General features: G+C 54.5%; 59 protein-coding genes and 3 pseudogenes (2 of these 62 running past the window's edge). 32 read left to right on the top strand and 30 right to left on the bottom strand.

Annotated elements, in window-relative coordinates:
- A protein-coding gene (locus ACUTSU_RS06050; RefSeq protein WP_445649947.1) for an MFS transporter crosses the window boundary here: on the top strand, window positions 1–195 show its 3' end. 1,164 nt of this gene lie to the left of the window's left edge; 195 of the gene's 1,359 nt are visible here — the last part of the coding sequence; its start codon lies off the left edge, out of view; the stop codon is at window positions 193–195.
- Between the two features lie 27 nt (window positions 196–222).
- On the opposite strand, the gene trpS is transcribed toward ACUTSU_RS06050, so the two are convergent.
- The 6 genes and pseudogenes from trpS to ACUTSU_RS06020 all read right to left on the bottom strand — a co-directional run.
- Complete coding sequence (gene trpS, locus ACUTSU_RS06045) at window positions 223–1,230, bottom strand: tryptophan--tRNA ligase (protein WP_445649946.1); 1,008 nt, start codon at window positions 1,228–1,230, stop codon at window positions 223–225.
- Window positions 1,231–1,329: 99 nt separating this feature from the next.
- Window positions 1,330–1,602 (bottom strand): hypothetical protein, encoded by a 273-nt coding sequence (locus ACUTSU_RS06040; RefSeq protein WP_445649945.1) that lies wholly within the window; start codon window positions 1,600–1,602, stop codon window positions 1,330–1,332.
- Between the two features lie 39 nt (window positions 1,603–1,641).
- On the bottom strand, window positions 1,642–2,169 hold the full coding sequence (locus tag ACUTSU_RS06035; protein WP_445649944.1) for a cysteine hydrolase family protein: 528 nt from the start codon (window positions 2,167–2,169) through the stop codon (window positions 1,642–1,644).
- Between the two features lie 27 nt (window positions 2,170–2,196).
- The gene (locus ACUTSU_RS06030) at window positions 2,197–3,300 is read right to left on the bottom strand and encodes a suppressor of fused domain protein (protein WP_445649943.1); all 1,104 of its coding nucleotides are present in this window, start codon (window positions 3,298–3,300) and stop codon (window positions 2,197–2,199) included.
- A 108-nt stretch (window positions 3,301–3,408) separates the two neighbouring features.
- A complete protein-coding gene (locus tag ACUTSU_RS06025; protein WP_445649942.1) occupies window positions 3,409–3,762 on the bottom strand; it encodes a LysR substrate-binding domain-containing protein in 354 nt (117 codons plus the stop codon).
- Between the two features lie 66 nt (window positions 3,763–3,828).
- Window positions 3,829–4,005 (bottom strand): annotated as a pseudogene (locus tag ACUTSU_RS06020) (oxygenase MpaB family protein); the annotation flags it as partial.
- A gap of 118 nt (window positions 4,006–4,123) precedes the next feature.
- On the opposite strand from ACUTSU_RS06020, the gene ACUTSU_RS06015 reads away from it, so the two are divergent.
- Window positions 4,124–4,567, top strand: coding sequence for an acetyltransferase (locus ACUTSU_RS06015; RefSeq protein ID WP_445653893.1), 444 nt, complete (start codon window positions 4,124–4,126; stop codon window positions 4,565–4,567).
- Window positions 4,568–4,658: 91 nt separating this feature from the next.
- Here ACUTSU_RS06015 and ACUTSU_RS06010 read toward each other — a convergent pair whose 3' ends face one another.
- Window positions 4,659–5,303: a TetR/AcrR family transcriptional regulator gene (locus ACUTSU_RS06010; RefSeq protein WP_445649940.1), complete on the bottom strand. Its 645-nt coding sequence runs from the start codon at window positions 5,301–5,303 to the stop codon at window positions 4,659–4,661.
- A gap of 175 nt (window positions 5,304–5,478) precedes the next feature.
- Between ACUTSU_RS06010 and bhsA (ACUTSU_RS06005) the strand changes: the two genes are divergently transcribed.
- The 5 genes from bhsA (ACUTSU_RS06005) to ACUTSU_RS05985 all read left to right on the top strand — a co-directional run bounded on the left by bhsA (ACUTSU_RS06005) (window position 5,479) and on the right by ACUTSU_RS05985 (window position 9,819).
- Window positions 5,479–5,736 (top strand): multiple stress resistance protein BhsA, encoded by a 258-nt coding sequence (bhsA, locus tag ACUTSU_RS06005; RefSeq protein WP_445649939.1) that lies wholly within the window; start codon window positions 5,479–5,481, stop codon window positions 5,734–5,736.
- 202 nt (window positions 5,737–5,938) lie between these two features.
- On the top strand, window positions 5,939–6,196 hold the full coding sequence (bhsA, locus tag ACUTSU_RS06000) for a multiple stress resistance protein BhsA (RefSeq protein WP_445649938.1): 258 nt from the start codon (window positions 5,939–5,941) through the stop codon (window positions 6,194–6,196).
- Window positions 6,197–6,311: 115 nt separating this feature from the next.
- A complete protein-coding gene (gene dapF, locus ACUTSU_RS05995; RefSeq protein WP_445653892.1) occupies window positions 6,312–7,169 on the top strand; it encodes a diaminopimelate epimerase in 858 nt (285 codons plus the stop codon).
- Between the two features lie 187 nt (window positions 7,170–7,356).
- Complete coding sequence (amyA, locus tag ACUTSU_RS05990) at window positions 7,357–8,847, top strand: alpha-amylase (RefSeq protein ID WP_445649936.1); 1,491 nt, start codon at window positions 7,357–7,359, stop codon at window positions 8,845–8,847.
- 123 nt (window positions 8,848–8,970) lie between these two features.
- Complete coding sequence (locus tag ACUTSU_RS05985; protein WP_445649935.1) at window positions 8,971–9,819, top strand: PA4780 family RIO1-like protein kinase; 849 nt, start codon at window positions 8,971–8,973, stop codon at window positions 9,817–9,819.
- Window positions 9,820–9,851: 32 nt separating this feature from the next.
- Here the strand turns inward: ACUTSU_RS05985 and ACUTSU_RS05980 are convergent, their stop codons facing one another.
- On the bottom strand, window positions 9,852–10,070 hold the full coding sequence (locus ACUTSU_RS05980; protein ID WP_445649934.1) for a DUF7661 family protein: 219 nt from the start codon (window positions 10,068–10,070) through the stop codon (window positions 9,852–9,854).
- 68 nt (window positions 10,071–10,138) lie between these two features.
- On the opposite strand from ACUTSU_RS05980, the gene ACUTSU_RS05975 reads away from it, so the two are divergent.
- Window positions 10,139–10,957 (top strand): AraC family transcriptional regulator, encoded by an 819-nt coding sequence (locus tag ACUTSU_RS05975; RefSeq protein ID WP_445653891.1) that lies wholly within the window; start codon window positions 10,139–10,141, stop codon window positions 10,955–10,957.
- Here ACUTSU_RS05975 and ACUTSU_RS05970 read toward each other — a convergent pair.
- A complete protein-coding gene (locus ACUTSU_RS05970) occupies window positions 10,954–11,547 on the bottom strand; it encodes a LysE family translocator (RefSeq protein WP_445653890.1) in 594 nt (197 codons plus the stop codon). The genes ACUTSU_RS05975 and ACUTSU_RS05970 overlap by 4 nt on opposite strands.
- 87 nt (window positions 11,548–11,634) lie before the next feature.
- Window positions 11,635–11,928: a (4S)-4-hydroxy-5-phosphonooxypentane-2,3-dione isomerase gene (gene lsrG / locus ACUTSU_RS05965; RefSeq protein WP_012005816.1), complete on the bottom strand. Its 294-nt coding sequence runs from the start codon at window positions 11,926–11,928 to the stop codon at window positions 11,635–11,637.
- Between the two features lie 187 nt (window positions 11,929–12,115).
- Here lsrG and lsrK point away from each other — a divergent pair, with 187 nt between their 5' ends.
- From lsrK to ACUTSU_RS05940, 5 genes and pseudogenes are all read left to right on the top strand, one after another.
- The gene (gene lsrK, locus ACUTSU_RS05960) at window positions 12,116–13,681 is read left to right on the top strand and encodes an autoinducer-2 kinase (protein ID WP_445653889.1); all 1,566 of its coding nucleotides are present in this window, start codon (window positions 12,116–12,118) and stop codon (window positions 13,679–13,681) included.
- Between the two features lie 353 nt (window positions 13,682–14,034).
- Window positions 14,035–14,153, top strand: a pseudogene (locus ACUTSU_RS05955) (LysR family transcriptional regulator); the annotation flags it as partial.
- A gap of 96 nt (window positions 14,154–14,249) precedes the next feature.
- Entirely contained in the window at window positions 14,250–14,591 is a 342-nt protein-coding gene (yajD, locus tag ACUTSU_RS05950) for an HNH nuclease YajD (protein ID WP_004942039.1), read from the top strand.
- A 276-nt stretch (window positions 14,592–14,867) separates the two neighbouring features.
- Window positions 14,868–15,503 (top strand): AAA family ATPase, encoded by a 636-nt coding sequence (locus tag ACUTSU_RS05945; RefSeq protein ID WP_153857578.1) that lies wholly within the window; start codon window positions 14,868–14,870, stop codon window positions 15,501–15,503.
- Window positions 15,500–15,796 carry a hypothetical protein gene (locus tag ACUTSU_RS05940; protein ID WP_445649930.1) on the top strand — a complete coding sequence of 99 codons (297 nt, stop codon included), beginning with the start codon at window positions 15,500–15,502 and terminating at the stop codon, window positions 15,794–15,796. Before ACUTSU_RS05945 ends, ACUTSU_RS05940 begins: the two co-directional genes overlap by 4 nt.
- 249 nt (window positions 15,797–16,045) lie before the next feature.
- On the opposite strand, the gene bglX is transcribed toward ACUTSU_RS05940, so the two are convergent.
- Both bglX and ACUTSU_RS05930 read right to left on the bottom strand, forming a co-directional pair.
- Complete coding sequence (gene bglX / locus ACUTSU_RS05935) at window positions 16,046–18,343, bottom strand: beta-glucosidase BglX (protein WP_445649929.1); 2,298 nt, start codon at window positions 18,341–18,343, stop codon at window positions 16,046–16,048.
- A 117-nt stretch (window positions 18,344–18,460) separates the two neighbouring features.
- Complete coding sequence (locus tag ACUTSU_RS05930) at window positions 18,461–19,390, bottom strand: LysR substrate-binding domain-containing protein (protein WP_445649928.1); 930 nt, start codon at window positions 19,388–19,390, stop codon at window positions 18,461–18,463.
- Window positions 19,391–19,505: 115 nt separating this feature from the next.
- Here ACUTSU_RS05930 and ACUTSU_RS05925 point away from each other — a divergent pair, with 115 nt between their 5' ends.
- Both ACUTSU_RS05925 and ACUTSU_RS05920 read left to right on the top strand, forming a co-directional pair.
- Window positions 19,506–20,660 (top strand): pyridoxal phosphate-dependent aminotransferase, encoded by a 1,155-nt coding sequence (locus ACUTSU_RS05925; protein WP_445653888.1) that lies wholly within the window; start codon window positions 19,506–19,508, stop codon window positions 20,658–20,660.
- A gap of 42 nt (window positions 20,661–20,702) precedes the next feature.
- A complete protein-coding gene (locus ACUTSU_RS05920; protein WP_445653887.1) occupies window positions 20,703–21,482 on the top strand; it encodes an ABC transporter substrate-binding protein in 780 nt (259 codons plus the stop codon).
- Window positions 21,483–21,519: 37 nt separating this feature from the next.
- Here the strand turns inward: ACUTSU_RS05920 and ddlA are convergent, their stop codons facing one another.
- Window positions 21,520–22,623, bottom strand: a complete 1,104-nt coding sequence (ddlA, locus tag ACUTSU_RS05915) for a D-alanine--D-alanine ligase (RefSeq protein WP_445653886.1) — start codon at window positions 22,621–22,623, stop codon at window positions 21,520–21,522.
- A gap of 169 nt (window positions 22,624–22,792) precedes the next feature.
- Here ddlA and ACUTSU_RS05910 point away from each other — a divergent pair, with 169 nt between their 5' ends.
- The 3 genes from ACUTSU_RS05910 to dld are packed head-to-tail and all read left to right on the top strand — an operon-like array spanning window position 22,793 to window position 25,534.
- A complete protein-coding gene (locus ACUTSU_RS05910; protein ID WP_006324220.1) occupies window positions 22,793–22,996 on the top strand; it encodes a ParD-like family protein in 204 nt (67 codons plus the stop codon).
- Window positions 22,993–23,787, top strand: a complete 795-nt coding sequence (gene map, locus ACUTSU_RS05905; RefSeq protein ID WP_445653885.1) for a type I methionyl aminopeptidase — start codon at window positions 22,993–22,995, stop codon at window positions 23,785–23,787. The genes ACUTSU_RS05910 and map overlap by 4 nt, the downstream gene beginning before the upstream one ends.
- A 49-nt stretch (window positions 23,788–23,836) precedes the next feature.
- Window positions 23,837–25,534, top strand: a complete 1,698-nt coding sequence (dld, locus tag ACUTSU_RS05900) for a D-lactate dehydrogenase (RefSeq protein ID WP_445649924.1) — start codon at window positions 23,837–23,839, stop codon at window positions 25,532–25,534.
- A gap of 54 nt (window positions 25,535–25,588) precedes the next feature.
- Here the strand turns inward: dld and ACUTSU_RS05895 are convergent, their stop codons facing one another.
- Window positions 25,589–26,179: a Yip1 family protein gene (locus ACUTSU_RS05895; protein WP_012005797.1), complete on the bottom strand. Its 591-nt coding sequence runs from the start codon at window positions 26,177–26,179 to the stop codon at window positions 25,589–25,591.
- Window positions 26,180–26,384: 205 nt separating this feature from the next.
- On the opposite strand from ACUTSU_RS05895, the gene ACUTSU_RS05890 reads away from it, so the two are divergent.
- The 6 genes and pseudogenes from ACUTSU_RS05890 (at window position 26,385) to ACUTSU_RS05865 (ending at window position 31,112) form a co-directional block, all read left to right on the top strand.
- A complete protein-coding gene (locus ACUTSU_RS05890) occupies window positions 26,385–26,855 on the top strand; it encodes an acyltransferase (protein WP_445649923.1) in 471 nt (156 codons plus the stop codon).
- Window positions 26,852–27,394, top strand: a complete 543-nt coding sequence (locus ACUTSU_RS05885) for a GNAT family N-acetyltransferase (protein WP_445653884.1) — start codon at window positions 26,852–26,854, stop codon at window positions 27,392–27,394. The genes ACUTSU_RS05890 and ACUTSU_RS05885 overlap by 4 nt, the downstream gene beginning before the upstream one ends.
- A gap of 104 nt (window positions 27,395–27,498) precedes the next feature.
- Window positions 27,499–28,332 carry a DUF1460 domain-containing protein gene (locus ACUTSU_RS05880; protein WP_445653883.1) on the top strand — a complete coding sequence of 278 codons (834 nt, stop codon included), beginning with the start codon at window positions 27,499–27,501 and terminating at the stop codon, window positions 28,330–28,332.
- A 133-nt stretch (window positions 28,333–28,465) separates the two neighbouring features.
- Window positions 28,466–29,278, top strand: a complete 813-nt coding sequence (locus ACUTSU_RS05875) for a MetQ/NlpA family lipoprotein (protein WP_445653882.1) — start codon at window positions 28,466–28,468, stop codon at window positions 29,276–29,278.
- A gap of 137 nt (window positions 29,279–29,415) precedes the next feature.
- A pseudogene (locus tag ACUTSU_RS05870) lies at window positions 29,416–30,444 on the top strand (MerR family transcriptional regulator).
- Window positions 30,445–30,569: 125 nt separating this feature from the next.
- On the top strand, window positions 30,570–31,112 hold the full coding sequence (locus ACUTSU_RS05865; protein WP_445653881.1) for a GNAT family N-acetyltransferase: 543 nt from the start codon (window positions 30,570–30,572) through the stop codon (window positions 31,110–31,112).
- A gap of 35 nt (window positions 31,113–31,147) precedes the next feature.
- On the opposite strand, the gene ACUTSU_RS05860 is transcribed toward ACUTSU_RS05865, so the two are convergent.
- The 5 genes from ACUTSU_RS05860 to ACUTSU_RS05840 form a co-directional block, all read right to left on the bottom strand.
- On the bottom strand, window positions 31,148–32,068 hold the full coding sequence (locus tag ACUTSU_RS05860; RefSeq protein WP_445649917.1) for a DUF808 domain-containing protein: 921 nt from the start codon (window positions 32,066–32,068) through the stop codon (window positions 31,148–31,150).
- A gap of 125 nt (window positions 32,069–32,193) precedes the next feature.
- Complete coding sequence (locus tag ACUTSU_RS05855; RefSeq protein ID WP_445649916.1) at window positions 32,194–33,111, bottom strand: AEC family transporter; 918 nt, start codon at window positions 33,109–33,111, stop codon at window positions 32,194–32,196.
- Between the two features lie 12 nt (window positions 33,112–33,123).
- Window positions 33,124–34,128 (bottom strand): TauD/TfdA family dioxygenase, encoded by a 1,005-nt coding sequence (locus ACUTSU_RS05850; RefSeq protein ID WP_445653880.1) that lies wholly within the window; start codon window positions 34,126–34,128, stop codon window positions 33,124–33,126.
- A gap of 401 nt (window positions 34,129–34,529) precedes the next feature.
- On the bottom strand, window positions 34,530–35,459 hold the full coding sequence (gene pbpG / locus ACUTSU_RS05845; protein ID WP_445650241.1) for a D-alanyl-D-alanine endopeptidase: 930 nt from the start codon (window positions 35,457–35,459) through the stop codon (window positions 34,530–34,532).
- Between the two features lie 161 nt (window positions 35,460–35,620).
- Complete coding sequence (locus tag ACUTSU_RS05840) at window positions 35,621–36,724, bottom strand: adenosylhomocysteinase (RefSeq protein WP_445649914.1); 1,104 nt, start codon at window positions 36,722–36,724, stop codon at window positions 35,621–35,623.
- Between the two features lie 96 nt (window positions 36,725–36,820).
- On the opposite strand from ACUTSU_RS05840, the gene ACUTSU_RS05835 reads away from it, so the two are divergent.
- Entirely contained in the window at window positions 36,821–37,384 is a 564-nt protein-coding gene (locus ACUTSU_RS05835; RefSeq protein WP_445649913.1) for a DedA family protein, read from the top strand.
- 24 nt (window positions 37,385–37,408) lie between these two features.
- Here the strand turns inward: ACUTSU_RS05835 and ACUTSU_RS05830 are convergent, their stop codons facing one another.
- Complete coding sequence (locus tag ACUTSU_RS05830; protein WP_445649912.1) at window positions 37,409–38,302, bottom strand: LysR family transcriptional regulator; 894 nt, start codon at window positions 38,300–38,302, stop codon at window positions 37,409–37,411.
- Window positions 38,303–38,429: 127 nt separating this feature from the next.
- Here ACUTSU_RS05830 and ACUTSU_RS05825 point away from each other — a divergent pair, with 127 nt between their 5' ends.
- On the top strand, window positions 38,430–38,867 hold the full coding sequence (locus tag ACUTSU_RS05825; RefSeq protein ID WP_445649911.1) for a PACE efflux transporter: 438 nt from the start codon (window positions 38,430–38,432) through the stop codon (window positions 38,865–38,867).
- Between the two features lie 612 nt (window positions 38,868–39,479).
- Window positions 39,480–40,943 carry an L-asparagine permease gene (ansP, locus tag ACUTSU_RS05820; protein WP_261095487.1) on the top strand — a complete coding sequence of 488 codons (1,464 nt, stop codon included), beginning with the start codon at window positions 39,480–39,482 and terminating at the stop codon, window positions 40,941–40,943.
- A 198-nt stretch (window positions 40,944–41,141) separates the two neighbouring features.
- Here the strand turns inward: ansP and ACUTSU_RS05815 are convergent, their stop codons facing one another.
- Window positions 41,142–41,921, bottom strand: a complete 780-nt coding sequence (locus ACUTSU_RS05815; protein ID WP_445653879.1) for a HalD/BesD family halogenase — start codon at window positions 41,919–41,921, stop codon at window positions 41,142–41,144.
- Window positions 41,922–42,032: 111 nt separating this feature from the next.
- On the opposite strand from ACUTSU_RS05815, the gene ACUTSU_RS05810 reads away from it, so the two are divergent.
- A complete protein-coding gene (locus ACUTSU_RS05810) occupies window positions 42,033–42,935 on the top strand; it encodes a LysR substrate-binding domain-containing protein (protein WP_445653878.1) in 903 nt (300 codons plus the stop codon).
- Window positions 42,936–42,950: 15 nt separating this feature from the next.
- Here the strand turns inward: ACUTSU_RS05810 and ACUTSU_RS05805 are convergent, their stop codons facing one another.
- On the bottom strand, window positions 42,951–43,805 hold the full coding sequence (locus ACUTSU_RS05805; protein WP_445653877.1) for an ATP-grasp fold amidoligase family protein: 855 nt from the start codon (window positions 43,803–43,805) through the stop codon (window positions 42,951–42,953).
- Window positions 43,806–43,959: 154 nt separating this feature from the next.
- Here ACUTSU_RS05805 and ACUTSU_RS05800 point away from each other — a divergent pair, with 154 nt between their 5' ends.
- Window positions 43,960–45,258, top strand: coding sequence for an oligosaccharide flippase family protein (locus tag ACUTSU_RS05800; protein WP_445653876.1), 1,299 nt, complete (start codon window positions 43,960–43,962; stop codon window positions 45,256–45,258).
- Here the strand turns inward: ACUTSU_RS05800 and ACUTSU_RS05795 are convergent.
- A complete protein-coding gene (locus ACUTSU_RS05795; RefSeq protein ID WP_445649906.1) occupies window positions 45,255–45,836 on the bottom strand; it encodes a hypothetical protein in 582 nt (193 codons plus the stop codon). The genes ACUTSU_RS05800 and ACUTSU_RS05795 overlap by 4 nt on opposite strands.
- A gap of 132 nt (window positions 45,837–45,968) precedes the next feature.
- On the opposite strand from ACUTSU_RS05795, the gene ACUTSU_RS05790 reads away from it, so the two are divergent.
- Window positions 45,969–46,868, top strand: coding sequence for a LysR substrate-binding domain-containing protein (locus ACUTSU_RS05790; RefSeq protein WP_445649905.1), 900 nt, complete (start codon window positions 45,969–45,971; stop codon window positions 46,866–46,868).
- A gap of 24 nt (window positions 46,869–46,892) precedes the next feature.
- Here the strand turns inward: ACUTSU_RS05790 and ACUTSU_RS05785 are convergent, their stop codons facing one another.
- On the bottom strand, window positions 46,893–47,747 hold the full coding sequence (locus ACUTSU_RS05785) for an EamA family transporter (protein WP_445649904.1): 855 nt from the start codon (window positions 47,745–47,747) through the stop codon (window positions 46,893–46,895).
- A gap of 81 nt (window positions 47,748–47,828) precedes the next feature.
- On the opposite strand from ACUTSU_RS05785, the gene ACUTSU_RS05780 reads away from it, so the two are divergent.
- A complete protein-coding gene (locus tag ACUTSU_RS05780) occupies window positions 47,829–48,767 on the top strand; it encodes a LysR substrate-binding domain-containing protein (protein ID WP_445653875.1) in 939 nt (312 codons plus the stop codon).
- A gap of 75 nt (window positions 48,768–48,842) precedes the next feature.
- Window positions 48,843–49,604, top strand: coding sequence for an arylamine N-acetyltransferase family protein (locus ACUTSU_RS05775; RefSeq protein ID WP_445653874.1), 762 nt, complete (start codon window positions 48,843–48,845; stop codon window positions 49,602–49,604).
- Window positions 49,605–49,684: 80 nt separating this feature from the next.
- Here the strand turns inward: ACUTSU_RS05775 and ACUTSU_RS05770 are convergent, their stop codons facing one another.
- The 6 genes from ACUTSU_RS05770 to ACUTSU_RS05745 form a co-directional block, all read right to left on the bottom strand.
- Entirely contained in the window at window positions 49,685–49,855 is a 171-nt protein-coding gene (locus tag ACUTSU_RS05770) for a hypothetical protein (RefSeq protein WP_445653873.1), read from the bottom strand.
- Window positions 49,856–49,920: 65 nt separating this feature from the next.
- Window positions 49,921–50,565 carry a LuxR family transcriptional regulator gene (locus ACUTSU_RS05765; protein ID WP_445653872.1) on the bottom strand — a complete coding sequence of 215 codons (645 nt, stop codon included), beginning with the start codon at window positions 50,563–50,565 and terminating at the stop codon, window positions 49,921–49,923.
- Window positions 50,534–52,228: a Wzy polymerase domain-containing protein gene (locus ACUTSU_RS05760; RefSeq protein ID WP_445653871.1), complete on the bottom strand. Its 1,695-nt coding sequence runs from the start codon at window positions 52,226–52,228 to the stop codon at window positions 50,534–50,536. The genes ACUTSU_RS05765 and ACUTSU_RS05760 overlap by 32 nt, the downstream gene beginning before the upstream one ends.
- Before the next feature lie 80 nt (window positions 52,229–52,308).
- Window positions 52,309–53,337, bottom strand: a complete 1,029-nt coding sequence (locus ACUTSU_RS05755) for a fimbrial protein (RefSeq protein ID WP_445653870.1) — start codon at window positions 53,335–53,337, stop codon at window positions 52,309–52,311.
- A 260-nt stretch (window positions 53,338–53,597) separates the two neighbouring features.
- A complete protein-coding gene (locus ACUTSU_RS05750) occupies window positions 53,598–54,173 on the bottom strand; it encodes a hypothetical protein (RefSeq protein WP_445653869.1) in 576 nt (191 codons plus the stop codon).
- A 1,742-nt stretch (window positions 54,174–55,915) separates the two neighbouring features.
- A protein-coding gene (locus tag ACUTSU_RS05745; protein ID WP_445649896.1) for a reverse transcriptase domain-containing protein crosses the window boundary here: on the bottom strand, window positions 55,916–56,431 show its 3' portion. Its footprint extends 462 nt past the window's final position; the window shows 516 of its 978 coding nt (coding positions 463–978); its start codon lies beyond the right edge, outside the window; its stop codon occupies window positions 55,916–55,918.

Raw genomic sequence — 56,431 nt, 5'->3', positions numbered from 1 at the left:
ACCGCTTCGGTCGGCAGCATTCAAAACTTCGCCAGCTTTATCTTTGCCTCGTTCGCGCCAGTGGTCACCGGTTGGATCCTCGATACCACCCACTCTTTCAGCCTGGCCCTTACCCTCTGCTCCTGCTTTACTGTCATCGGCGCGCTGTCGTATATCTTCGTGGTTAAACACCCGATCGTTGACAGCGCCGCCTGACGCCCCTCCCAACAAAGGAGCTGACATTCAATTGAGGGTAAAGAAATCCAGCCCCAATGCTGCCTTCACCTGCCCCAGCGTTTGCCGACTGACCTGGTCGGCACGTTGGGTGCCCTGTTGCAGAATGCTCAACAGCTCGCCTTTATCGGCCAGGTATTGCGCCCGGCGCGTGCGGATCGGCTCCAGAAGACTTTGCAGGCAATCCTCCAACAGGCGTTTGATTTTCATGTCGCCCAACCCACCGCGGCGATAGTGCGCTTTCAGCTCCGCCACCAGCGCGGCATCGTCACAGAAGGCATCCAGATAGGTGAACACCATATTGCCCTCCACCCGGCCGGGATCGTTGATATTCAAGTGCTCAGGATCGGTAAACATGCTCATCACCGCCTTATGTACCTGATCGGCGTCGGCACCCAAGGTGATGGTGTTACCGCGCGACTTCGACATCTTGCCCTGCCCGTCCAGCCCCGGCAGGCGGCTGACGTTACTTAACAGCGGCTGGCACTCCGTCAAGACCTGCCGGCCGACGATGCGATTGAAACGCCGTACGATCTCGTTGGTTTGCTCCAGCATCGGCAATTGGTCGTCGCCGACCGGCACGTGAGTGGCGCCAAAGGCGGTAATGTCCGCCGCCTGGCTAACCGGGTAGACCAGAAAGCCGGCTGGCAGGCTGCGAGAAAAATCCTTTTCGAGGATTTCACTTTTCACCGTCGGATTGCGTTCCAGCCGCGCCACGCTAACCAGATTGAGATAATACATCGTCAGTTCGGCCAGCGCCGGCAGCGCGGATTGCAGGCAAAGGGTGGTTTTCTGCGGATCTATACCGACCGCCAAATAGTCGGCGACCAGATTAAGTACGTTGGTGCTGATTTTTTGCGGATTGTTGCCGTTATCGGTCAGCCCCTGCAGGTCCGCCACCAACACCGTTTGCTGATGGTTTTGTTGCAGCTCAACGCGCTGGCGCAGTGATCCGACGTAGTGGCCTAAATGCAGCGACCCGGTGGGACGATCGCCGGTCAGAATGGTATAGCTCATTGCCTTGCTCCTGAAAGTAAATACACCACCGGATCAACGCAATAAAAATGCCGCCAGAACCGGCGGCATTGAAAAGAGGTGTGAATACCCGTGCCGCCTTCAGAAGAGGCGCCACCAGGACTGATTGAGTGTGGATTGCATCGGTATATTCATGCTTTTAAGGTATCCCCCGGTATGCAGGTTGTCAATCACCGCAGGTTGCCAATTCAGCGCCAACGTATAGGGTACCGGGCTGCCGGTGCCGCTCAGTTCGCGGAACACCACGCTGGGGGATGGCAGGCTTGCAAACAGGGCCGGCATCAACACCGGATTTACCCGGGTCAGCGCTGGCCAAAGTGGCAGCACGCAGGGCGGGATTGAAATAACGCTCACGGGCCGGGTACATAGACCGGCCCGTTTTTTATCTGGCGATCAGAAGTGAATTTCCGCCGTCGGCAGTGCGTTGATCAACACGCCGAAGCTTTCAATATTCGACAGCGTGGCGTTGTGATGGGCACGGATCTGTATGCCAGTGGCGTGCGCTTTGTCATGACTGGTATGGGCGTCGGCGGCCAGCGTCACCGGGTAGCCTAACCCGGCGGCACGACGGGTGGTGGTATCGACGCAAAACTCGCTGGAGTAACCGCAGACCACCAGGTGTGAAACCCCATTAGCCACCAGCAACGGTCCCAGTCCGGTCCGCAGGAAGGAGTCCGGCGTGGTTTTCTCCACCCGATGATCGCCGTCTTTCACCTGCAAACGGCGGTCAATCTGCCAGGCATCGCTGCCGTACGCCAGCTCATCGTCCGGGGTCTGGTGCTGGATAAAAATCACCGGAACTCCGGCCCGACGGGCAGCGTTGCTCAAACTGTTAATACGATCAAGCGTCGCTTCGGCATCGGCCGGCGGTGGCGTAAACAACCCTTGCTGCACATCTATAATTAACAGAGCGGACGTCATGATAACTCCCGTAAATTTAATCGGCGATCAGCATATCGGTTGGCGCGGGCGGAAGATATGGTCAACACCCTGCTCACGCAACTTACTCACCAGATCGTGACCGCCATTCGGCGTCGCGTGCGCCAGCAGGCGCTCGGCTTCAAAAACCGGGCTGGCCCAAAAAACATTTACCGGGTCGCTATACTGTTTCGGCAGGTTCAGATGTTCATTATAGGGGTAAAACGAGGAGGACAGCACGTAGCCCTCATAGCCCTGTGGTGCCACCTCAGACTCCAGAGTATGACCTTCGCCAAACCAGGTAATTTTAGCCCATGGCGCGTGAGCGAACCCGGCCAGTGCGCTGGCCATCTGCACAGCGTTCTCCTCGGTCATGTACTGACCGTCGATGGCGATGCCCATTTCCATGCGGCGATAACGGGAGGCGTCGTCGTTAAACAGGATCTCTACCCACGGCATCGGGCGGATACTGACACCCATGGTAAGAAAATAGTAGATGCCGTCGCGCTCATGCTGGGTGATAGCCATCGGTGGCCACTTGCCCTGATCGATCGCGTAGTATTTCACCGAAGGGCCAAAATGCTGATCGTAAACCGCCTGATAGTCGTTCTGCATTTTTGGCCATGGGTTACCCTCTTCCCGCTGCCAACTGCGCCAGAACTGGCGGGTTTTTTCCGCCAGCGCATACTGGGTATTGGTGGAGGCGGATCCCAACGGGTAAGCCAATGGGCTTTCCTTAATGCAACTGGCGGAGTAGCACACCGAGTGGTCGATATACAGGCTCCAGCCAGGGATCACCGCCAGCAATTGGCCGTAATACCACAGCGCTGCACCGTCGTCGCTCTCCGTCCAGACCACCATCAGTCCTTCCGGGTTCAGTGGCGCTTCCCCCTCCAGATTGCGGCAAAACTCAGCCGCCAGCATTGGTGGCTGCCCCAGCGCCAGCGCCGCGCTGTCTTCCTTCTGCGGCGCGGCCGCCAGATTACGCAGCCAGCAGGCACGCACCTGGAAACGTTCGCTATTTTCTTCTGAAGGATAAATATAAAAATAGGCAGCCCGACTATCTTGCTGAACCACCGCCACCAGCGTCTGGTTCTCATTACTGACTTCAGCAAGTACGTGTAACTCGTTCATATAACCTCAAATAGGGTCAAGGCGCAGAATAACGCTGCACGCTAAAAAATAGGAATTGGCTTTGGCCCAGTGTAAAGCGCATTAGCGGCCGGATCACCCGTAAAAGTCTCAAAATTTCGGGCTATTGGCTAATTGATCGTCGGATTGCACCGCACTGGTAATCATTTCCGCCATGGCTCTGGTCGTCAAATCAAAATACCCCTGAGGGTTTCCATAAATTAAATATAGTGGCGTGGCACGGATCCGCTGCCCGGCAAGCGGCAAGGACTGCAATTCACCACTGGCCAGCAGCCCGGTGATCCGGTTCTGTGGCAGCCAGCCGTGTCCCACCCCATGGCATATCGCCTGTATCGCCGCGTCAAAGGTGGTAAAACTCCACGCAGCATCAGCTTGCTGCAGAGGATCGGTAATCACCTCGCGATAAAAACGCCCCCGTTCGGCCTGAGTCAGCGGGCCATTCAATAGCAGGTGATTAACTGTCCCGCCAGCGAGCTGCCTGGAAATTTCCCCGCTAACCTGCGGTGATGGTCAATGCGCTACGACGGTTTTGTTAATTCGTCGTAGCGCCCGTTGATAGGAGCCGTTACGCATTGAGCCACGCAACACTTTACCTACGCCACTGACACCGGCCTGCACCCGTTTTTGCCGCAATACGCCGGGAGAAAAACCAAACTGCTGCTACGCCCACTCCGGTAGCAGATCGAGGCATATGGTCTATCTGCCCGAACGACGGCAGTCACCCAAACTAGAAACTTTTATTGCGCTGACTGTCGCCAGACTCTGGGGTCGCGTTTAAAATAAGTAAATCACCACAGGAGTTTCTATGATCACTATCCGAGCACGCGCAGCACAAGACAATGCGCAACTGGCTGAGATTTGGCAGCGTTCGGTCCGCGCCACCCACCATTTTCTCACCGAAGAGAATATCGCCCAACTCTACCCGTTGGTGCTTAACGACTATTTGCCGGCGGTCGACGTTTGGGTTGCAGAAGATCGATCCGGTCATCCTTGCGGTTTTATCGGGCTGAGCGGTAATAAGGTAGAAATGCTGTTTATCGATGAGGAGCTGCGTGGCAAAGGCGTCGGCAGAGCGCTGCTGGCCCACGCCGAAACGCTACATGATGAGTTGCAGTTGGATGTTAATGAACAGAACCCGCAGGCCAGCGGTTTTTACCGCCACTACGGTTTTGAAATTACCGGCCGTTCGGCACTCGACGGTCAGGGCAATCCTTTCCCGCTGCTGCACATGAAGCTCGACAAGCGTTAAAAAACCCGGTGGCCAGGCTCACCTTGGCTGTAGTTTTAGCGCAAAACCAATAGAGGCCGCAACGCTGCGACCTCTGGCCAAATTTCTTACCCTAAACCTTATTGCCCACCTGGCTGAGACGCGGCCAAACCAGCATCAACGCATCGAGCAAGCGATATAAATCCTCACGGCTAGCCCCTTCACGTGCCTGAACCGACATCCCTTCAATGGTACAAACGATATATTTCGCCAACAGTGCGGTATCGGTTTTCGCCAATAACTCCCCCTGCTGTACCTTGCGGTCAAAACAGGCTCGCAGGCTGGCTTCATTCGAATGATGTTTTTTACGCAGCATCTCGGCTACTTCATCGGAAGATGAAGACAGCGCCGCAGAGGCACAGACCATAAAGCAGCCGGACGGCGTATCCGGATCGGTAAACACTTCCGCTGAAGAGCGCACATAAGCCTCAACGATTTCCGCGATCGGCAAATCCCGCTCCAACAATTGATTGGTATAGGTGGTGTATTTTTGCAGATATCGCTCCACCGCCGCGCGAAACAGCCCTTCCTTGTTACCGAACTCGGCGTACAGCGTTGGTGCTTTGGCACCGGTGACTTCTACCAGATCGGCCAACGACGTAGAGTCATAACCGTGCCGCCAGAACAGATCGAGCGCGCTGTCCAGCGCACGGTCGCGATCAAACTGCTTCGGTCTGCCACGCGTTTTTTTGGCGCAGACTTCTTCATTGATACTCATAGCCCCTCTCTTATCCCGCTCCACAGCAGGGCTTGGTAATTAAATTAACGATCATTATAAAAAAATATTGCGCTGCCGTCGAGAAGCGATTAACATTTAGTTATCGATCGTTAAGTAATTATGACGACAAAGATTAACCAACCCAATTTACGCTTCTGATATAGGAATTAACATCATGAAAAACTTAAAAATTACTCTTACCGCCATCGCACTGGCCTCTGCTTCTTTCGGTAGCTTCGCTGCTGACTTGGTTCACAACCAACCGGCAGATCAGCAAAAACTCGGCGTGATCACCGTCAGCGGTGCTTCCGATATCAGCTCGCTGGAAGCCGATTTGGCAGCCAAAGCAGATGCAGCCGGTGCAAAATCATTCCGCATCATTGGTGCCGGTGGCAACAATCAACTGCATGGCACCGCAGTAATCTATAAATAACAATAAGTTAAATTTAAGCTTTCCGGCTGGTAATGACCGTTATGCTTCCGGTTAACGACGAGAACAAAAAATTAATTAACGAACACTAAAAAAATATTTGCAAAGCGCCGAAGTGGCGTCTAACATTAAATTATCGATCGTTAATTAATTTAACGACCCCAATAAAAACATCGTACAGAATACCAAGATAGGAAATAAGACCATGAAAAACCTGAAAATCACCATTGCCGCCATCGCCCTGGCTTCTGCTTCATTCGGTAGTTTCGCCGCCGAACTGGTTAATGCTCAACCGGCTGATCTGCAAAAAGCCGGGGTGGTTACCGTTAGCGGTGCTTCCGACCTGACCAGCCTGGAAAACAAACTGGCTGCCAAAGCGGATGAAGCCGGCGCCAAATCATTCCAGATCATCTCAACTACCGGTGACAACAAGCTGCACGGTACTGCGATCATCTACAATTAATTGCTGAGTTAGCCATTATGCAAAGAGGCAGCCTTGGCTGCCTTTTGTTTTATTGTCCCGCCGAAAATCTGTTGTAATCTGTGATTCCCTGCCACAACAAAATCTGACAGATACCATGACGCCATTGCTTTTCCATAAATATCACGGACTGGGTAATGATTACCTGGTGTGCCACCGTTCTGTCGCCACACAACTGACCAACGAACAAATACGCATCTTGTGTCACCGCCATTACGGTATTGGGTCGGACGGTTTGCTGATCGACAGCGGAGACAGCATAAACCCTACGCTACGCATCATTAATCCAGATGGCTCAGAAGCGGAGAAAAGTGGCAACGGTCTGCGCATTTATGCCCGTTATCTTTTCGATATAGGCCGAGTCAATCACCTGCCGTTTTGGATACATACCGCAGGTGGTGATGTGCGCTGCCAGGTTAACGAAGATAAACACCAAGTTCAGGTGGATATGGGCCGCGCCAATTTCAATCCAACAGCGCTGCCGGCGCTGATCGATTTGCCCAAAGCACTTAACTACCCGCTTTCATTAGCAGAGGAAACCCTCAGCGTGTCTCTGGTGTCGATGGGTAACCCACACTGCGTGGTACCGGTCGCCCGGCTTGATTTGGCACAGGTTCACCGGCTAGGGCCACAGATCGAGCATCATCCACTGTTCCCCAAGCGAACCAATGTGCAGTTGGTTGAAGTGATAGATCGCAATACGTTACGCATTGGCATCTGGGAACGGGGTGCTGGTTTTACTATGGCCTCTGGCAGCAGCAGTTGTGCAGCGGCCAGTGTGATGCGCAAGCTGAATCAGGTGGATGATAAGGTTATCGTCCACATGCCAGGCGGCCTACTGCAGATAAGTTTCAGTGGCGACTTTCAAGTCAGTATGCTCGGACCGGTACATAAGATTGCCAGTTTGACACTGGATGAAGACTGCTTTATCGGCGGCGAGGATGCGTTGCGGTGATATTGCCGAGGCATAAATCTGTGCAGTTCTGCATGAACGCCCTCTAATTTGCGGTAACCTCTCAGGGTGGCACCATTAGCCTCTCAAACCGAGTTTCCCTTTTGTCAAAAGTAGCCCATGCTGTAACGGTATGGGGTGGGCCACCGCTCATTCTGCACCTCCTTCTGGCAAATAGGACGGCTTGCTCATGACGAAAAAAACTACCTTGCTGCAGTTTTTCCATTGGTATTACCCGGATGGCGGTCAGTTATGGCCAGAGGCAGCCGAACGCGCAGCGCACATTGCCGAGCTGGGCATCACCGATCTGTGGCTGCCTCCCGCCTATAAGGGCGCTTCCGGCGGCTATTCGGTAGGTTACGATAGTTATGATCTGTTCGACCTGGGTGAGTTTGATCAAAAAGGCAGCCGCGCCACCAAATACGGTGATAAAGAGGCGTTGGCAAATGCCGTGAATACGCTTCGCGACAACGGCGTGCGGGTGATTTATGACGTGGTTTTCAACCATAAGCTCGGTGCCGACGAAAAAGAACAGGTGCACGTGTACAAGGCGGATGCCAACAACCGCAACGATATTAATGACCAGGGCTTCGACGCCCTGGCCTACACCCGCTTCACCTTCCCCGGTAGACAAGGTGCCTATTCCAAATTCATTTGGGATTACAAATGTTTCGGCGGGGTGGATTACGTTGAACAGCCCGATGAAAAAGGCGTGTTCAAAATCGCCAATGACTACGGTGACGACGGCTGGAACGACCAGGTTGGCGACGAAAAAGGCAATTATGATTATCTGATGGGTGCGGACGTCGAATTTCGCAACCCGGCGGTAGTGGAAGAACTAAAATACTGGGCACGCTGGCTGCTTGAAACCCTGCCCTGCGACGGTTTCCGCCTGGACGCAGCCAAACACATTCCGGCCTGGTTCTTTAAAGAGTGGGCTGACCACGTACGCGACAGCGCGCAGCGCGATCTGTTTATTGTCGCTGAATATTGGTCACACGATCTGGCTGCGCTACAGCAGTATATTGACCTGGTCGAGGGCAAAGTGATGTTGTTCGACGTAGCCTTGCACCTGAAGTTTCATCGGGCATCGAAACAGGGTGACGGGTTCGACATGGCGCAGATATTCACCGACACCTTGACCGCGGCCGATCCGGCCCATTCGGTCACGCTGGTCGCCAACCACGACACGCAACCGCTACAATCGCTGGAGGCACCGGTCGAACCCTGGTTCAAACCGCTGGCCTACGCCCTGATCCTGTTGCGCGAACAAGGCGTGCCCTGCGTGTTCTATCCTGACCTGTTCGGTGCCAGCTATAAGGATAAAGGCAGCGACGGCCAGGAATACCTGATTGATATGCCGGTCATCCCTGAACTGGAAAAGTTGATTCAGGCGCGACAACGCTTTGCCAACGGCGTGCAAACCGATTATTTTGATGATAAAAACTGCGTGGCCTTCAGCCGCAGCGGTACCGCCGACGCCCCTGGTTGCGTAGTGGTGCTCACCAACGGGGCTGAAAGCGGCAAGGCGGTTTCACTGGGCACTGAACTGGCGCATAAAAACTGGCGCGACCTGCTCGGTAACCGTCAGGATGAGGTCACCACCGACGAGCAGGGGAATGCCACTTTCCCGGTTAACGGCGGCAGCGTCAGCGTTTGGGTACTGGCAGAAACTCTGTAGCAGGTGCGCCGTTGCGGCCATGTGTCGCAGCGGCGGCAAACTAAATTTTGCCTTTCTGGTCTAAATTGAGGCAACACCTTAGCAAACCATTCACACCGGAGCCTAAATAGGGTACAAGGCTGCATGAAAATTCCAAAACGACTCCAGCCATTGGTAGATGATGGTTTAATCGACGACGTCATTCGTCGTTTGAAAAGTGGCAAAGAAGCCGACGTCTTTATCGTGCGCTGCGGCGAAGAGATCCGCTGCGCCAAAGTTTACAAAGAAGCAGACAAGCGTAACTTCAAGCAGGCCGTGAACTATCAGGAAGGCCGCAAGGTGCGTAATAGCCGCGATGCGCGTGCCATGAGCAAAGGGTCGAAATTCGGTCGCCAGCAGCAGGAAGAAGCCTGGCAGAACACCGAGGTTGACGCGCTGTACCTGCTCGCCAAAGCGGGCGTGCGCGTGCCGCAGCCGGATATCTGTCTGGATGGCGTGCTGCTGATGGAACTGATCACCGACGAAGAAGGCCTGGTAGCCCCGCGTCTGAGCGATGTTACCTTAACGCCGGAGCAGGCGCGGGCCGATCACGCACTGATGATGAATTACGCAGTACGCATGCTGTGCGCCGGGCTGGTACATGGTGACTTGTCGGAGTTCAACGTGCTGATGGACAAAGATGGGCCGGTGATTATCGATCTGCCGCAGGTGGTGGATGCCGCTGCCAACAACCACGCCAAAAGCATGTTCGAACGTGATATCAACAACATGTCGCAGTTTTACGGCCAGTATGCGCCGGAACTGCTGGGTAGCAAATACGCCAAAGAAATCTGGGCGCTATATCAGGAAGGCAACCTGACGCCGGCCAGCGTGTTGACCGGCAAGTTTGCCGAAAGCAACAAACGCGCCGATGTCGGTTCAGTGCTGGAGGAGATCCAGGCAGCCAGCGAAGAACATCAACGCCAGTTGATGGCCCGCAACGAAGAAGATTAAAAGCCCCCCGGTCACTTCTCTGTGGCCGGGGTTTATTCAATCCTGAAGGCGTCGGGATGGTGTTCAGTCGCCTCCTCGTGATAAATGTCCCCCAAATAACCGGCAATCTCTCCCTCGGTTAACTCATCTGGCAATACGATATCGTAGCTACGCGCATACTTACGCTCCGGCAACGTCACGCGAAATAACTGCCATTGCGTCCCTACTCGTTTTACGCCCAGCAAGCGGCCAAACACATTGAAAATCATCATCCGCATTCCCTCTCAGGTTCATTTTACGCTATAACAAGCTAGCCCTGCCGACTCTGAAAGGAAAGTTAATGACCGCTACCGCTCCGCAATTCTGGCGAGATCCGCAGCTCCCTTTTGTGGAAGCTCGCGCCATTGAAGATGGCCGCAAAGTTTGTTACGCCCTGCATAGCCATGAAATCTTCTCCATCGGGGCTATCACCGGCGGCACCAGCATTTATATTAACGGCCACCAACAACTGCAGGTCAGCACCGGTGACGTGGTGATAATTAACCCGCAGCAGGCCCACGCTTGCAACCCCATCGGTGACCAGCGCTGGTCATACATCATGTTTTATATTGATGCCACCTGGCTGGGTAAACTGCAGCAGGAGATCGTCGGTGGCGACGGTGGTTTTATTCCGTTTGATCGGGTAATGAGCCGTGCCGCGCCCCTGTTCGATGGTCTGAATCGGCTGTATGCCCTACTGATCGACCCGCAGCATTGCCAGTTGGAAAAACAGATCGCCCTGGTGGAATACTTCACCGAGCTACAAATCTGTCAGGGCGATGTTCGCCTATCAGCAGCCGAAGCCGAGCATCCGAGACTCAAGGCGGCGGCAACCTTTATCAGCCAACATTGCACCCAACCACTGACGCTGGAAGCTATCTGCCAGGCGGCAGCACTCTCACCCTCTTACTTAATCCGCGCCTTTAAGCGGCGTTACGACATGACGCCGCACGCCTACCTGGTCAATCAGCGTATTCAGTTCGGCCATCGGCTGCTGAAACGGGGCTATCCGATCGCCGCGGCCGCCAGCGAAAGCGGCTTTGCCGACCAGGCGCACTTTCAACGCACCTTCAAACAGCTACTGGCCGTCACCCCCGGCCAGTACCAAAATCCGCGCTAAACGCCGTCGGCCAGCAAATAACAGGCGCTGACCGCCAACAGCAACGCCATCAAACGATTAAAACGCTGCACATTGCGAGCCTGTTGCAATACACCGGTCAGCATCGCGCCGGTGTAGGCCCAGCAGGCCACCGAGACATAGCAGATGACAAAATAAATCACCGCGAACTGCCATAGCAACAACCGGTCACCGTCGGCGACAAACGCCCCCAGACTGGCCACCGACGCCAGCCAGGCTTTAGGGTTAAGCCATTGCAGCAAGGCGCCATACCAGAACGAGGGGGCTTGCGACTGACTGCCGTTACCCAGTCGTCCATCGCCAAAGGCCAATTGATAAGCCATAAACAGTAAAAAGGCGATACCCGCCCATTGGATCACCTGAGTCAGCACCGGCCACAGCGTCAGTAACTGGTTCAACCCCAGCCCAATCAGAATCAATAGCAGGGTAAAACCCAGCGTGGCACCAAAAACATGCCGCAAGGTGGCGCTAAAACCAAATTGCGCCCCAGCGCTCAGCGCCACGATATTGACCGGACCGGGAGTGATGGAAGAGGCCAGCGCAAAAGCGGCCATCGAAAGATAAATATTCATTACGGGCACCTGAGAAAGAATTCACAGATGCCAGACTGACGACCCGAGTAAGCAATGTATTGAACAAAATTACCCTGACGTACTGGCCTAACCCGGCATCAGGCCGATAAAGCTAGTTTTCTTGCGTGGCCCGGTCATCAAGGCTTCCAGTTTTTCCACGCATTGCAGATAGTGCGGCGTCTTTTTGTGGGCGGCGACCGCCTGCTCGTCCCGGTAAGCTTCATAGATATAAAAACGCGTCGGGATGGTTTCATCCTGCAATACGTCAAAACGCAGATTACCCGGTTCTTCGATCGCCCCCAGATGATTGGCGCGAAACACCTCAATAAATTCGTCGATTTTGTCTTGTTTAACGTTAATTTCTACCAGAGTGACGTGCATGGCGGCTCCTTGTTTCACCTTGACGATCAATGTGCTTTCCAACCATAGGTTTATTCCCGCTGATTTACCCCTCGCAACGGCAATTTTGCAGTACAGTTCACAAATCCTGCCAGCCCCACCCTTTCCCCCACCAGCACCAAGAGCCTCGCATCTATAGTTAAGATCCCACCCCCAGAGAGAGTGAGCTATGGATAACTATTTGATGGCACTGGACGCAGGCACCGGTAGCATTCGCGCGGTCATCTTCGATCTGGCAGGCAATCAGATCGCCCAGGGCCAGGCGGAATGGCGACATCTGGCGGTGCCGGGGGTACCTGGCTCGATGGAGTTTGATCTGGCCCACAACTGGCAACTGACCTGTCAGTGCATTCGCCAGGCGCTGCAGAACGCCGGTCTCTCTGGTCAGGCGATCCGTTCCATAGCCTGTTGCTCGATGCGTGAAGGCATAGTGCTTTACGATCGCGACGGCACGCCAATCTGGGCCTGCGCCAACGTTGACGCCCGCGCCAGCGAGGAAGTTAGCGAGCTGAAGGAGCTGCATAACCATAATTTCGAACGTGAGGTGTACCAATATTCAGGCCAAACGCTGGCGTTAAGCGCCATGCCGCGCCTGCTGTGGTTGGCGCATCATCGGCCGGACATTTATCGTCAGGCCGCAACGCTGACCATGATCAGCGACTGGCTGGCGAATATGCTAAGCGGTGAACTGGCGGTCGATCCTTCCAACGCCGGGACTACCGGCATGCTGGACCTGGTCAGCCGTGACTGGCGACCGGCGTTGCTCGACATGGCTGGGCTGCGCGCCGATATGCTGTCGCCGGTGAAAGAAACCGGCAGCGTACTGGGGCAGGTTACCGAACAGGCGGCCCAACAAAGTGGCCTGCTACGCGGTACGCCGGTCGTGATGGGCGGCGGCGATGTGCAGTTGGGCAGTCTGGGGCTGGGGATAGTGCATGCAGGGCAAACTGCGGTATTGGGTGGCACCTTCTGGCAACAAATCGTCAATCTGCCAGAGCCGGCTACCGATCCGGAGATGAATATCCGTATCAATCCGCATGTGATCCCTGGTATGGCGCAGGCAGAGTCGATCAGCTTCTTCACCGGATTAACCATGCGCTGGTTCCGCGACGCCTTCTGCGCCGAAGAAAAGTTGATGGCGGAACGGCTGGGCGTGGATGCCTACAGCCTGATGGAAGAGATGGCAGCGCGTGTCCCCCCAGGGGCCTACGGAGTGATGCCAATCTTCTCCGATGCCATGCATTTCAAGACCTGGTACCACGCCGCACCTTCGTTTATTAACCTGTCGCTCGATCCGGAACGCTGCAATAAACAAACACTGTTTCGTGCACTGGAAGAGAATGCAGCGATTGTTTCGGCTTGCAATCTGGAGCAGATCGCCCGTTTCTCCGGCGTACAGGCACGTTCACTGGTGTTCGCTGGTGGTGGTTCGAAGGGCAAGCTGTGGAGCCAAATTCTCAGTGACGTGACTGGCCTGACGGTACGCGTGCCAGTGGTAAAAGAAGCCACTGCGCTGGGCTGCGCGATTGCTGCGGGAGTGGGGGCCGGGTTGTATGAGTCGCTGGCCCAAACCGGCGAAAAACTGGTGCGTTGGGAGCGTGAGTATCAGCCGAATATGGCCAATCATGAACGGTACCAACGGCAAAAAGAAACCTGGCAGCAGGTCTATGCAGACCAGCTAACGCTGGTAGACCATGGCCTGACCACTTCGATGTGGAAAGCGCCGGGATTATGAATCGGGTTCGGGCACAGCTTGCTGTGTCCGTCACCCAAGCTTATGCCCATTAAGCATTTGGCCTGCCGATTGGCTGCCGACCGCCGTTTTACTTGCCTCGCGTGATTATTCCTCCACAGAAACAGTGTAACTATCGCAAACGGATTTATCCGCCGCCATTGCCTGCATAAATTGTGTTCTCTGTCACTCCGCGCCCAGCGCGCGGTTTACAACTTGACCTGGGACAAGCGGTATTATGCTGAATAACAATGATAAACCTGCACCGTCAGCCTGGCTGACGATTTTCTCACTGGCGGTCGCCTGCTTTGTGATGGTCACCACCGAGTTTCTGCCAATTGGCCTGCTCGGCACCTTCCTCGGTGAACGACTGGCAACCCCCTCGGAACAGATGTATGTGGTCAATCCTTCCAACCGCCACCTAAGCGCCAAGCTGCGGGTGTTTATCGATTGGGCGGTGGAAGCCTTCAAATAGTCGAAACTGCAGCAGGCGGTAATGTGCCGCACGCTGTAATCCGACGCGTTGTGGTATTATTTACCCATTATTGTTATCACCCGACGGGCACACACCATGGCATATATTCCCAAAAACTACGCGAGGCTGGAGACCGGCTACCGCGAAAAAGCATTGAAAATCTTTCCCTGGGTCTGCGGGCGTTGCTCGCGCGAGTTTGTTTACTCCAACCTGCGCGAACTGACGGTTCACCATATCGATCACGACCACAGCAACAACCCGGAGGACGGCAGCAACTGGGAAATGCTGTGCCTGTATTGTCACGACCATGAGCACTCCAAATACACTGAAGCCGATCAGTACGGCTCCACGGTAATTGCCGGTGAAGACGCGCAAAAAGACGTCGGGGTAGCTACCCATAACCCGTTCGCCAATCTGAAGTCGATGTTGAAAAAGTAACCTTTGCCGCCCCTTCATCATTAGCAGCTTAATAAGTTATTGAGCTGCTAAATTAAAAAAACTCCCTCCGCACGATCACTTCCCAGAGCATTCTTACTTACCCGGCTATTAAGTTGCCAGCAAAATAAGCTGTAAAGTTAACCGCATACTGGCTTGGCAAGCCGCCGCCGTTGGTGCATATTGTTCAAGCGTTGTTATTGCTAACTTGTTTAATTACCAACCCAACAAGTTGCTAGCTTAATAAGTTATCAACTTAATAAATTGAGAGATGGCAGCATGATTGTTTTGATTGGTTCGCAAAAAGGTGGCGTAGGGAAATCGACCAAGGCGGTCAATATCGCCGGATATCTGATCCTCAAACAGGGCAAAACCGCCATCATCGTTGATGCTGACGATCAGAAATCAATCATGACCTGGTACAACGACCGTCAGAATGTCGAAGGCCTGCCGCATATCCCGGTGGTGGCTGCCTCAGGCAAAATCAAAGAGACCCTGTTGGAACTGGATCGCCATTACGATTACGTGATTGTCGATACCGCCGGTCGCGACAGCGCCGAGCTGCGTTCCGGCCTGCTGGCCGCCGATTTGTTCCTTTCCCCCCTACGCCCATCACAGATGGATCTGGACACCGTCGGTTATCTGTCAGAAATGTTTGCCACGGCACAGGAATATAACGAGAAGGTGAAAGGCTACATTGTGCTGAACATGTGCCCGACCAATATCTTCATCAATGAAGCCAATGAAGCGGCTCAGGTGCTTAGCGAATATCCGGAGTTGACGCTGGTCAGTCACCGTCTGTGCGACCGCAAGATTTACCGCGATGCCTGGGGCGAAGCCATCACCGTGCATGAGGCGAATAACCTAAAAGCGCAGGCGGAAATCGAAAGCCTGGTGAAGGAGGTGATCCTGTGAAAAAACGCCCCCCAACCCAGCGCATGTCGGAAGACGAATTCATCAACAGCGCCACTTCGCACACCCTGCTGGCTCCCGCCCCGGAAGCCAAACCGCAGGGCCGCAAACGCACTTATAAAGCTATTTCGGTCAGCCTGACCGATAACCACGTCGACGCCATTGATGAAATCATTGTGCAGGCAGCACGCAACGGCGTGGTGCGCATTACCCGTTCCGATATCATCAAGCTGGCGATCGACGGGCTGGCAGAAAAGAGTGAAGAGCAACTGTTGCAACTGCTGAAGAAGCTGTAATTAGCTTCACAACCTGCCAGCTTAATAAGCCACTAATTTATTACGTTGGCAGGTAAAAATCCCTGTTCCCGCAGTATCCCCCGCCCCTGTTTAGCCAGTTACTGATCCTGCGCCGAGGGAGAACGGAACAACCCCACGTAACGCACGCGCCCCATCAGCACGATATCCAACACCCGATAAACAAGAAATGTTGGCATGGTAATGCCAACAAAACCCTCTCCCACCGCAGCGAGAGAGGGTCATTAGATATTACTTCAGCGTAAAGCTCTGCGCCTGTACGTCGTCAGAGTCCAGGCCGACAAACACGTTAAACTTGCCCGGTTCCGCGCCCCATTTCAGGCTGGCGTTATAGAACTTGAGATCCTCTTCGGTAATAGGCAGCTCAACGGTCTGCGACTGCCCCGCTTTCAACATCACCTTTTTAAAGTTACGCAGCTCTTTCACCGGGCGGCTGACCGAAGCAGTCACGTCCTGCAAATACAACTGCACCACGGTGGCACCATCATATTTACCGGTGTTCTTGAGCGTGACGCTGGCAGTTATCTTGCCGTTGCGCGCCATCGTCGGACTGGAAAGTTTCAGACCCGACAGGCTAAAGCTGGTGTAGCTCAGGCCATAACCAAACGGATACAACGGGCCATTCGGTGAGTCAAAGTAGCGGGAAGTGTATTTGCCCGGGTTTTCCTTGCCAAACGGACGGCCAGTATTGAGATGGTTGTAGTACATCGGGATCTGCCCGACCGAACGCGGGAAGGTCATCGGCAACTTACCCGACGGGTTGTAGTCGCCAAACAGCACGTCGGCCACCGCATTACCGCCCTCGGTGCCGCTGTACCAGGTTTCCAGCATCGCATCCGCCTGTTGGCTTTCCCAGCTCAGCGCCAGCGGTCGACCGTTCATCAGCACCAGCACCAACGGTTTACCGGTCGCCTTCAGCGCGGCGATCAGGTCACGCTGGCTTTGTGGAATGGTAATGTCAGCACGGCTTGAAGCTTCGTGCGCCATCCCCTGCGATTCACCCACCACCGCTACCACCACATCGGCTTTCTTCGCTGCCTGCACAGCCTCATCGATCATCTGCTGCGGCGAGCGGGTATCAAACGTTACCGCCGGCTCATACTCGTTCAGGTAGTCGATAATGCTCTTGTCCTGAGTGACGTTGGCCCCCTTCGCATAGAGGATTTTCGCCTTGTCACCCACCGCACGTTCCAGCCCTTCGCGCAGGGTGACCGACTGTTTAATCACCCCGGCCGCCGACCAACTGCCCATCACGTCACGCTGGCTGTCGGCCATCGGCCCGACCAGCGCAATGGTCGCCTGCTTGCTGAGCGGTAGCGTCTGCTTATCATTCTTCAGCAACACCATGGTCTTACGCGCAATCACGCGCGCTTCAGCGCGGTGCAAACGGCTTTCGGCATTGGTGTCTTTCGGATCAGAACCGACCGGGCCAAGGTGGGTGTAAGGGTCTTTAAACAGGCCCATATCATATTTGGTGTTCAGCACGTCGCGGCAGGCGCGATCGATGTCGCTTTCCGATACCAGCCCGTCTTTGACCAGCCCCGGCAGGTATTGGTCGTAATACTCGTCGCTCATGCTCATATCGACGCCGGAAGTGATTGCCAGGCGCACCGCATCGCGCGCGTCGGCGGCTACGCCGTGTTTGATCAGTTCCTTAATCGCGCCGTGGTCGCTGATGGTAATGCCCTTAAAGCCCCACTGATCGCGCAGCAAATCTTTCAGCAGCCAAGGGTTAGCGGTGGCCGGAATACCGTTCACCGAGTTGAGCGAGACCATCACTCCGCCGCTACCGGCATCAACCGCGGCCTTATAAGGTGGCAGGTAGTCCTGGTACATTCTCAGTGGACTCATATCGACGGTATTGTAATCACGGCCACCCTCGGTGGCACCGTACAACGCGAAATGCTTCACGCTGGCCATGATTGATCCGGGCTTGGATGGGTCGCCGTTTTGATAGGCATCCACCATCACTTTGGCAATTTTGGATACCAACCAGGTATCTTCACCAAAACCTTCCGAAACTCGGCCCCAGCGGGGATCGCGGGTAATATCGACCATCGGCGAGAATGTCATGTTCAGACCGTCATCACTGGCCTCCTGTGCCGATACCCGGCCACTGAGGGCGATGGCTTCGAGATCAAAACTGGCCGCCAGCCCGAGGCTGATCGGGAACACGGTGCGTTGGCCGTGCACGACATCGTAGGCAAAGAACAACGGAATTTTCAGGCGGCTGAGCTGCATAGCCTGATCCTGCATGGCGCGAATATCCGGTCGGGTAACGGTATTGAAGATGGCGCCAATCTGCCCCTTGCTGATGCCGTCGCGGATCGCCTCTTTCGGGTTATCCGGCCCGACGCTGATTAAGCGCAACTGACCGATTTTTTCGGCCAGCGTCATCTGTTTCAGCAGGTTGCTGACAAAGGCGTCGCGCTGCTGAGCATTAACGCCCTGGATTACGGCGCTTTCCTGCGCAAAAACCGGGCTGATGGCCAGACCGGACAACATACTCACCACACAAAGCCATTTCATATTATTTAATCTCAGGCATGTTCCCGCCGCAGGCGGCGACGGAGATGATTTATCAATGTGAAAAGGCAGTGTGCCATAACTCCTTTTCGGTGCAGAAATAATTTGTAATGTTAAAAGTTACAAGCTGTTAGCGGAGGCCGGTCGATAGTTTTGCAGCCGGCGACGACTTTGCGCCGCTTCATCGCTGAGGAAATTGACCAGCTCGGTCAATGCCACCGGCACCACCGCCTGTTCAGGATAGACCAAATAATAGGCTGCGCCGCTGACCACGCTGAGCGGGAACGGTGTGACGATACGCTGAGCCTGGATATCTTCCTCCAGCAGGCACAGGTCGCCGATGGCGATGCCAAACCCCTGTAATGCGGCGCTCATCGCCAGATCGAGCGTATCGAAATGCTGCGCCTTGCCGGATGGCAACGCATCGCTCCCCGTCGCCTTCAGCCACAACAGCCAATCGCGGCGATCGCGAGTGGGGTGCAGCAGGGTTTTATCCGCCAAATCGGCTGGCGTGGGGGGACGTGACAAGTCGGGCAGGTAAGACGGCGTGCAGACCGGTGTGAGAATTTCATCGAACAGATGATGCACCCGCAATTTTTTACCCTGTGGCTGACCGAATACCACCGCGGCATCAAAATGTTCTGCGCCAAAATCCAGCCCGTGCGACACCGAGGCGGTCAGCTCAATATGCATTTCCGGCCGTTCATTTTGCAACCGGATAATGCGCGGCAACACCCAGCGCATGGCACAGGTCGGGCACTTGATGCGCAGAGTGCCCGGTTGCGCCCCCACCCGCACCAGTGCCTCATCCAACTGACCCAGTGCCTGCTGTACCGGTGCCAGCAGCATTGCGCCCTGCGGGGTCAGCGTCAGCCCGCGTGCCCGGCGGCTGAACAACGGGTAACCCAGATGTTGCTCCAGACCGAGGATCTGCCGACTGACCGCGCCCTGCGTCAGATGCAGACTCTGGGCGGCATGGGTGAAATTAAGCCGTTGCGCCACTACCACAAAGGTTTTCAATACGTCGAGCGAAGGTAAGGGTATTGACATAACGGCCTCTCAAGCCATGAGATTAACTCATGGCTAGTATGACAAACTTTCCCTTGTTGGCCCACCCACTGTGATGCTTAATCAAACGATACCTCCCACTTCCCTGGAGCTACTCATGCAGAGCGCCTGCTCACACCGCTCGAAGTTGCCGGACGTCGGCACCACTATTTTCACCGTTATCGGCCAGCTTAGCGCCGAACATCAGGCGTTGAATCTGTCGCAGGGCGCACCGAACTTCGCCTGTGAACCGCAGTTGGTCGAAGCGGTGGCACAAGCCATGCGCAGCGGTCATAACCAGTACGCACCGATGAGCGGCGTGGCGGCATTACGCACCGCACTGGCGGATAAAGTTGAACGTTTGTATGGCGCACGCTATGACGCAGACGAAGAAATCACGGTTATTGCCAGTGCTAGTGAAGGATTGTATTCCGCCATCAGCGCGCTGGTGCATGCGGGCGATGAGGTGATTTATTTTGAACCGGCGTTCGACAGCTATGCGCCAATCGTGCGCTTGCAAGGCGCGATCCCGGTCGCCATCAAACTGTCGCTGCAGGACCTGCATATTGACTGGGACGAAGTCGCCGCCGCCATTAATAGCAAAACACGGATGATCATCGTCAATAGTCCACACAACCCGACCGGCAGCGTGTTTGGCGAGCATGACATCGAACGGCTGACCGCCCTGACGCGCAACACCGATATCGTCATTCTGTCCGACGAGGTTTATGAACATGTGGTGTTCGACGGCGATATTCACCACAGTATGGCGCGCCACCCACAGCTGGCCGAACGCAGCGTGATAGTGTCGTCGTTTGGCAAAACCTATCACGTGACCGGCTGGCGTGTCGGTTACTGCATGGCGCCGGCAGCATTGATGGACGAGATCCGCAAGGTGCACCAGTTTATGGTGTTCTCCGCCGATACGCCGATGCAGTACGCCTTCGCCGAGGCGCTGGGCAATCCGCAACGTTATCTGGGTCTGGCAGACTTCTATCAACAAAAACGTGATTTACTGGCGAGCGCGCTGCAGGATTCGCGTTTTGAATTGCTGCCCAGCCGTGGCAGTTTCTTTATGTTGGCCCGCTTTAGCGGTTTCAGTAACGAAAGCGACAACGATTTTGCGGTGCGCCTGATCCGCGAAGCCAAAGTCGCGACGATCCCGCTGTCGGCGTTTTACAGCGACGGCACCAACACTGGCATCATTCGACTGAGTTTTTCAAAAGACAATGAGACCCTGCTGGAGGGCGCACGCCGTCTGTGTCAGGTATAAGAAATTTATTTTTGCTTTGACCATGGGAAAAGGGCTCCAACTATGAAATCACTGAAAACGTTGATCGCCGCAGGCTGCCTGCTGGCCGCCGGTTCCACGCTGGCGGCGGAAAACACAATGCGCTTCGGGCTGGAAGCGCTGTATCCCCCGTTCGAATCCAAATCAGCCAGCGGCAAGCTCGAAGGCTTTGATATCGATCTGGGCAAGGCGGTGTGTGCCGCCGCCCAGCTAAAATGCAGTTGGGTCGAGACCTCGTTCGACAGCCTGATCCCGGCGCTGAAGGCTCGCAAGTTCGATGCTATCAATTCGGCGATGAACGTCACCGAACAGCGTCGTCAGGCAATAGACTTTACCGATTCAATCTATCAGGTGCCGAATCGCCTGATCGCCAGGACTGACAGCGGTCTGATGCCTAACGCCACCTCGCTGGCGGGCAAACACATCGGCGTGCTGCAAGGCTCGATTCAGGAAACCTATGCCAAGGCCCACTGGGCACCGCAGGGTGTAGACGTGGTGTCCTATCAGGATCAGAACCAGGTTTATCTTGACCTGACCGCCGGGCGGCTCGACGCAACGCTGGTGATGGCACCATCAGGCCAAAGCGGTTTCCTGGCGCACCCGGATGGTAAGGGTTTCGCCTTTGTCGGTGATGCGGTCAGCGACGACAAAATTCTCGGTGAGGGCATTGCCTTCGGTCTGCGTAAGGGTGATGACGCACTGAAGAAAAAGCTGAATGAGGCGATCGTCAAAGTGAAACAGCAAGGTACCGTGGGTGAGCTGGCGAAGAAATATTTTGGCGATATTGATGTGACAGTGAAGTAAGAAATCAGGGGCGAAAATCACTTCGCCCCTGATTGTTTTACCGATCAAACACCGAGCTGTTCAAAGCGCGATCCTGCTGATGACGTTCCAGCGCCAGCTCAATCAGGCGAGTGATCAGTTGGCTGTAGCTCACACCGCTAGCGGCCCAGAGTTTGGGGTACATGCTGATATTGGTGAATCCTGGCAGCGTGTTGATTTCGTTGATCACCACGTTGTTGTCCGGCGTCAGGAAAACATCGACGCGCGCCAGCCCGAAACACTCCAGCGCCCGGAAGGCTTTTAGCGCCACGTCGCGGATTTTATCGCTCACCTCCGGCTCAATCGCCGCCGGCACTATCACCTGAGCGCCCTGCTCATTGATGTATTTGGTGTCGTAGGAATAGAAGGTGTCGCTCAGCACGATTTCGCCACACAGGCTGGCCTGGGGTTCGTCGTTGCCCAATACCGCGCACTCTATTTCACGGCCAACAATCGCCGACTCCACCAGCACCTTATGATCGAAGCTGAACGCCAGCGCCACCGCAGCCTCAAAACCGGCGCGATCCTGCACCTTGCTAACGCCTACCGAAGAGCCCTGATTAGCCGGTTTAACAAACAGCGGCAGCCCCAGACGTTCGCTGAGCTGGTCAAAACCGAATTTGGCGCGGTTGCTGCGGGTCAGCGTCACAAACGGCGCTATCGCCAGCCCGGCATCACGCAGCAGGCGTTTGGTCACGTCTTTATCCATGCTGACCGCCGACCCCAACACGCCGGCACCGACGAACGGCAGATTAGCCATTCGCAACAGCCCCTGTAGCGAACCGTCCTCACCCAAGGTGCCATGTACGATTGGGAACACGACATCGAGCTGGCCCAGCGCACCGGCGTTACCTGATTCGATCAGTTGCTGTTTCTCCTGACCGGGGATCAGCGCCACATTTTTATTTGAGCGGTTCAGCGCGATCAGCGCCGGGTTTTCCGCATTCAGCAGGTAATTGGACGCATCGTTAATGTGCCATTGTCCCTGCTTGTCGATCCCCAGCAGCGTGACGTCAAACTTCTCTTTGTCGATTGCATCCACAATGTTTTTTGCCGACTGCAGCGAAACTTCATGCTCCGCCGATTTACCGCCAAAGATCACCCCAACACGTAATTTGCTCACGCCCTAAATCCTTCTGAAAAATCAGTGCAAAAAAGTCGTTTATCACAATAAACGCATTGCCGGGCGGCGACAATCACTGTGAACAAGAATATTCCCATGCCACAGAAAGCAAAATGTGCAGCATCCAAACCATATACACTTCGTATATAAATCACTTCTGGAGCCAACGATGGGCATTGTGAAAATTTCTGACGCGCTGCATGACGATCTGCGCCTCGCCAGCCTGACGATGACGCGTTCGATCAACGCGCAGGCGGAATACTGGATCAAGATCGGCATGTTGGCGGAGTTCCATCCGGAACTGACCTATCCCCAACTGGTAAAAAAAATGATGAAAGATAACGCACTGACGTTGAAGGAGATTGTCGGGTGAAAGAGATTGTGATCAAAACGCCGGAACAGATTGCCAAAATGCGCCACTCTGGCACCCTGCTGGCGCAGGTGTTTGCTATGCTCGATGAGGTGATTGTCGAAGGTATTTCCACTATGGAGATCAACGACCGCGCCGAGGCCTTTATTGTCAATGAACTGAAATCGCGCCCGGCCAGCAAAGGGCAATACGATTTCCCTTATGTGCTCAATACCTCAATTGACGACGTTGTCTGCCACGGCATTCCGACGGTCAGCAAAATCTTGCGCTACGGCATGATTGTTAACGTCGACATTACGCTGGAAAACGACGGCTATATCGCCGATTCCAGCAAGATGTACTGCATCGGCCAGACCACGCCGGTGGCCAAACGACTGGTGAACAACGTGTATGAGTCGTTGTGGCAAGGCATCCGGGCAGTAAAACCGGGGGCGACGTTGGGTGATATCGGCCACGCCATTCAACAGCACGCCGAACAGGCCGGCTACAGTATTGTGCGTGAGTACTGCGGTCACGGTATCGGCCAAGATATGCACGAAGAGCCGACGGTGCTGCACTTTGGCCAGCCGGGAACCGGAATGGTCTTGCAGGAAGGCATGGTGTTTACCATCGAGCCCATGATTAACCAGGGCGACCACCGGATAAAACAGAAGAAAGACGGCTGGACGGTGGTGACCCGCGACAAAAAACTGTCGGCCCAATGGGAACACACCGTGGCAGTCACCGCCGATGGCGTGGAGATCCTGACGCTGCGGGACGAAGAACGCCAGGCCGGTTTTGCAGAACGTTATTAAGCCACTCAGTTAATAAGTTATTAACTTAATTATTCGAAGGGAGATCGGTATGACGCAGTCCAACCAGGCATTTCTCAATCAGCTTAAAAACATCGTCGGCAGCCCGCAGTTGCTGACCGGCGAACGCAGCACCGAACGCTATCGCAAAGGCTTCCGCTCCGGCGTTGGCCAGGCACTGGCGGTGGTGTTCCCGACCAGCCTGTTGCAGCTCTGGCAACTGCTGGAGGCCTGCGTCGCTGCCGACAAAATTGTCATCATGCAGGCGGCCAATACCGGCCTGACCGAAGGTTCAACCCCTAGCGGCAATGACTACGACCGCGATGTCGTCATTATCAGCACCCTGCGGCTCAACCACGTGCAGGTGCTGGATAACGGCAAACAGGTGGTCGGTTTCCCCGGCAGTACCCTTAATCAGTTGGAAAAATTGCTCAAACCCTATGGCCGCGAACCGCATTCGGTGATTGGCTCCTCCTGTATCGGTGCGTCGGTGATCGGTGGCGTGTGTAATAACTCCGGTGGTTCGCTGGTCAAACGCGGCCCGGCCTACACCGAGATGGCGCTGTATGCCCAGTTGGGGGAAGACGGTCAATTGCGGCTGGTGAATCATTTGGGCATTAACCTGGGCGATACGCCGGAGGAAATTCTCACCCGGCTGGAAAAAGGCGACTACCGGCCGGAGGATGTCGAGCACGGCGAACTACGTGCTTCCGACAACGAATACGCCAGCCGGGTACGCGACGTCGATGCCGATACGCCCTCCCGGTTTAATGCCGACAAGCGCCGCCTGTACGAGGCCTCCGGCTGCGCCGGCAAGCTGGCGGTGTTTGCGGTACGGCTGGACACCTTCGAGAAAGAAGGCAAGGAACAGGTGTTTTATATCGGTACCAACGACACCGCCGTGTTGACCGAACTGCGCCGCCATATGCTGAGCCAGTTCGACAACCTGCCGGTAGCCGGCGAGTATATGCACCGGGATATTTTTGATATTGCCGAAGTGTACGGCAAAGATACCTTTATGATGATAGACAAGCTCGGCACCGACCAGATGCCCAGCTTCTTCACCCTGAAAGGCCGTATGGATGCCAGCCTTAACAAGCTGCCATTACTGCCGCACAACCTGACCGACCGGCTGATGCAGGGCCTGAGCCATCTGGCCCCCAGCCACCTGCCGAAACGGATGAAAGACTACCGCGAACGCTTTGAACATCACCTGCTGCTGAAAATGGCAGGTCCAGGCGTTGAAGAAGCGCAGCAGTACCTGAAACAGTACTTTGCCCAGGCCGACGGCGAGTTTTTCACCTGCACACCGGACGAGGGCAAGAAAGCCTTCCTGCACCGCTTTGCCGCCGCCGGTGCCGCCGTGCGTTACCATGCGGTGCACGCCGACAAGGTAGAAGATATTCTGGCACTGGATATCGCGTTGCGCCGTAACGACACCGACTGGTTCGAAACCCTGCCGCCGGAAATCGACAGCCAGTTGGTGCACAAACTGTATTACGGCCACTTTATGTGTCACGTATTCCATCAGGATTATGTGGTGAAAAAAGGCGTCGACAGCCACGCATTGAAAGAGAAAATGCTGGCGATCCTCGACCAGCGCGGCGCTGAGTACCCGGCGGAACATAACGTCGGCCATCTATACCCGGCCAAGCCTGACCTGCAGGCGTTCTACCGTTCTGCCGATCCGACCAACAGCTTTAATCCGGGCCTGGGCAAAACCAGCAAGCGGAAAAACTGGGCCTCCTGAATAGCAAAAGCCCCTCACGCCAGACCGGCGTGAGGGGCAATATCAAAACAGAGTTTAGAATAACCAGGAACCATACCCCCACAGCAACACCGTTACCCCCAGCAGCAACTCAAGCAACAAGATGCCGATGGCAAAGGTAGAGCTGGAGAAGATAAACCCTTCCTTACTGTCGATATTCAGGAAGTGTGGGATACCCAGATTCAGCAGATAGCCGGAATAGCACAGGCCAATCACGCCAACAAACAGACACAGCCACACGACGGGATACAGCGCCACAATGCCGCTGAGGAACATCGGGGTAGCGATATAGCCGGCAAACACCATGCAGCGATGCAGACTCGGACGCACTTCATAACGCCGTGCCATCCAGTGGATCACTTTCCCCATGATGGCCACACCTGCCAGCATCAACAGGTAGAAAGCCACCGCAGTATAAGATGCGGTGAACATGTCGAGCCGGATAGCCTGTCCTTCGCCGGAGAGCCAGCCCAGTTGGGTGGTACCGATAAAGGCGCAGACAACCGGTATCAACGCCAGCAGCAGTACATGGTGGGTGTAAAGGTGCGAGACGCTTTCGTTCTCGCTTTTGATTTGTTCGAACTCGGTGCTTGGATGCGCCAGAAGTCCCCAAACATGACTAACCATGAGACACCTCCTCCATCGCCGTAGGTCGCGCTCGGCGAACGAATTTACCCCTCTGACGGATTGCTAACCGTGCGAGGATTGCGGCCACGGGGCTCTCTCCCCTGTACTAATTATAGTCTTTCGCTGAAAAAACGTTCGGTAAAGCACAGACGTGGCGAAAGTTTGTTTTATAATTCCCCCCTGTGTCACTGCCGTGAGGAATGTCATGTCATCCGCCATTCGTGTTCTTCAGGCCGGTATTGTCGATGTCGACGCCGGTCAAAATGTCACCCTGGTTCAGCCCTGTAATCTGTATGGCTGCCGACTCGGCGATGGAGTGTTCGTCGGGCCCTTTGTCGAGATCCAAAAAAACGTCAGCATTGGTGCCCGCAGCAAAATTCAGTCACACAGTTTTATCTGTGAATATGTCACTATTGGCGCGGACTGCTTTATCGGCCACAACGTCACCTTCGCCAACGATCTGTTTAAAGATGGCTCGCCCAATGCCGATGCAAGCAGTTGGGGCCGAACGCAAATTGGCGATGGTGTTTCCATCGGTTCCGGTGCCACGGTGCTGGCGGTGGAAATCTGCAGCGGTGCGGTGATCGGTGCCGGTTCAGTGGTCACCAAAAACATCACCCGTAAAGGGATCTATGCCGGTAACCCGGCGCGTTTGCTGAGGGAGCTTGCCCCATGAGCCAGGCGATCCAAATTGCCCCGGCCAGCCGTTTACCCGACGGCTACCTGACCGGTTGCGACTTTAGCTTTCACATCACCCACTACGCCCAACCCGTTTTTGATGCGCCGATCGACAGTTGGCCGTTGCTGCCGGTTACTCCCTTTCGCAAGAACTACCCGTTGGCCCCGTTCGTCAACGATGAAAGCGACACCTTTCTGGCCCATCATCGCGGCGAGCCGGTCGGCCATATTACACTGAGCAATAACTGGAACGGCTATGCGCTGATTGAAGAAATCGTGGTCAGCGCCCACGTACGCCGCCTGGGGGTTGCCAGCGCATTGCTGGAAACTGCCCAGCACTGGGCTCAACGCCACGAAACCGCCGGGCTGATGCTGGAAACGCAAAATACCAATCTGCCCGCCTGCCGCTGTTATCAACGCTTTGGCTTTATCCTCGGCGGCATCGACCACCTGCTGTATCGAGCTCAACCGGACATCGCCGATCACGAAATCGCCCTATTCTGGTACCTGCCGTTTAACAGTGAAATCGGTTATTAAGTGTTAACCGAACGTTAAGACTATGTTTAAGCATTGCCCCTCCAGGCAATAGTGAGAGCTGTTATCATTTTCACCATCACGGGCCAAAACCATCGGAGGGGAAAATGTACAAGGTTGTTTCATTAATATTGGCTATTGCACTCAGCGGCTGTGCAGATAAAATTCCCGTTGGGCAAACGCCTGAACCCACTATTACCTCACCTGCAGATCTCAAGGCCAGCATGGATAACCAGACGTTAAACAAACTCAATCAGCTTCTCGCCCTGCGCGCCGCTGCACAGGCAGAGCAGCAGGATAGCGGCCACATGATCGATCTGCTGTCCCGCCCCTTCCTTGGGACGCCTTACGTGGCCAACATGCTGATTGGCTCGCAGGATACGCCGGAAAAGCTGGTGATCGACTTCCGTGGTTTGGACTGTTTTACCTATATCGATTACGTCGATGCCCTACGCCAGGCGAGCAACCAGACCGATTTTGTCCAGCGGCTGACCCACATACGTTATGCCAGTGGTGAAATCAGCTTCCTGCAACGCAAGCATTTCTTTAGCGATTGGTCACATCAGGCCAAAACCAACGTCACTGATATCACCGCCTCACTCAGCCCGCATACGGTCACGCTGGTGAAAAACCTGAACCAAAAGTCAGACGGCAGCAGCTATCTGCCGGGGCTGAAAAACGTTCAGCGCAATATCACCTACCTGCCCAGCGATTTTATTGACGACAAGGTACTGGCCCAGTTGCACACCGGCGATTACATCGGCATTTACACCCATTTGGCCGGGCTGGACGTCACCCATACCGGCATCTATATCATGACCGAAAACGGCCCGGTGCTGCGTAACGCCTCTTCACGCAAAGAAAATATGCAGGTGGTGGACTCGCCCTTTATGGATTACGTACTGGCCACGCCGGGCATTGTGGTATTTCGCGCCAAATAAGGGCGCGCACTAAAACTTCCTGTTATTAGTTAGAAGCCTTTGTGCTGAGCAGGTGTTTGACTTCCCCACGGGTTCAGGCTTAGCTAACAGCACAAAACCAACTGATTTCATTGTTTTTTTCAGGGAGAGGTCGATGTCCAAAAACTGGCGTTATACCCCACTGCTGGCGGCATTCGCCGCCGTACTGGCGCTGCAAGGCTGCGACCAAAAAACCGATCAGAATCATATCAAGGTCGGGGTCATCAACGGCGCAGAACAGGACGTGGCGGAAATGGCCAAACAGGTGGCTAAAGAGAAGTACGGCCTGGAGGTCGAACTGGTCGGTTTCAGTGGTTCGCTGCTGCCCAACGAGGCTACCGATAAAGGCGAGCTGGATGCCAACGTGTTCCAGCACCGGCCGTTCCTCGAACAGCAGAATAAAGATCACGGCTACAAGCTGGTGGCAGTGGGTAATACCTTCGTGTTCCCGATGGCCGGCTATTCGAAAAAAATCAAATCACTGAAAGAATTGCAGGACGGTGCAGTGATCGCCATCCCGCTGGATCCCACCAACCTCGGCCGCGCACTGCTGCTGCTGGAGAAAATCGGTCTGATCACGCTCAAACCGGGCAAAGGGCTGCTGCCAACCTCGCTGGATATCAGCGCCAACCCGCATAACTACAAGATTATGGAACTGGAAGGTGCGCAACTGCCGCAGGTGCTGGATGACCCTAAAGTCACCGTCGCCGTCATCAGCACCACTTACATCAACCAGACCGGTCTGACGCCAACCAAAGACGGCATCTTTATCGAAGACAAGAATTCGCCGTACACCAACATTATCGTGACGCGTGAAGACAACAAGGATGCGCCGAACGTGCAAAACTTCATCAAGGCCTACGAGTCGGATGAGGTCGCCAGTGCCGCCGAGAAAATCTTCAACGGCGGCGCGGTAAAAGGCTGGTAATCAACCCATTAATTTCAATTGCGGGTTCTATTAATGGAGCCCGCAACTCCCCCCGAAAATATCCACATTCCCCCTATTGACCCTCACGCCACGTCAGGCTTTAGTATTTCTGCACGCACAAGGGAGGAGCACATCACATGCTATTGAAAGTTGGCGAACTGGCCCGCCGTTCCGGCATCACCGTCAGGACGCTGCATTAGTACGACAGCATTGGTTTGCTGGTTGCTTCTGCGCGTTCCGACGCCGGGTATCGCTTATATAACCGGGCTGATATTAGCCGCTTGCACCATATTCAGGCGCTGCGCCGAATGGGGATCCCGCTGGCGGAAGTCGGGGCAATTCTGGCACGTTCGGGGATGACGTTAACGACGGTGATTGAGCAGCAAATTGCCATGCTGGAGCAGCAACTGGCGCAGACCGCCGCGCTGCGCGATCGTTTGCAACAGATGCATGCACAGCTCACCGCCGGGGAAGAACCTGAACTGAACGACTGGCTGACGACATTGGAGTTAATGACCATGTACGACAAATATTTTACCGCCGACGAACTGGCACAACTGCCATTCTATCAGGCCGATCCCATGCGCAATCAGCAATGGGCTGAACTGGTCAGCAACATGCGCCAGTTAATCGACAGTGGCGTTGCCCCACAAACGCTACAGGCACAGACTCTGGCCCGGCGTTGGATGCAGATGCTGGAACGCGATACCGCAGGTAACCCGGCGTTTCTCACCCGGCTTAACACCATGCATGCCGACGAACCCTCCATGCGCGAACAAACCGGTATCACCCCGGCAATGACTGACTATGTGACCCGGGCCTTTGCCGAAACCAAGCTGTCCATCTACCAGAAATACCTGTCGAAGGAAGAATACGCCTATGTACGCCAACACTATTTTACCCGCTTGCAGGAGTGGCCGGCGCTGATCGCCCGCTTCCATCAGGCGCTCAATGACGGCGTACCGCCGGAATCCGGGCAGGCGAAACAGCTAGCAACCCAATGGCTTGAGCTGTTCCAGTCCTATGCAGGTACCAACCCGGCCACCCAGATGAAAATTCGCCAGGCCATGGAGCGGGAACCCACGCTGGCCGAGGGCACCTGGCTGACCCCAGCGTTGCTGCGTTATTTGCAGCAGGCGGTGGCGCAGTTAATGCGCGGTACATGATGAATCGTCATCACACGACCATAGGTTTTTCTTATCTCCGGCATAAGAAAGCCCAATTTACCTCGTTGATAAAGGCGGCGCATAATGCGCTTATCTTATGATCTTTAAGGTAAACAGGAACCAGCATGCTTCATTCTGCTCCGCTGTTGCTCGTCGACGCCACGCCAGATGACATGGCCGCTGTGCAACAGATTTACGCCCATCATGTGTTGTACGGTGCCGCATCTTTTGAAGAAGAGCCGCCAACGCTGGAAGAAATGCAACAGCGGCTCAGTAAGGTGCAGGAGGCTGGGCTGCCCTGGCTGGTGGCCAAACGGGCGGGTCAGGTGGTGGGATACTGTTACGCTACCCCTTACCGACCCCGCCCGGCCTACCGATTTACCGTAGAGGAATCGGTATATATTGCCGACGGGCAACAAGGTCAGGGTATTGGCAAACTGTTATTGGCCGAATTGATCGCCCGCTGCGAGCTGGGTCCCTGGCGCCAGATGTTGGCTACCGTTGGTAATGCCAAAGAGAATCAGGGTTCGCTGGCTCTGCATAAGACTCTGGGATTTTGCAGCGTGGGCACGCTAAAGGCGGTGGGCTTTAAACTGGGCGAGTGGCGTGATACTCACATCATGCAGCGCACGCTGGGGGAAGCTAGCGATAACTTGCCGCAGAACTGATAAACCGGGTGCGGCAGAGGCACCCGGCAAGATCATCAGGCTTTTAAACGGCCACGAATGGCACCAAGAGCTGAAACCACCAGCAGCACCACGCCGCCGGCAATCAAACCAAATACCACGTTGAGCAAGGCAGGAATAACCCCCTGCAAGATCTGGCCGAAGGTCGGCACTACGGTGGCATAGGATGCCCAGTCCTCAAACAGATGATGTATCGGCGGCAGGCCATGGGTCAGGATGCCGCCACCGACCATAAACATCGCGATGGTGCCAACGATCGACAGAGTCTTCATCAGGTAAGGTGCAGCACTGACTATGCCGTTACCGATAGAACGGACCAACGCACTGCTTTTACGACTCAGATACAGCCCCAAATCGTCGAGTTTGACGATGCCAGCCACGATGCCGTAAACCCCCGCCGTCATCACAATGGCGATACCGCATAAAACGATCACCTGCTGGCTGAAGGTGGCTCCTGCTACGGTGCCCAGCGTAATGGCAATAATCTCGGCGGACAGCACAAAGTCAGTCCGTATTGCCCCTTTCACTTTACGTTGTTCGTAGGCCGCCACATCTTCGTTGGCATCCAGCGCCTCTTTCTTTTCCTCACCCGCCTGCTTGCTGTGGGTCAGGCTGTGAAAGACTTTCTCAAACCCTTCGTAGCACAGGTAGGCACCGCCCACCATCAACAGCGGCGTAATTGCCCAAGGGGCGAATACGCTGATCAGTAACGCCAGCGGCACCAGAATCAGCTTGTTGATAAACGAGCCCTTGGCCACGCTCCACACCACTGGCAGCTCGCGATCGGCCTTGACTCCGGAAACCTGTTGCGCATTGAGCGCCAGATCGTCCCCCAGTACCCCGGCGGTTTTTTTCGCCGCCATTTTTGTCATCAACGAGACGTCGTCCAGCAGCGAAGCAATGTCGTCGATTAAAGTCAGTAAGCTACTTCCAGCCAAAGCGGTTCATCCTTTTCAAATTCATTGGTCGTTACCCGTTTAGCATAGCGTTAAACGTCCTGGAATGGGTATCGGATGATGGCGGAAAATACCGGGAGCAGAACCAACAGCTCCCGGCCTGCGAGTTAAATCGCCACGCTTCCCAGAATGAAAGTGACGGTCATGACTGACAACAGCGTGGTCCAGGTAATGATGGACGCCATAGCTTCATGATCGCCCCCCATCTGCCGCGCCAAAATATAGGCGTTACCGGCGCAGGGAACGGCGGAATAAAGGATAGCTATACTGGCCGGCACGCCTGTGGCACCAAAATACTTCACCAGCGCAATGGTGATCAGTGGCATCGCCACCAGTTTGAGCAGCGTCGCATAAGAAATGGAAACCATTTTGCGAATATGCATGCTGACAATCAGCCCCGCGCCGACCGACATCAGGCTCAGCGGTGTGGCGGCGTTGGCCAGATACTGGAACAACTGTTTGATGGCACCGGTGATATGCAGGTTAAGCAAGTTCATCAGGACACCCAACAAGGCACCGATAATCAAGGGGTTTTTGGTCAGGGCCAATACCGCGCCGCTCAGACTTTTCTTGCTGCCGGTACCGTAGTGATTCATCACCAGCACGCTCAGTATATTGGTCAGAATGATCATGTAGGCCACGAAAAAACCGGACAGCGCTACGCCCTCACTGCCGAACAGCGACTGAGACAACGCGATAAACACATAAGAGTTATACCTGACTCCCCCCTGAAAAATTGAGGTGAAGAGATCGGGTGAGGTATCAACAAAGAACTTCACCGCAAAGATAATCAAGGCAATGAGCAGAGTCGATATGATAGTCGCCATAACGGGATAAAAACTGTCCGCGCCGCTAAAGTTCGCCTCACTAATATCCAGAATCAATAATGCCGGGAAGAAAAGATAATAAACAAACTTATCTGAGAACCCCCAAAAAACGGCGACATCCTTGACATATACCTTAGAGAGAAAGCCAAATACAATTAATAGGAAAATAGGTAAAATAGAAAGAAAAACGTTTAACATACACAATCGCCTTTAAATCGAAAAAATGCGGTCTTCAATCTGATTAAGATTACGATGGTTCCACAAACTGGCTGAAACGAAAACTCGCTGTACCCAACGTAGCGGCGTGTCGTTCTCATCATAAGAAGGGGTGAATTTATCACGCGAATGCAAAGCAAATCGATTATCGATATAAACCAAATCGCCAGGGCAGATATCTATGCCGACCGCATTTTCTTTAATCAGGCCATAAAAACGCTCCAGCGCAACCTCCGCTCGCGACGTGCTGGCAGAGATCATTCCCGGATAGAAGACGGCGCTGACATCCGGCAGAATATGGTTTTGCGAAATCAACGGCACCAGTGCGGTTTCCTCCCTGCCACCCTGATTGGACTGGCGCCAACGGTAAGGCAGCTTGATGCTGTACAGCGGGCTGGCCAGAATCGCTATATCTTCCTGACTCAGTTGGGCGATCGCCAACCGTGAATCGGAAATGCGCGTCAGCGGGCTTTGCGGATCACGCCGCACGCCCGCTAGCAGCAGGCCCATCGGGGATACGTTAAACTGCTCAAGATGTTTCAGTGCCGCGTTTTCAATATGAAAATCCAATTCCACATCAAAGCCCAACCCGGTGTATTCTTTTTTCGCCTCCCGTTTGGGGATCAAATTATTGATAATCTCCTTCCCTTCAAAATACATGGAGTAAGGTTCACCGATAAGAGTAGATATACCTACCAGCAGGTTTTCACTGATATTTCCTGATTTTGCAGATGGTGTATATTCATTCGGGCAGGGTGAGAAAAAAACCTCTTTATCTATTGGCGCATTTTTTAGAATAAAATAGGGTCTGGGTTTGATCGAAGCTTTTTGTTTTCCCAACGCAGCACTTACGCGATGAGGTAAATAATGCATCATTGCCGATCGGATAGCATGAATATAAGCATCGCCACCGGCAGGATCGTAAGTTATTTTATCCAATGCCAACGATAATTCGTTTTTTTCCTGATCCGTCAATGGGAAAACGTTCTGATAGTCCATTTTGCTTGTTCCTTGAAAACATCGGTATCATTAGAACATCTAATGATACGGCGCGCATGTTAACATTCCGTAAGCAAAATCATAAAGATTTATTAACTAAAAGCGTGATCCTAATCACTGGGCGCAGAAACCTCCATTAATTCATTTAAAACAGCCGGTTAAAAACGCGTCAGACGTAATCTCTCCCTACCCCGCCATGGGCATTGCCCTGGAACATGACAAAAGTGGAAACCTTGCTCATGGGAGGCTGTCCTCACGACGATAAAGTATTCATTAATGATAGCGGATGAACTAGCACCGCGACTCTAGCCAAGGTAATCGGAGATATCGCTGACGGCAAGGATAGGGCTGCATTAGGGGGAGACGCGACCTGCAGAAAACTCCGCAGGCCGCAGAACATATTATTCGGTTTCGTTCTTCGCCAGACGGGCATCTTTCTGACGGCGATAATCACGTGCCGCCGCGGGGATCGGCGTCACCTTACCGGTTTCTATCCAGGTGCGCAGGCGGTTGGCATCGGCAAAGTGGGTGTACTTGCCGAAAGCATCCAGCACCACCAGCGAAACCGAACGCCTACCGATCATGGTCCGCATCGCCAGGCAGTGCCCCGCTTCGTTGGTGAAGCCAGTTTTGGTCAACTGGATATTCCATTTCTGGTTGTATACCAGATGGTTGGTATTGCGGAACGGCAATGTGTAGTTCGGATCCTTAAAACTCGCCATGCGTTCGGTGGTAGTACTGAGCTGGCCAATCAGCGGATATTGCTTGGTGGCAATCAACAGCTTGGTCAGGTCGCGTGCGGTCGAAACGTTATGAATCGACAGCCCGGTCGGCTCCACGTAACGCGTGTTGGTCATTCCCAGCGATTTGGCTTTGGCATTCATCGCTTTGATAAAGGCACCGTAACCGCCCGGATAATGATGCGCCAGACTGGCGGCGGCACGGTTTTCCGACGACATTAATGCCAATAGCAGCATATCTTTACGGCTGATTTCACTGTTCAGACGAACGCGCGAATAGACCCCTTTCATCTCCGGCGTCTGATGTATGTCCACCGACAACATTTCATCCAGCGGCAAATGGGCATCCAGCGTGACCATCGCGGTCATCAGCTTGGTGATCGAAGCGATCGGCACCACTTCATCCGGGTTACGCGCATACATCACCTTGTGGGTCTGCATATCCACTACCATGGCACTGCCGGAAGCCAGTTCAGGCTGGCTGGCCCGAACGGCGGCGTTATTTTCGCTGGCGAGCGCGCGCGGCGCGATGCCTGCTCCTGCCTGCAAAGCGAGCAGGGTTAGTACCAAAACACGTATTTTCACATGAATTACTCTGTGACGAAGAAGATGAAGGTCTTATTTGGCCGAATTATATGTGAGGCGTTTGAAGTTGGCACTGGGATTATACGTGCCGATTTGTGACAAATTCTGTCGAACAGAAAATTGCGCAAACCGCGAGCGCTCTGGGATCGGCGCCCGCGGGAGAAAAGTTACAGCGCCGGCTGCCAGGCCGACTGCGGCAACAGATATAAACCGGGTTGCTGCCGGGCACCGTCACCGACAATATGGCCAATGCCCGCCGCCATCACCGCCAGCGTCACATCAAAGGCATTAAGACTGTCACCGTAGCCCGCCGTCAGGTTGAACATCGAGCCATTGGCCAGTAAATACAGCGTCTTCTCTTCCAGTTGGTAGGCGTTTACAAATGGCATAGGCTCGCTGTGAGGCAGGTTTTGCAGGAAGCCAACGTCAATCTCTGCCGTCACATGACCTACATTGAGAATAAACACCCCGTCCTTCGCCTGCTGCAGATGCCGCGCCGACAGCACGTTTTTCGCCCCGGTCGCCGTGGCGATCACGTCCGCCTGAATAACCGCCGTAGCCAGATCGACCACCGCCCAGCCGTCGTAACGCGCCTGCAATGCCCGCGCCGGATCGATTTCCGCCACGACAACCTGCCCGCCGTAGGCTTTCGCCGCCGCCGCAACGCCCTGCCCAACCAGGCCATAACCAATCACCAGCACGCATTTTTCATGCAGCGTCAGATGCGTAGTCTGGAAGAAGGTGTGCCAGGCGGTGAGGCCGACCATATGACGGTTGTGCAGTCCTTCTTTCACCGGCAGATCGTCCCAATTGAAGATCGGGTAGCGCGGCGCCATGCCATTCAGCCGGCTGATGCCGGAACCGGTGGCTTCCAGCCCGGCGACAATCTGCGGACCTGCGGCCGACTGGTGCAGGCGGGTGGTCAGATCCGCGCCCATTTCGCACAGGTGGGTCGGTTCCCAGGACAATGCACGATCGAAGGATGCCGACCAGTCCGCATCGCTCATGTCACGCCAGGCGTGAGCCTGTGCGCCGCGCCGTTCCAGCCAGGCCACCACGTCATCCTGCACCGTGGTCGGGTTGCAGGTGGTCAGATAAACCGCCGCGCCCTTGTCCAGTAACCCCGCCACCAGCGGCGCCATTTTCAAATCCAGGTGCATGTTGCATGCCAGCCGCACGCCGTTCAAATCGGGCAGCGCCGCAACCGCCGCCCGTGTACGTGACATATGGCGCATCGCCCAGTCCAGTTCGCTCTCAAAATCCTGATACATCTGTTACTCCTCTACGGCTGCGTCGCGCCGACAGGGCGCGGCTGACTGACAGAGAGTATACTGACCCTTTTGAATTAAAGACATAAAGGGAGCCCTATGGCGGATTTGGCCCACTACATTACGAGTTACGGCTACTGGGCGCTGTTTATCGGCTGCCTGGCCGAAGGCGAAACCATCACCCTGCTGGGGGGGATTGCGGCGCATCAAGGGTTACTGCATCTGCCCTGGGTGATAGCGGTGGTGGCATTGGGGGGCACATTAGGGGATCAGATCCTGTATTTCCTCGGTCGACGCTTCGGCGGAAAGGTGATTTCACGCATGAAGAGCCAGGAAAAGCGTATTGATCGCGCCAGAAAGCTAATTGCCCACCACCCGATGCTGTTCGTGATTGGCGTGCGCTTTATGTACGGCTTTCGCATTATTGGCCCGGTGTTAATCGGTGCCAGCAAGCTGCCGCCGTCGCGCTTTGTCCCGTTGAATATTCTGGGCGCCGTCCTGTGGGCGACGATCTTCGTGTTGCTGGGCTATTTCGGCGGTGAAGCCATCACCCGGTTTATCTCGGGCTTCGACAAACGGCTGACCAGCATGCTGTTCTGCGCGCTGGTGATCGCCGTCATCTTGCTGCTGCGATTTTGGTGGCACCGCCGCCATGGCGACTAAGGTTATCGGTTTAGGCTGCGGGGATTATTCCGCTTGCGGCCTGTCCCGCATTAACGCCACCAGTTCATGGGCGGCCTTCTCCAGCGGCCTGTTTTTCAGCCAGATCAGATGCATCGGCAGGCGCAGTTCGTTTTTGGTGTTTTTGAATTTCAGCCTGACCAGTCGCTGTTGCGCCAATAAGGGCGCAGTCAACGATAGCGGGAAATTACCCCAGCCCAAACCGGCCTCCACCATGCTCAGCGCCATCGGCAGGCTGTCAGTACGCCAATAGGATTCCGCCACCTGCGGCCGCAAATCGGTAATCGGCAAATCGCGGCTGGCCACCATAATCTGCCGTACGTTAACCAGATCTTCGAGAAACAGCTCGTCTGCCGCTCCGTTCAGCGCCGGGTGCGAAGGTGAGAGCGTAGCAACCAGTGATTCAGCACCGACGAAGTGGAACTGCTCCTGGCTGTTGATATTAAGCCCACCGAATGCCAAAGCAACGCCAATCCTGCCCTGATGCAGCATATGCAACACGTCGTCCTGCGGAGCGGTCAGCACTTCGATATTCAGCAACGGGTAGCGTTCCGCCAGCGTTTTGATTGCAGCCAGCAGGCCGCTGCTGTTGATGTCCGAGGCGACCCCCACCGAGAGGGTGCTCTCCAGCCCCTGAGATAATTCGATAGCGTGATTCCGCAGTTGTTTAAGCTGGCCGGCGATCAGCCGCGCATGCGGTGCCAGTGCCAACGCCAGCGGGGTGGGTAACGGTTCGCGATGTGAACGATCAAACAGCTGAAACCCCAGTTCCGCCTCCATGTTGGCGATCCCCATGCTGACCGCCGAAGGGACACGCCGCAGCGAGCGGGCAGCAGCGGAAAACGACCCGCGATCCAGTACCGCCAAAAACAGCTCAATGTTATCGCTGGAAAAGTTCATTGCATAACCTGTCAGAAAAACTGACAGCTCCTGACTTTTTCTATCAATATGATTGACGGTATCTTACTCGTCAGACGGCAAAAGGTCATCCGACCCTATATCTAAAAAATCAGTCAGGAGATGAGTAATGCAAGGCGTTAAACGCAAACTGGTGTATGTCACCGCCTATGAAATTATCGGTATGGCGATCTCCGCACTCGGGCTGGCATTGCTTTCCGGCACCGCCCCCAGCAGTACCGGGCCGCTGGCAGTGATCATCACCACCATCGCCGTCAGCTGGAACTTCATCTATAACTCACTGTTTGAACTGTGGGAAAGCCGCCAGGCAACGCGGGGCCGTTCGCTCAAGCGCCGCATTATCCATGCCGTGGGCTTCCAATTAACGCTGGTGGTGTATCTGATCCCGCTGATCGCCTGGTGGATGGGAATTACGCTGTGGCAGGCGCTGCTGCTGGATATGGCGCTAATCGTCATTATCCCGTGCTACACCTTTGCGTTTAACTGGGCGTTCGACAAGATATTCGGTTTGCCAACCTCGGCCCTGCCGGCCGGAGAATCAGCTTAACATCAGCCCCCTCCCCATGATGTTCCTCGCCTGTGGCAATATCGCCGCAGGCGAAGTGAAGTTTATTCCCCCCCTTTATTCTCATCGCGAATAAATAAGCAAAATCCCCTGTATTTCGCACGGTAATTATTATTATGTGATTTTCATCACTTTTTATTCCTCGTTATTTTCGTCTTGATAAAATCAATCATCTTATTGAATAATATGCTCTTTTGTATACAGAACAAAAAATAAACACAATTGTTCACGATTTATACGCAGGATTTTTTGCCACATTTCCAGAGAAAAGGTAGCATGCCTCGCCGTTATTTAACGGCAGCTGTTCATATAATATACGCTATGAATTTCATTGCTGAAGATCGAAACACGACGGGTATCTACCCTAAATAATTGGAGTTGCATCAAGGCGGCAAGTTTGTAAATCCCCAAGAGCTTACTCAGGTAAGTGACTGGGGTGAGCAAACGTAGCTAACGCAGATGCAGCTTCACGTATGACGGGTATAAACAACAGAATGATGCCATGACCTCATTCTCATCACGGTTGTTCGTAGCAATCGTTTGCTCCGAAGCTGGGGCAGGATAATTTTACAGACGGGTAAAACAGGACGAACGATGCAATCACAAAAAAAATCGGCGCATGAGCAACATGCAGCCAGAAGACGTTGGTTAGACTCTCACGAATCCGGTTATCACAAAAGCATGGGCAACCGGCAGATTCAAATGATAGCCATCGGCGGTTCAATAGGCACCGGCCTGTTCCTCGGCACCGGCGGCCGGCTGGAACTGGCAGGGCCGGCGCTGGCATTGGTGTATCTGGTTTGCGGTATCTTCTCTTTCTTCATCCTGCGGGCATTGGGCGAACTGGTTTTGCACCGCCCTACCAGCGGCAGCTTTGTTTCTTACGCCCGCGAGTTTCTCGGTGAAAAAGCCTCTTACGTCGCCGGCTGGATGTATTTCCTCAACTGGGCGATGACCGGCATCGTCGACATCACAGCAGTAGCGCTGTATATGCACTATTGGGGTACCTTTGCCGATGTGCCGCAGTGGTTGTTTGCCCTCTGCGCCCTCGGGGTGGTCGCCACCATGAACATGATCGGCGTGAAGTGGTTCGCCGAAATGGAGTTCTGGTTCGCCCTGATCAAGGTGGTCGCCATCGCGCTGTTCCTGGTGGTCGGCGTGGTGTTTCTCGGCACCGGCACCCCGGTGGCGGGCAACACCACCGGCCTGCACCTGATTACCGAAAACGGCGGCATGTTCCCGCATGGCCTGCTGCCTGCACTGGTGCTGGTGCAAGGGGTAATCTTCGCCTTCGCCGGGATTGAGCTGATCGGCACCGCCGCCGGCGAGTGCAAGGATCCGGCCAAAATGCTGCCGAAAGCTATCAACAGCGTTATCTGGCGCATCGGTCTGTTCTACGTTGGCTCGGTGGTGCTGCTGGTGCTGCTGCTGCCGTGGAACGCCTACCAGGCAGGCCAAAGCCCGTTCGTCACCTTCTTCAGCAAACTGGGCGTGCCTTATATCGGCACTATCATGAATATTGTGGTGCTGACCGCCGCACTCTCCAGTCTGAACTCGGGCCTGTACTCCACCGGCCGCATTCTGCGTTCACTGTCGATGGGCGGCTCGGCGCCGAAATTTATGGCCAAAATGAGCAGCCAGCAGGTGCCTTACGCCGGGATCTTGGTGACCTGCGGTATCTACGTGCTCGGGGTGATATTGAACTATCTGGTGCCTTCACAGGTGTTTGAGATCGTGTTGAACATCGCTTCGCTGGGCATTATCAGCTCCTGGGCCTTTATCATCGTCTGCCAGATGCGTCTGCGTAAGGCGGTGCGTGAAGGTCGTGCCAAGCCGGTGACCTTCAAGATGCCTGGCGCACCGGTCACCTCCTGGCTGACGTTGGCGTTCCTGCTGGCGGTGGTGGTCATGATGGCGTTTGACTACCCGAACGGCACCTGGACCATTGCAACCATTCCGGTGCTGGTTGTGTTGCTGGTGCTGGGCTGGTTCGGCCTGCGCAAGCGTGCGCAGGAAGTGAAACTGGAACAGCAGGCGCACGAAGAAGCCCATCACTGAGTTTTTAAAACTGCTCCAACCGGGGCAGTCAGACTGATGACAAACCTCATTCCTACCCAGAGCGAGTAGAGGTCGATAAATAAAAATCAGGAAAATCAATTTATTGATTTTCGGCCGATCACCACAAAGCAGGAAAAACCACGCTTTTTCCTGCTTTGTCAGCAACCTAACTGCCCCAACCGGGGCAGTTTTACTCCCCTATACCCGGCCGTAAAAGGTCATTCTGGCGCTTTCCGACAGCGCGATATCCGGCTGCGCATTATAAGCCAGCACCACCAGCATCCGGGTGATGTCACCTTCGGTCGGCGTGACCCTATGCATGGCGTTGCGGCCACGGAACAGCACCAAATCCCCCTCTTCCATCGCCAACGGCTTCACCGCTCGTTCACCGTCCAGCACCTGGGAAACCCCGGCGTAATTCATCTCGCCGCGGTCGGCATCGCGCAGGTTTTCCACATATTCAAAGCGTCCACCGGCCTGCGGTTTCTGGATCAACAGCGTGATGGCGAACGACGAGTTATCGAAATGCCAACCCAGTTCCTGCCCATGATGGGCATAGTGCAGATTGATCGAAGACAGACGATCGGCGTAGGGATACAGACACTGTTCTTCCAGTACCGTACAGAGAAAATCGCGGAACGGTTGCGCGTCATACAGTGTGCGCAGCGGCGATTGCTGTGGGATATCCTCATCGGTAATGCAGCCCTTGGACGAGACCACCAGCCGGTTGCGTGCATGATCCGGCGGCAGAGTTTCATCCTGCGGCCTGAGGTAGACGTTATGCTTGCTGGCGGCATAAAACGCTGCATGGCTGTGCTCCGCCCCTTCCAGACGGATAGTCGCCAGCGCCGCCGCCGTCAGAAAGCGCGGCAGCACCAACGCTCCCGCCGTATCCAGCGTAGCTTTGCATTGTGCCTGAAAGGCCGGATCACCAATCGGGTTGGCGGATAAATCAACGATATGAGCGAGTGGCTGCATCAGAGACTCCTTGGGCATAGCGGCCGGATAACCCACTGTAGCGAATGCCGGATTGCCGTAATAACAAAAATACGTTAAGGATGAGCCAACCAATTCTTAGTGATAGCCACCATGAGCCCAACTTCCCGTCCTCGTCTGCCCAAACTGAGCGCCATTCTGGCATTTGAAACCGCCGCCCGCACCGGCAGCCTGGCCAAAGCAGCAGACCACCTGGCGTTGACCGCCGCCGCCGTCAGCCAACAGATCCGCCAACTTGAGCAACAGCTGGGTATTGTACTGTTTATCCGCGCTAAAAGCGGCGTGACGCTGACCGAACAGGGAACGGACTACCTGGCCTACGTGCATCAGGCCTTCGAAACGTTGCGCGTGGCACAACAGCATGTCGATCGCCAGCGGGGAAAGGAAACGCTGACGGTATTCGCCTTGCCGGCATTGGCGTCAAAATGGCTGAACCCGGCGATCGGCGATTGGTTGGCCCGGCATCCACAGGTGGATATCCGCCTGCACGCCACCCATGCCGAAGTCGATTTCGCCGCTTCCGCGGCGGACTTTGCCCTGTGTTTTGGCGATCAGGACTACCCGCTACTGGAAAAGGTGCGGCTGTTTCAGGACTGCGTACAACCGGTTTGCAGCCCACAATTGCAGGCCTGCGGCGACTGGACCCAACAGCCGCTGATCCATGTGGATTGGGGCAAGGAAAGTCAGTTCCTGCCGGGCTGGCATGACTGGTTCAGTGCCGCCGGGTTGCCGCCGCCACAGCGGCGTGGCCTGACCTACAACCTGACCTCACTGGCGATTGACGCCGCGGTCGAGGGCCACGGCATTTTGCTCGGCCAACAGAGGTTGATCCAGCGCGAACTGGCCAAAGGGACGCTGGTGCCTCTGGCAGAACCTATACTGTCGCTCAGCAAGCCTTACTACCTGGTGTATCCACAGCGCACGCTGGAAAAACCCAAAGCGGCCGAATTTCTCAGGTGGCTGCAAAGCATCGCGCCAGTGGACAGTGACCGCTAAAGGCTACAGCAGCCACTAGCCGATTTTGGACATCATCTCGCCCAGCAGCAGGTTGGTCGCACCCGGCAGGTAAACCTCGTTGCCGGCACCGGGGGTCAGCGTCAGTTCACCAATGTAGATTTGCTCGCGGGTGAGGTAGAAGTCGACGCGGCAATAGTCCAAGTCTGCCGCAACGGCTTTCGCTACCCGGATCATTTCATGCCAGAACGCCGGTTTTTCATACAGAGTATTGACCTGCGGGATATCCGCTTGGGTAAAGAAACAGTGATGAGCATGCTCGTCTAAAAATTCCAATGAAGTCGGCTCAGGTCCGCCACGCAACAGCTCTACGAATAAATAAGCCTGTTTACCGTTAAAAACATGCACCTTGTAGTCAATCAATTCACCTGCCGTTTCAATATCCAATAGCTGTTCGACGATAATCTTCTGCGGGATATTAGCGTAGTGTTTTTCACGAAACCTTTTCCAGTAGGTTATTTCAGACCATTCGTTAAGAATTTTCTCAATATCGGAGAAAGTAACTTCGCTTTTATCTTTGACTATCTTGACCTGTTGCGAGGCATTATTAGTCTTGATAACAAAAGATTGAGGCAAGGAAAGGTAATCTTTTTCTGTGAAATTATCGCGAATCATAATGATGGGGGTTAGGTACTTTTCCGATACCCGCTGTGCAATATAGTCTCTGACTGCCACCTTGTCCGCTAACATACTGAAATCACGGCATGGGTAGCGCATTCTCCGATAAATTTTCTCTGAAAATGTCTTGGGGTGTTTGAAGTTAATCCAGGCACCATGGGAAAGGTAGTGGCTGACTTGATAATAGATAAAATCGGGCGCGGCCCGATAGAGTCGTTTTGCGATTTTTCTCATTCTTCTCTTTCTTCCATGAATCTAGCATAGGGATAAATACTGCTGACATTCCGATTATTGCATCTTAATTATAAAACCCTGTGAGTCATTCCTTACAGAGGGTAAGGAAATAATCGGATGATTCCTATTATAAGGTGCGACAGGGAAAGTCCCCATGAAATTAAAATTCATAGATATCAAGATCGTGAGAAATGCGTTTTGGATGATATCCGAAAAAATGGTGTCTATCCTTGGCGTCATTTTTATCACCGCCTATATGGCGAGATATATCGGCCCGGAAAGCTTTGGCAAAATCACCTTTGCCACCGCGATTTTCGCCATTACTCAAACGCTGGCACTGCTGGGTTCTGATACCGTGCTGTTCAAGCGGATTAGCCGCAACCCGGCCTCGGGAACTGCCTTGATGTTTTCCACCAACCGGCTGCGTCAGGGCTGCTTTGTGTTGTTCTCGGCGGCAATATTGATTTACACCGGGCTACGGGAAGATTTCATCACCTTCTACTTTTGCGCCGCCACCTTTGTCGCCAGCTTCTTCTCACTCAGAGACGTCTTTACCATCTATCATGATGCCCGGCTGGAGTCGCGCTTCAATACGCTGGCCAACGTCAGCGGCCTGGGCAGTGCGCTGCTGGTGCGTTATCTGATCGTTTATTTTGATCTGCACCTGTATTACCTGGCGATCCCGATCGTGATGGTTTATTTGATCCCCTATCTGATCCGCCACCATATCTATCACCGCCGTAATCCGCGCTTTGTCGCACCAGCTCGCGTTCGCCGCAAATACGTGCGCTATCTGCTCGCCAGCGGCCTGCCCCTGGCGGTCTCCAATGTCTCCATCGCCATCTACACCCGGCTGGCGCAGCTGTTCCTGATGTGGTTCGTCTCCGCCGAAGCGCTGGGCATTTACTCCGTTGCCATTACGCTGGCCACCGCCTGGATGTTTGTCACCGACGCGGCTATCACCTCGTTTTTCGCCAAAATATTCGCTTATCAGCGTGATGACGCCATGCGCACCGCCGCCAAACTTAATGGGCTGGTGCTGGCGATTGCCGCCGCGATCGTCGCCGGCATCTTTTTGCTCGGTAAACCGGTGATTGTGCTGTTGTACGGCGAGCAGTATTTAGCGGCTTACCCGGCGATGGGGGTGTTGGCAGTTGCCACCCTGCTTTCCGCTCTGGGTACTCTGGCCTACAAATACATTGTGATTTTCTCCGGCTACGGCTTCTTGTCGAAGAAGATGTTCCTGGTATTTATCATCAATATTCCGCTGTCATACTGTCTGATCCACCAATACGGTATGATGGGCGCGGCCTACAGCACCCTGCTGACCGAGTTGTTGTCGCTGACTCTCCTCAACTACTTCTTCCGCCGTGGCACCGTATTGCAGATGCACCTGCGCTCGCTGAATCCTTTGACCTATATCCGGCGACCGGTTAGCCATACCCACGGCTAGCTCTCCAGCTCGACCACCCTTACGTACAAGGCCGCAAGCAGCGACAGGTCAATCAACATGGCAAAAGCGTAGGGAAACCCCGTTACTCCGCTAAAACTCGATTGGATCAGCAGGACAGCCGCAACCGTAAGGACACTCCCTGCAATCAGCAACGCGCGTCGGCGCAGAGCATGGCCGTCGCTGTTAGTACCTCGACGTATCGCGGCGCTGTAAACCATTCCCTGACCCAGGCCGGAAATCGCCATTGCCGAAAACAGCTGCAGCTCGTTTGGCAGACCATGCAATACCAGGATCAGCAGCAAGGTGCCGACGGCACTGATGACAAACCCATGGCGTACCAGGCTCAGGCGACTTTTGCTCTGGAACACTTTCAGCTGCATTAAAAATATGGCCAAAACAAAGGCAATACCAAGGCATGCCAGCAAAGCGATCAGCTGCAGCGGGTTCTCCAGCACATAGAGTTTTAGTAACAGTGCAACTTGCGCGACCAGCCCACTGACTAAAAGAATACCCGCATTGGTTTGTGCCTGCTGTTGCGCAGACGCGGCAAAAGGGACGGATAAAGGAGAAGTGCTCATAATGATCCTCACTATATAAAAGCGGCGATAGAAAATTTATTTCATCCTTACAAGGAGGTATGTTGAGCCTATCGCATATATAATCAGGCAATCAAAGTCAGAGTTTTCACCCATGGATGAAAATAACTCATCATGAAATCTTCCCGTTTACCGCCTCTGGGCGCACTGCGCGCCTTCCATGCGGTGGCCGATTGTCTTAGCTTCAAGCAGGCTGCCGGGCAACTGAATGTCAGCGCCACCGCTGTCAGCCATCAAATCCGTTTGATTGAATCCATGCTGGAGTGCCGCGTATTCGAACGCAACGCGCAGGGAGTGAAGTTGACCGAGGCCGGACACTTGCTGTATACGGGCACCCAATCCGCCTTTACCGCCCTGGAAGAGTCGGTAAAAAAAATTGATCAGGCCAGACAACCTCCGGCGCTGACCATTACCACCACCTCGAACTTTTTGACCAATTGGTTGGTGCTGCGCCTTGAAAGCTTTAAGGCACAATTTCCCGAGATTGATTTACACCTGCATACCAGCGTGCAAAGCGTCGACTTAACGCAGCGTACCGTCGACGTGGCAATACGTTATCGTGAAACCGCGGAAATGGGCCTTCACAGTACCTTGCTATATGAAGATCGGTTTATCGTGGTTGCCAGCCCGGCACTGGCCTTGAATACCCTGAATGACCTGCATCGCACGACGCTGTTTCACGTCGAGAACAGGCATGTGCCTGCTGAAAATCCTGACTGGAAACACTGGCGGCAAGGTTACGGGCCGGAGAACCTGAATATTGCCAGAGGCCTGTATTTTAGCGATGAAACCCATGCGTTGCAGGCCGCCGTGGCAGGGCAAGGGGTGGTTATTGCCAGTAAGTTGCTGGCAGAAGATTTGATAAAACGCAAAATGCTGGTGGCGCCTTTCGATTTGTCTTTGCCCGGTGCGAATTATTATCTGGTGGCGCTGGAAGACACTGCCGAACGCCCCGACGTCGTGTCATTACGCCACTGGATGCAGAAAAATATGCACCCCGGTACGCTGGAGTAAGGACTTATTGACTGAGCCTGGAGCTTAATGCCAATGCAGCACCACGGCACCGGCCAAGACCGTTAACACACCCAGCCACTGTATGGCGGCAAGCCGCTCACGCAGCAGCAAGGCACCCAGCAGCGCAGCAATGCCGCCAGACAGGGTGCTCAGCACCGTTACCACAGCCACCGATCCGCCATCGGCCCCTACGGCAAAGGCGCTAAAGCCACCCAGATTGAGCAAACTGGCAGCCAGCAACAGCCCGCCCTGCCGCCAGCCTGGACGTGCCAGCAATGCACGCCGGTTAGCGCTCAGCGCCAGCAGGGCCGTTAACCCCAGCGTATAGCCGAGCCACAGGCTGACACTCGGCCCCAGCACCGGCAGCGTGTATTTCCCCTGTAGCCAAAAACCGGTGCCATAACAGCCTGCGGCGATCAGCGCGAAAGCCATCGCCGGTAAGGCCGACGAAGAGTTGTCCGGCTGCCGAGCAGGGCTGACGGCGGTCAGCATCACCCCCAGCAAACAAATAACCAGCCCCGTAAGCGTCAGCCCCCCCAAAGGTTCACCACTTAGCCACGACAACAGCGTGGTAACCGCACCGTAGCTGGTGACCAGAGGGGCCACCATCGCCGCCTTGCCAATAGCGAAGGCCTGTGACAACGCCAGTGAACCGCCGACGATCAGGGCAGCGGCCAGCAATGCCAGCCCCCAAACCATGCCGGAAGTCGCAAAGACAGGAACCGCAGTTGCCGGTAATAAGGCCGTAAAAATCACAAAGCCAATCGCCTGCGAAAAAAATACCGCCCTGCGCACCCCCACCGATCGGGCGTTGATACCAACCAAAAAATCCGTGCCACCCCAGCACAGCGCGGCGGCCAACCCCATCACAATGTCCACGCAATACTCCCGTCAAATATTTGCCCTAAAAGTAAGCAAAAAATCACTTGTGGAACATCGATAGATTGGCAATATGGTTGAATGAAACTCAAGCTGAACGCTCAACCTCGCCTGCCCTCCCTGAAAGCCTTGCATACTTTCGAGGTGGCGGCGCGCTGCGCCAGTTTTACCGAGGCAGCGGAAGAGTTGAACGTCACGCTGGGAGCGGTCAGCCGCCAGATACGTCATCTGGAAAACGAGCTGGGCGTCGAGCTGTTTCACCGCAAGGGGAACGCGGTAGCACTCAACAACACCGGCAAACAACTGGCTATCGACGTGACCCGCGCACTGACGTTGCTGCAAAAAGCCAGCGATCGCGTCCGGCCAGAACAAAAGCAAACGCTGAAGCTGACCTGCACGCTGGGCATTGCCAGCCATTGGCTGGCTGCACGCCTGCCGGCACTGCGCCGTGCCGATCCTGATGTTTCACTGGTGCTGGATGCCAATGAAAGCCTGCGTGACCTGGCCAATGGCGAGGCGGACATTGCCATCCGTTATAGCCCAGCGGCCAACCCGCCACCGCACTCCCGCGAGCTGCTCGCCGATGCCTTTGCGCCGTTAGCCAGCCCGGCCTTTCTCGCCGCACATCCCAGCCGTATCACGGCCGCCGATTTGGCGCTGTCGCAGTTGATCCACTCGCCCTGGAAGGACGGGCAGAAGATCGGCATCGCCGGCTGGCAAGATTGGTTCGCCGCCTTTGGCGAAGGCACCACGGCACCGCGCGGTATTCTCACCTTTAACAGCGTCGGCCATGCTCTGCAGGAAGCGATAGAAGGTAACGGCATTGTACTCGGCAGCCTGGCCGTCGCGCAGGATGCATTAGCCGCAGGCAAGCTGGTGCCGGTGTTTGGCGAGCACGGGCAACTACCTTGCGCCTATCAATATCGTCTGTGCTGGGCGGACAGCGCGTTCGTTAGCACCACCACCCGTCGCTGGGTGAATTTGCTGCTGCAGGCGGCGGGCAAAGCCCCGGCGTTCTGACATAGCACTTATTGCCCTCACAACTTTGCCAAACCCAACTATTTTATGTTCAATTTTTCTGCTGTGAGATAAGCCGTGGACAGACAACGCTACCTGCAACATCTTGGATTCGCAGGCATCCCCAAGCCCGACCTTGCGACGCTGCAACAATTACACCGCGGCCATATGCTGAAGGTCCCCTTTGAAAACCTGAGCATTATTTATCAGCAGGGGATCCATCTGGAAGAAGAAGCGCTGTTTAATAAAATTGTCGAGCGCAACCGCGGCGGCTTTTGCTATGAGCTGAACCGGCTGTTTGCTCTGCTGTTGCAGGACATCGGTTTTAACGTGCAGTTTATTTCCGGCGAGATCCGCGCCCGCGACGGCAGCTTCGGCGCGCCCTTCGACCATATGGCGCTGAAGGTGGAGCTGGATCAGCCGTATCTGGTGGACGTGGGGTTTGGCGACTCGTTCCTGACGCCGCTGAAGATCACCACCACCGAGCAGCAACCGCAGACCAGCGGCACCTTCCATTTAGAACAGGAAGGCGAGACCTATTACCTGGAGCGCAGAAACGGTGATCACCGCTCGCATGCCAAAACCCTGTACCGCTTTACCCTGCAAGCCCGTGAGCCGAGTGAGTTCGACGGCATGTGCCACTACCACAGCACCTCGCCACAGTCGCATTTTACCCAGCGACTGGTGTGCTCGCGGCCAACGGAAAATGGCCGGGTGACCCTCAGCGAGAACAAACTGATCATCACCGAAGATCACCAGCGCCGGGAATCGACGCTGCATTCCGAAGTTGAACGGCGTGCAGCGCTGATGCGCTATTTTGGGATTGATTTGGAAAGTTGAGAATATCACCCTGGCGGATGAAGCACTTCATCCGCTAAATAGCTGCGCACTAATAGTGCTACAGATGAAGAGTGTTCAGGTTATGCGCCAGGCTTTCCATTCGGTTCAGCTAATAAAATGCGCGCAAACACGCCTTCCATTTCACTCACCTTTTTTATAAATTCCTCTGGTGAATACACCACCCCAGCGTGGGCAATATAGTGCAGCGCCATTTCACGAGACTTTTGCATCACCCATTGATTTCTTAACATACTAATCTCCTTAAATAATAAAATCCTATCTACCGCCATTCAGACGGCAAACATTCGCTATAAAATCAATTAAATAACTTCGACAGTTTGACCAACGAATAGGGGGTATTATCTAAACCCAACTTCTTCAGCGCGTTGATTTTTTGGCTGCTGATGGTTTTGATACTTTTCCTTGTTCTAAACGCAATTTTGGTGGGGCTCATGCCTAATATGATAAGTTTCAGAACATTATATTCAATAAAAGATAAAACCTCACGATTGCCTTTAGGGCCAGAAAAGCCCCCTCCGTCTATGACTTCACGTTCAAACACCTCAACGCCTGCATCCTCCTCGATAAACCTGAGCGTTTTCATGGATAAATATTCCATGATCGCGATAACCCGCTTTTGCGCAATGAAGATGATATCCCGATGTCCGCAAAAATGAGGACTCCTTAGCAAGGGTAAAATGGTTGGGTAGTCGTCATCGGTAACATGAATTAACACTATCGCCTGACCAACATCACCCCCGCTAAAATAATCCGGCCCAATAAATGCCATTTCATAGCCTGTTTTATTTTCAAACACGGCCTTTAATGCCAGCCTCGTGAACTGGCATTGACTCATCAATAATATTTTTTTCATATCGATAAACACGCTAGAGAGTAAAAAAGATTTCTGGAGTAGACAGTTATTGCCGTCAGAAGCTTGAGCGCGCAAACCGCCTGTCATGGGGAAACAATAACGCCGCCTCATACCGCAGTTCATCGGCCAGAACATATTGTTGCTGTTGATACAAGATAACCAACAGGTTGGCGTAAACGTTTTTATCAATGCGGTGATTCAGATAACGCTGCGCCCATAGGGCATAGGTTTCCAGCCGCTGCTCGTCCCGCGTTCGGTTAAAGGCGAGCAAGCCTGCCAACTGGCGATCAAACTCCAGCCGATCGTCATGCATCCAGCTGGCCCAACCCGGCAAGGCGTCCACCTGCCGCATCTCCTGCAACCCGCCGCGCTCCGCCTGGGTCAATACCTGCCCGCTGTAAAACCCGGTCACCATCACGAACAGCGCCGCCAGTGACAGGGCCAGCATCGGCAGCCGCCAGCGTTTTAACCCCGTACCGGAGCCAAGGCGCGGGCCGACCAGCCGATCGAGCATGGCCAGCAGCAGCAGGAACACCAGCCAGTGCAGTGCCGACAGGTAAAACGGGTATTCGGTTTGGCTATGCAACGCAATAGGTAGCAGCGCCACACACAATGCCAGAGCCTCGCCCGCCGATGCTTTACCGCAGGCAGAAGTCCGCTGGTCATGCCAGCAGGCACGGGCTGCCAGCTTGAAGCCCGTCCACACCAGCAACAGCATACCCAGCAGCGCGACCATGCCCCCTTCCACCCACCACAACAGCAATTCGTTATGTGGGTGACGAGCAATCCCCACGCCATGCGTGGATAAACCTTGCGCCAGACGAAAGTGCTGAAAGCTGTATTCGAAGCCGCCGTACCCCCAGCCAAGGATCGGTTTTTCGGCAATCATCGCCAACGTAGAGCTCAGCATCGCGAAGCGCGCCTGATTGGAGCCAGTATGACTGGTGTAACGCATATCGCTCCCCAACCACAGCACCATGGCTGCGGCGATGACACCGCTCACAACCAGTACTGAAGCAATCGTTACAGCCCGCGGATAACGGCGGCCAAAGCACAGGAGAACTGCGCCTAACACCAAAACGCCTGCCAGCCAACCGGTGCGGGATTGCAACCACACTAGCAGCATCGGCAACAGCACCAACGCCGCAGCCAGCGCACGGCGGCGCCAGCGTTCAGCCCCCAACGTTGAGAGCTGAAAGCCAGGCAACACAAACGCCGCCAGTGCCAGCGCGGATCCGGTCGCGATAAAACTGGCAGTGACGTTGGGCTGCTGAAAAATCCCCACAGCGCGCCCACCGTTTGCGGGCACCCAGAATTGAGCAAGCTGAGGCGCAAACAGCTGCACTCCCCCCATTATCGCCTGCACCACCGCCGCCGATAAAATCACATACAGCACCGCATGGCGCTGGCGTGCGGTCATGCGCACCTGCAGCCAGGTGAAATAGAACGCCGCTCCGGCAAATAAGCCCGCCAGCCGCCAAACGGCGGCACTTTGCCATTCGGGCCGGGTAAATATCACCGGCAGCGCCAGCACTGAACATGCAACAAATATGGCGCGACAGGTCGGCGTTATCACCATCCGGCGCAACGGTGTTGCCCGCCAGCAAACGCCCATTAATAGGGCCGCACCGCCGTAGACCAGCAAATTAAATGGCAGCGACAATCCTATACCGCCGGGGTTGGGGATATATATAGCCAACGGAATAAAAAGCAAAAATATAAATAAGAAAAAAATACGATCGAATATCATAAAAAACCTGGCAATATTATAAAAAATGGCGTTAAAAATAACGCCATTGTGATTATGAAAATATCGGCTAAGCGTAAAACTTAACGATAATTGGCGTACAGCACGATGCTTTTAGCCGCCACGCCCATCTTTAATACCTCCTTCGCGCTAAGTTCGGTTTGATACGTGACGGTCTGCTGATTGCCGCTTTGCACGTTATCCCAAAACTTGACTGGCGTTTCGAAGGCGATTCTCCCTGCCTGGCCCTTAATACTAAAATAAGTGCCGTTACCCAGATCCAGAGCGGTATTACTCTCCACCAACCCGCCGCCGGGCGAAGAGAAGATCAGCGCAACAGCTAATTTGCTGCCGGCATCGCAAGCCTGGCTCTTAACCGCCGTCACGCTCAAGGGTTTGGTGGCGATCAATCCCGATTCCGTAACCGATGAGATAACGCCAAAATCAATTTCACGCGGCACATTGATGGTCACCGAACAGTTCGAGACCTTGATCCCCGCCATCCCTTGCAAGATATAGCGATAGTTTTTCCCCGGCGTACTGTTAATGCCCCCTACGCCATCCAGTTGGAACACAGCCACCCTATCATTGCCTCCCTCTTTTATTTCTCCGGTTTTCTCCAAATAAATTTGATATTTGACCTGCCCCTTTTCCGGTTTGTTTTTCAAGCGCCACATGTCGGTTTGCACCTTGCTGCCTGCCTTGACGATACCGAGATCCGCATCGTTATAAATCAACCCCAAACCAATGCCGGGGCGCACCACATCCCCCACCGGGTTGCCATAGAAATAAACCCACTCTCCCTTGGTGCTGCCTTCAGCCCAACACACTACGTTGCGCGTCATAATTTTTGACGTCCATAGACGGCTACCTAACGGCAAATCGGCAGCCACGGTCAAAGCACCGATATTTTCGCTTTCTTCGGTGATGCCATTCTCACTATCAAGATGACATTCCAGCGCCAGTACTCCCCGGCCGCAGGCCAATAAAACGCAGCACAACCCCAAATGAGCAATAACCCTCTTCCCTATTTTCATCACGCTATCTCCAGTGGTTTTATTCACATCGGCGCGTAAGCGCCGAATGTCCAAAAACCTGCGGCCCGAAACCACGAACCGCCGTGAACACGCGTTGCAGCTCCCTAAGGAAATACCCGCTGACACCATGCTCACGTTAGGTTAAATCACAGACCCTGGATGAAAATAAAGAAACAATCGAATCATACATGTTATTATTTTAACTACATTTCTACCAATACTGTCTACGGAGCGATTGTCCGCAGATCAATCCTTCATTCATTATCTGAATAAACGCATTACCCTGACTTTCCAGCTACCGATATTTCGCCGGTCTGTGGCTTTTCAGACTCAAATTAATAAAAATGAGTTATTGGCAGGCATTCACCATTTTTCCGCTTAACCTCGATAGGGTCGGAACCCCAGTTGGCGATATTGCTCGCGTTGGGCTGCTGGAAAATACCGAATACATGTGAGCATGCAGTAGTGACCCAGTATTGTGCAATCGCGGGCGCAAACAGCGGCAACAGCACGATTAACGCCTGGACCGCAGCCGCCGATAAAATCAAATACAACATCGCATGGGGCTGGCGTGCGGACATGCGCATCAGCAGCCAGGTGAAATAGAACGCCGCTCCGGTGAATAAACCATCCAACCGCCAAACGGCGGCACTTTGCCGTTCGGGCCGGGTAAAAATCAGCGGCAGCGCCAGCACTGAACATGCAACAAATATGGCGCGACAGGTCGGCGTTATCACCATCCGGCGCAACGGTGTTGCCCGCCAGCAAACGCCCATTAATAATGCCGTTCCTGCGTAGACCAGCAAATTAAATGGCAGCGCCAACCCAACCCCGCCGGGGTTGGGGATATATATAGCCAGCGGAATAAAAAGCAAAAATATAAATAAGAAAAAAACACGATCGAATATCATAAAAAACCTGGCAATATTATAAAAAAATGGCGCTACACCCAAAACAATTCGGGTTGTAGGAAGGCGGCAGGTCTGAGAATCCCCTAGTCAAAGCATTGCAACTTGAAGTATGACGGGTATACCAATAACGCCATTGTGATTTTGAAAATATCGGCTATTGTAAAACTTAACGAGAATTACCGTACAACACGATACTTTTCCCGGCCACACCCATCTTTAATACCTCCACAGCGCTAAGTTAGGTTTGAAGTGACGGTCTGCTGATTGCCGCTTTGCACGTTATCCCAAAACTTGCCTGGCGTTTCGAAGGCGATTTTCCTTTCCTGGTCCTTAATACTAAAATACGCACCGTTACCCAGATCCAGAGCGGTATTACTCTCAACCAAGCCCGCCGCCGGGCGAAGAGAAGATCAGCGCAACAGCTAATTTGCTATCGGCATCACACGCCTGGTTCTTAACCGCCGTCCGGCTCGAAGCACACCTTGGTTACAAGGGGGGATTGCACTCCTCGCACGCACACCAAATCGAATTGGACACTACATCACGATTTCCGTCGGGCCCCCACCACCCCGCAGCCATTGTGGACAGGGTCAACGGATTATTTTTCACATCGCCCGAGCACGGGACTATTGCCAAGACAGCATATTGACTCGCCCCGCGCCCCAATTGCCATCCCGCCGTAAACAACAGGCCCCCCCAAGTCCTGTGCAGCAGAGGGTTCACTCCGGGAGCTATCACGGCATTACCGTAGCACGGAGAGCTGTACGTCGTGATCGTTGTCTATTGACCCATAGGGGTGAACGCATCCACAGTCAATTCGGAGAGACCGCGATCACCACCGTCCCCGAATACATACCCGGCTCTCCCGTTGACGCGGCCACGCGCGTGGTGACTTGCAGCTGCGAGTCCCCGACGACGTGTGTTTTGACCGACGCCAGAACCCCCGGTGCGAGGTTGAACTCATCTGCCCCCACCACTTCGACTTTGGGACTCCCCCCACAGTCGATCGCCGTAGTTCGGACGCGTTCAGACCAAGCCCCATTCTGCAACACGCCGTGATCAGCCAGGTCGAGAGTCCCGACCGAACATCGGGTCGACGGAGGAGAGGATTTGATACAAAAACGGGACCCCGCGTTTGCCGCGACGTCGGGCCAGATATCTCCGTAGGGTGTGTGTAGTCCACCACCCCAGAGTACACCCGCCATCACACATTCTCCGCCCGGGCCAGCCCCTGCGTGCGCGCCCCATGTAGTCCCAAACGTGCACGCGGAGGGATCCCGAATAGACCAGTCCGCCAGTTTTCGGTTGCGAAATTTACATTGTTTGCTCATGGTAGGACGGTGTTCGTTGTTGTTTGTCCATTTGCAGCCCGAGAATCTGAGACCAGGCCCCCCATATTCGCAATGAATACCATACAGGGCGAAAGCTTCCTCCGAGTTTGGCCGGGTAATCCGTGGGACTCCGGACTCAATCAGTGCAATTTGCCCCGAGTACATGACGGCCCCACTACAAGCCCCCTGGGGGCCGTCCTTGCACGATACGATCTTGGCCTCTGTCGCAACAGGCCAGAGGACCGACCAAGTCGGTGTCGAGTACCCACATATCACGAGGATCAGGGAGAGAAGAGTATATTGTGTTTTTCTGGTCATGGCAGTGCCACCGTTGTATGGTATGAGAAAATCGGGCAGGTCGAGCACCTTAGACCTATAGTGAGTGCCGGATGTGATTAATTAATTCGTATGTCATTGACAATCGAAATTATTCCCCAACATCCTCCGTGCCCATAATGTCCACCGTGCCTCGTACGTCCGCACTCGCAACTCAGTCTCTGCCTTCGACAGCTTCTGCCTGCGAGCTTGCTCGTAAAGCCGCGCGCGTCGTGCACGATGGTTTTCCAGCGCTCTGGGCGCTATGGTGGCCCCCGTGGGGGTAAACCATACCCCCAGCCAGTCAAAACCCTGTGCAATCCTGCCCAGTTGGGTTTTGTCCGGGTGGGTTTCAAAGCCGCCCAGGTCAAAAAATTCATGCAGCCGCTTAACGCTGCGCCGCAGTTGCCAGCGGGTGCGGGTAAACAGCAAAAAGTCATCCATATATCGCGCATACCACAGGCCCTCCTGCGCATTAAAATAATTATCTACGTGATGCAACAAGCTGCCGCCAATCAACGGGCTCAGCGCGCAACCCCGGCAGATGCCGTTGGGCGGGGTATAAAACTCACCGCCATCTTCTACGCTGTAGTGCACGTATTGCTGAATCAC

Source organism: Serratia sp. NA_13, from assembly GCF_052691735.1.
This window is presented reverse-complemented; position numbering and strand designations above follow the sequence as displayed.

Coding starts and splice junctions, on each gene's coding strand:
- trpS (WP_445649946.1), bottom strand. CDS start 1,230: ATGAGCTATACCATTCTGACCGGCGATCGTCCCACCGGGTCGCTGCAT.
- ACUTSU_RS06035 (WP_445649944.1), bottom strand. CDS start 2,169: ATGACGTCCGCTCTGTTAATTATAGATGTGCAGCAAGGGTTGTTTACG.
- ACUTSU_RS06030 (WP_445649943.1), bottom strand. CDS start 3,300: ATGAACGAGTTACACGTACTTGCTGAAGTCAGTAATGAGAACCAGACG.
- ACUTSU_RS06015 (WP_445653893.1), top strand. CDS start 4,124: ATGATCACTATCCGAGCACGCGCAGCACAAGACAATGCGCAACTGGCT.
- ACUTSU_RS06010 (WP_445649940.1), bottom strand. CDS start 5,303: ATGAGTATCAATGAAGAAGTCTGCGCCAAAAAAACGCGTGGCAGACCG.
- bhsA (WP_445649939.1), top strand. CDS start 5,479: ATGAAAAACTTAAAAATTACTCTTACCGCCATCGCACTGGCCTCTGCT.
- bhsA (WP_445649938.1), top strand. CDS start 5,939: ATGAAAAACCTGAAAATCACCATTGCCGCCATCGCCCTGGCTTCTGCT.
- dapF (WP_445653892.1), top strand. CDS start 6,312: ATGACGCCATTGCTTTTCCATAAATATCACGGACTGGGTAATGATTAC.
- amyA (WP_445649936.1), top strand. CDS start 7,357: ATGACGAAAAAAACTACCTTGCTGCAGTTTTTCCATTGGTATTACCCG.
- ACUTSU_RS05985 (WP_445649935.1), top strand. CDS start 8,971: ATGAAAATTCCAAAACGACTCCAGCCATTGGTAGATGATGGTTTAATC.
- ACUTSU_RS05980 (WP_445649934.1), bottom strand. CDS start 10,070: ATGATGATTTTCAATGTGTTTGGCCGCTTGCTGGGCGTAAAACGAGTA.
- ACUTSU_RS05975 (WP_445653891.1), top strand. CDS start 10,139: ATGACCGCTACCGCTCCGCAATTCTGGCGAGATCCGCAGCTCCCTTTT.
- ACUTSU_RS05970 (WP_445653890.1), bottom strand. CDS start 11,547: ATGAATATTTATCTTTCGATGGCCGCTTTTGCGCTGGCCTCTTCCATC.
- lsrG (WP_012005816.1), bottom strand. CDS start 11,928: ATGCACGTCACTCTGGTAGAAATTAACGTTAAACAAGACAAAATCGAC.
- lsrK (WP_445653889.1), top strand. CDS start 12,116: ATGGATAACTATTTGATGGCACTGGACGCAGGCACCGGTAGCATTCGC.
- yajD (WP_004942039.1), top strand. CDS start 14,250: ATGGCATATATTCCCAAAAACTACGCGAGGCTGGAGACCGGCTACCGC.
- ACUTSU_RS05945 (WP_153857578.1), top strand. CDS start 14,868: ATGATTGTTTTGATTGGTTCGCAAAAAGGTGGCGTAGGGAAATCGACC.
- bglX (WP_445649929.1), bottom strand. CDS start 18,343: ATGAAATGGCTTTGTGTGGTGAGTATGTTGTCCGGTCTGGCCATCAGC.
- ACUTSU_RS05930 (WP_445649928.1), bottom strand. CDS start 19,390: ATGTCAATACCCTTACCTTCGCTCGACGTATTGAAAACCTTTGTGGTA.
- ACUTSU_RS05925 (WP_445653888.1), top strand. CDS start 19,506: ATGCAGAGCGCCTGCTCACACCGCTCGAAGTTGCCGGACGTCGGCACC.
- ACUTSU_RS05920 (WP_445653887.1), top strand. CDS start 20,703: ATGAAATCACTGAAAACGTTGATCGCCGCAGGCTGCCTGCTGGCCGCC.
- ACUTSU_RS05910 (WP_006324220.1), top strand. CDS start 22,793: ATGGGCATTGTGAAAATTTCTGACGCGCTGCATGACGATCTGCGCCTC.
- dld (WP_445649924.1), top strand. CDS start 23,837: ATGACGCAGTCCAACCAGGCATTTCTCAATCAGCTTAAAAACATCGTC.
- ACUTSU_RS05895 (WP_012005797.1), bottom strand. CDS start 26,179: ATGGTTAGTCATGTTTGGGGACTTCTGGCGCATCCAAGCACCGAGTTC.
- ACUTSU_RS05890 (WP_445649923.1), top strand. CDS start 26,385: ATGTCATCCGCCATTCGTGTTCTTCAGGCCGGTATTGTCGATGTCGAC.
- ACUTSU_RS05885 (WP_445653884.1), top strand. CDS start 26,852: ATGAGCCAGGCGATCCAAATTGCCCCGGCCAGCCGTTTACCCGACGGC.
- ACUTSU_RS05880 (WP_445653883.1), top strand. CDS start 27,499: ATGTACAAGGTTGTTTCATTAATATTGGCTATTGCACTCAGCGGCTGT.
- ACUTSU_RS05875 (WP_445653882.1), top strand. CDS start 28,466: ATGTCCAAAAACTGGCGTTATACCCCACTGCTGGCGGCATTCGCCGCC.
- ACUTSU_RS05865 (WP_445653881.1), top strand. CDS start 30,570: ATGCTTCATTCTGCTCCGCTGTTGCTCGTCGACGCCACGCCAGATGAC.
- ACUTSU_RS05855 (WP_445649916.1), bottom strand. CDS start 33,111: ATGTTAAACGTTTTTCTTTCTATTTTACCTATTTTCCTATTAATTGTA.
- ACUTSU_RS05850 (WP_445653880.1), bottom strand. CDS start 34,128: ATGGACTATCAGAACGTTTTCCCATTGACGGATCAGGAAAAAAACGAA.
- ACUTSU_RS05840 (WP_445649914.1), bottom strand. CDS start 36,724: ATGTATCAGGATTTTGAGAGCGAACTGGACTGGGCGATGCGCCATATG.
- ACUTSU_RS05835 (WP_445649913.1), top strand. CDS start 36,821: ATGGCGGATTTGGCCCACTACATTACGAGTTACGGCTACTGGGCGCTG.
- ACUTSU_RS05830 (WP_445649912.1), bottom strand. CDS start 38,302: ATGAACTTTTCCAGCGATAACATTGAGCTGTTTTTGGCGGTACTGGAT.
- ACUTSU_RS05825 (WP_445649911.1), top strand. CDS start 38,430: ATGCAAGGCGTTAAACGCAAACTGGTGTATGTCACCGCCTATGAAATT.
- ansP (WP_261095487.1), top strand. CDS start 39,480: ATGCAATCACAAAAAAAATCGGCGCATGAGCAACATGCAGCCAGAAGA.
- ACUTSU_RS05815 (WP_445653879.1), bottom strand. CDS start 41,921: ATGCAGCCACTCGCTCATATCGTTGATTTATCCGCCAACCCGATTGGT.
- ACUTSU_RS05810 (WP_445653878.1), top strand. CDS start 42,033: ATGAGCCCAACTTCCCGTCCTCGTCTGCCCAAACTGAGCGCCATTCTG.
- ACUTSU_RS05805 (WP_445653877.1), bottom strand. CDS start 43,805: ATGAGAAAAATCGCAAAACGACTCTATCGGGCCGCGCCCGATTTTATC.
- ACUTSU_RS05800 (WP_445653876.1), top strand. CDS start 43,960: ATGAAATTAAAATTCATAGATATCAAGATCGTGAGAAATGCGTTTTGG.
- ACUTSU_RS05795 (WP_445649906.1), bottom strand. CDS start 45,836: ATGAGCACTTCTCCTTTATCCGTCCCTTTTGCCGCGTCTGCGCAACAG.
- ACUTSU_RS05790 (WP_445649905.1), top strand. CDS start 45,969: ATGAAATCTTCCCGTTTACCGCCTCTGGGCGCACTGCGCGCCTTCCAT.
- ACUTSU_RS05780 (WP_445653875.1), top strand. CDS start 47,829: ATGAAACTCAAGCTGAACGCTCAACCTCGCCTGCCCTCCCTGAAAGCC.
- ACUTSU_RS05770 (WP_445653873.1), bottom strand. CDS start 49,855: ATGTTAAGAAATCAATGGGTGATGCAAAAGTCTCGTGAAATGGCGCTG.
- ACUTSU_RS05765 (WP_445653872.1), bottom strand. CDS start 50,565: ATGACAGGCGGTTTGCGCGCTCAAGCTTCTGACGGCAATAACTGTCTA.
- ACUTSU_RS05760 (WP_445653871.1), bottom strand. CDS start 52,228: ATGATATTCGATCGTATTTTTTTCTTATTTATATTTTTGCTTTTTATT.
- ACUTSU_RS05750 (WP_445653869.1), bottom strand. CDS start 54,173: ATGATATTCGATCGTGTTTTTTTCTTATTTATATTTTTGCTTTTTATT.